The organism is Rhizobium sp. WYJ-E13 (genome assembly GCF_018987265.1).
Taxonomy (GTDB): Bacteria; Pseudomonadota; Alphaproteobacteria; order Rhizobiales; family Rhizobiaceae; genus Rhizobium.
In genome coordinates this window covers 1,609,929-1,665,130 of the sequence record NZ_CP076854.1, presented here as the reverse complement: position 1 = coordinate 1,665,130, position 55,202 = coordinate 1,609,929, and the positions used below count along the sequence as shown (strand labels likewise).

58 protein-coding genes, 1 tRNA gene and 5 pseudogenes (1 of these 64 only partly in view) are annotated in these 55,202 nt (G+C 59.9%); 33 read left to right on the top strand and 31 right to left on the bottom strand.

The features are described from left to right. Both KQ933_RS29125 and KQ933_RS29120 read left to right on the top strand, forming a co-directional pair. Positions 1-425: the 3' portion of a methyltransferase domain-containing protein gene (locus KQ933_RS29125; RefSeq protein WP_253958363.1), read on the top strand. The gene continues 394 nt to the left of window position 1, outside the view; the window shows 425 of its 819 coding nt (coding positions 395-819); the start codon falls outside the window, past its left edge; the stop codon is at positions 423-425. After that, positions 422-1,393 (top strand): hypothetical protein, encoded by a 972-nt coding sequence (locus tag KQ933_RS29120; RefSeq protein WP_216759450.1) that lies wholly within the window; start codon positions 422-424, stop codon positions 1,391-1,393. Before KQ933_RS29125 ends, KQ933_RS29120 begins: the two co-directional genes overlap by 4 nt. Before the next feature lie 48 nt (positions 1,394-1,441). On the opposite strand, the gene rfbB is transcribed toward KQ933_RS29120, so the two are convergent. Further along, positions 1,442-2,497, bottom strand: a complete 1,056-nt coding sequence (gene rfbB, locus KQ933_RS29115; protein ID WP_216759449.1) for a dTDP-glucose 4,6-dehydratase — start codon at positions 2,495-2,497, stop codon at positions 1,442-1,444. Positions 2,498-2,656: 159 nt separating this feature from the next. Between rfbB and gmd the strand changes: the two genes are divergently transcribed. The 3 genes and pseudogenes from gmd to KQ933_RS29100 form a co-directional block, all read left to right on the top strand. After that, on the top strand, positions 2,657-3,718 hold the full coding sequence (gene gmd, locus KQ933_RS29110; RefSeq protein WP_216759448.1) for a GDP-mannose 4,6-dehydratase: 1,062 nt from the start codon (positions 2,657-2,659) through the stop codon (positions 3,716-3,718). Further along, the gene (locus tag KQ933_RS29105; RefSeq protein WP_301925083.1) at positions 3,719-4,669 is read left to right on the top strand and encodes a GDP-L-fucose synthase; all 951 of its coding nucleotides are present in this window, start codon (positions 3,719-3,721) and stop codon (positions 4,667-4,669) included. It begins immediately after the preceding gene. 42 nt (positions 4,670-4,711) lie between these two features. Beyond that, positions 4,712-4,906 (top strand): annotated as a pseudogene (locus KQ933_RS29100) (transposase domain-containing protein); the annotation flags it as partial. Positions 4,907-4,909: 3 nt separating this feature from the next. Here KQ933_RS29100 and KQ933_RS29095 read toward each other — a convergent pair. Further along, a protein-coding gene (locus KQ933_RS29095) for an IS3 family transposase (protein WP_216759447.1) occupies positions 4,910-5,997 on the bottom strand; the annotation gives its coding sequence in 2 pieces (ribosomal slippage) (positions 4,910-5,748 and positions 5,748-5,997; 1,089 coding nt in all). Between the two features lie 456 nt (positions 5,998-6,453). Continuing rightward, positions 6,454-6,529 (bottom strand) — tRNA-Val (locus KQ933_RS29090). Between the two features lie 159 nt (positions 6,530-6,688). On the opposite strand from KQ933_RS29090, the gene KQ933_RS29085 reads away from it, so the two are divergent. Continuing rightward, complete coding sequence (locus tag KQ933_RS29085) at positions 6,689-7,303, top strand: class I SAM-dependent methyltransferase (RefSeq protein WP_216759446.1); 615 nt, start codon at positions 6,689-6,691, stop codon at positions 7,301-7,303. A 13-nt stretch (positions 7,304-7,316) separates the two neighbouring features. On the opposite strand, the gene KQ933_RS29080 is transcribed toward KQ933_RS29085, so the two are convergent. The 5 genes from KQ933_RS29080 to KQ933_RS29070 form a co-directional block, all read right to left on the bottom strand. Continuing rightward, the gene (locus KQ933_RS29080; RefSeq protein ID WP_216759445.1) at positions 7,317-8,342 is read right to left on the bottom strand and encodes an NAD-dependent epimerase/dehydratase family protein; all 1,026 of its coding nucleotides are present in this window, start codon (positions 8,340-8,342) and stop codon (positions 7,317-7,319) included. A 332-nt stretch (positions 8,343-8,674) separates the two neighbouring features. Next, positions 8,675-8,806: a hypothetical protein gene (locus KQ933_RS33780; RefSeq protein WP_301925082.1), complete on the bottom strand. Its 132-nt coding sequence runs from the start codon at positions 8,804-8,806 to the stop codon at positions 8,675-8,677. A gap of 165 nt (positions 8,807-8,971) precedes the next feature. Continuing rightward, the gene (locus KQ933_RS29075; RefSeq protein ID WP_253958362.1) at positions 8,972-9,289 is read right to left on the bottom strand and encodes a hypothetical protein; all 318 of its coding nucleotides are present in this window, start codon (positions 9,287-9,289) and stop codon (positions 8,972-8,974) included. Between the two features lie 337 nt (positions 9,290-9,626). Next, entirely contained in the window at positions 9,627-9,749 is a 123-nt protein-coding gene (locus KQ933_RS33775) for a hypothetical protein (RefSeq protein ID WP_301925081.1), read from the bottom strand. Further along, positions 9,746-9,988 (bottom strand): hypothetical protein, encoded by a 243-nt coding sequence (locus tag KQ933_RS29070; protein WP_216759443.1) that lies wholly within the window; start codon positions 9,986-9,988, stop codon positions 9,746-9,748. The genes KQ933_RS33775 and KQ933_RS29070 overlap by 4 nt, the downstream gene beginning before the upstream one ends. 524 nt (positions 9,989-10,512) lie before the next feature. On the opposite strand from KQ933_RS29070, the gene KQ933_RS29065 reads away from it, so the two are divergent. After that, the gene (locus KQ933_RS29065; protein WP_216759442.1) at positions 10,513-11,406 is read left to right on the top strand and encodes a DUF3313 domain-containing protein; all 894 of its coding nucleotides are present in this window, start codon (positions 10,513-10,515) and stop codon (positions 11,404-11,406) included. A 306-nt stretch (positions 11,407-11,712) separates the two neighbouring features. Then, positions 11,713-12,291 carry a hypothetical protein gene (locus KQ933_RS29060; protein WP_216759441.1) on the top strand — a complete coding sequence of 193 codons (579 nt, stop codon included), beginning with the start codon at positions 11,713-11,715 and terminating at the stop codon, positions 12,289-12,291. Between the two features lie 83 nt (positions 12,292-12,374). Here the strand turns inward: KQ933_RS29060 and KQ933_RS29055 are convergent, their stop codons facing one another. The 6 genes from KQ933_RS29055 to adhP form a co-directional block, all read right to left on the bottom strand. Then, complete coding sequence (locus KQ933_RS29055; RefSeq protein ID WP_216759440.1) at positions 12,375-13,136, bottom strand: ABC transporter ATP-binding protein; 762 nt, start codon at positions 13,134-13,136, stop codon at positions 12,375-12,377. Further along, positions 13,133-14,122, bottom strand: coding sequence for an iron ABC transporter permease (locus KQ933_RS29050; protein WP_253958436.1), 990 nt, complete (start codon positions 14,120-14,122; stop codon positions 13,133-13,135). Before KQ933_RS29050 ends, KQ933_RS29055 begins: the two co-directional genes overlap by 4 nt. A 47-nt stretch (positions 14,123-14,169) precedes the next feature. After that, positions 14,170-15,192, bottom strand: a complete 1,023-nt coding sequence (locus KQ933_RS29045) for an ABC transporter substrate-binding protein (RefSeq protein ID WP_216759438.1) — start codon at positions 15,190-15,192, stop codon at positions 14,170-14,172. Positions 15,193-15,486: 294 nt separating this feature from the next. Then, entirely contained in the window at positions 15,487-15,816 is a 330-nt protein-coding gene (locus tag KQ933_RS29040; RefSeq protein WP_216759437.1) for a chaperone modulator CbpM, read from the bottom strand. A gap of 2 nt (positions 15,817-15,818) precedes the next feature. After that, positions 15,819-16,745, bottom strand: a complete 927-nt coding sequence (locus KQ933_RS29035) for a DnaJ C-terminal domain-containing protein (RefSeq protein ID WP_216759436.1) — start codon at positions 16,743-16,745, stop codon at positions 15,819-15,821. A gap of 348 nt (positions 16,746-17,093) precedes the next feature. Then, entirely contained in the window at positions 17,094-18,149 is a 1,056-nt protein-coding gene (adhP, locus tag KQ933_RS29030; protein WP_216759435.1) for an alcohol dehydrogenase AdhP, read from the bottom strand. Positions 18,150-18,457: 308 nt separating this feature from the next. On the opposite strand from adhP, the gene KQ933_RS29025 reads away from it, so the two are divergent. The 3 genes from KQ933_RS29025 to KQ933_RS29015 are packed head-to-tail and all read left to right on the top strand — an operon-like array spanning position 18,458 to position 23,326. Then, a complete protein-coding gene (locus tag KQ933_RS29025) occupies positions 18,458-19,486 on the top strand; it encodes an HlyD family secretion protein (protein WP_216759434.1) in 1,029 nt (342 codons plus the stop codon). Further along, complete coding sequence (gene rbbA, locus KQ933_RS29020) at positions 19,483-22,203, top strand: ribosome-associated ATPase/putative transporter RbbA (protein WP_216759433.1); 2,721 nt, start codon at positions 19,483-19,485, stop codon at positions 22,201-22,203. The genes KQ933_RS29025 and rbbA overlap by 4 nt, the downstream gene beginning before the upstream one ends. 1 nt (position 22,204) lies before the next feature. Further along, positions 22,205-23,326, top strand: coding sequence for an ABC transporter permease (locus tag KQ933_RS29015; protein WP_216760861.1), 1,122 nt, complete (start codon positions 22,205-22,207; stop codon positions 23,324-23,326). 129 nt (positions 23,327-23,455) lie between these two features. On the opposite strand, the gene KQ933_RS29010 is transcribed toward KQ933_RS29015, so the two are convergent. Further along, positions 23,456-23,917 (bottom strand): universal stress protein, encoded by a 462-nt coding sequence (locus KQ933_RS29010; protein WP_216759432.1) that lies wholly within the window; start codon positions 23,915-23,917, stop codon positions 23,456-23,458. A 119-nt stretch (positions 23,918-24,036) separates the two neighbouring features. Then, positions 24,037-24,540, bottom strand: a pseudogene (locus tag KQ933_RS29005) (transposase); the annotation flags it as partial. Here KQ933_RS29005 and KQ933_RS29000 point away from each other — a divergent pair. Continuing rightward, positions 24,515-24,688: a hypothetical protein gene (locus KQ933_RS29000; RefSeq protein ID WP_216760918.1), complete on the top strand. Its 174-nt coding sequence runs from the start codon at positions 24,515-24,517 to the stop codon at positions 24,686-24,688. The pseudogene KQ933_RS29005 and the gene KQ933_RS29000 overlap by 26 nt on opposite strands. 17 nt (positions 24,689-24,705) lie before the next feature. Here KQ933_RS29000 and KQ933_RS28995 read toward each other — a convergent pair whose 3' ends face one another. The 5 genes from KQ933_RS28995 to KQ933_RS28975 form a co-directional block, all read right to left on the bottom strand. Further along, positions 24,706-24,981 carry a hypothetical protein gene (locus KQ933_RS28995; RefSeq protein WP_216759431.1) on the bottom strand — a complete coding sequence of 92 codons (276 nt, stop codon included), beginning with the start codon at positions 24,979-24,981 and terminating at the stop codon, positions 24,706-24,708. Between the two features lie 11 nt (positions 24,982-24,992). After that, complete coding sequence (locus KQ933_RS28990; protein ID WP_216759430.1) at positions 24,993-25,292, bottom strand: DUF982 domain-containing protein; 300 nt, start codon at positions 25,290-25,292, stop codon at positions 24,993-24,995. A 72-nt stretch (positions 25,293-25,364) separates the two neighbouring features. After that, positions 25,365-25,835 (bottom strand): Hsp20 family protein, encoded by a 471-nt coding sequence (locus KQ933_RS28985; protein ID WP_216759429.1) that lies wholly within the window; start codon positions 25,833-25,835, stop codon positions 25,365-25,367. Between the two features lie 350 nt (positions 25,836-26,185). Beyond that, entirely contained in the window at positions 26,186-26,476 is a 291-nt protein-coding gene (locus tag KQ933_RS28980) for a hypothetical protein (protein WP_216759428.1), read from the bottom strand. 95 nt (positions 26,477-26,571) lie between these two features. Continuing rightward, the gene (locus KQ933_RS28975) at positions 26,572-26,844 is read right to left on the bottom strand and encodes an usg protein (protein WP_216759427.1); all 273 of its coding nucleotides are present in this window, start codon (positions 26,842-26,844) and stop codon (positions 26,572-26,574) included. Positions 26,845-27,123: 279 nt separating this feature from the next. Here KQ933_RS28975 and groES point away from each other — a divergent pair, with 279 nt between their 5' ends. The 3 genes from groES to KQ933_RS28960 all read left to right on the top strand — a co-directional run bounded on the left by groES (position 27,124) and on the right by KQ933_RS28960 (position 29,440). Beyond that, a complete protein-coding gene (groES, locus tag KQ933_RS28970) occupies positions 27,124-27,438 on the top strand; it encodes a co-chaperone GroES (RefSeq protein WP_113433912.1) in 315 nt (104 codons plus the stop codon). Positions 27,439-27,499: 61 nt separating this feature from the next. Continuing rightward, the gene (gene groL / locus KQ933_RS28965; RefSeq protein ID WP_216759426.1) at positions 27,500-29,128 is read left to right on the top strand and encodes a chaperonin GroEL; all 1,629 of its coding nucleotides are present in this window, start codon (positions 27,500-27,502) and stop codon (positions 29,126-29,128) included. Positions 29,129-29,182: 54 nt separating this feature from the next. Continuing rightward, positions 29,183-29,440, top strand: coding sequence for a hypothetical protein (locus tag KQ933_RS28960; protein WP_216759425.1), 258 nt, complete (start codon positions 29,183-29,185; stop codon positions 29,438-29,440). Between the two features lie 212 nt (positions 29,441-29,652). On the opposite strand, the pseudogene KQ933_RS33610 reads toward KQ933_RS28960, so the two are convergent. The 3 genes and pseudogenes from KQ933_RS33610 to KQ933_RS28950 form a co-directional block, all read right to left on the bottom strand. Next, positions 29,653-29,741: pseudogene (locus KQ933_RS33610) on the bottom strand (IS6 family transposase); the annotation flags it as partial. A gap of 225 nt (positions 29,742-29,966) precedes the next feature. After that, on the bottom strand, positions 29,967-30,530 hold the full coding sequence (locus KQ933_RS28955) for a threonine transporter RhtB (protein WP_216759424.1): 564 nt from the start codon (positions 30,528-30,530) through the stop codon (positions 29,967-29,969). Positions 30,531-31,000: 470 nt separating this feature from the next. After that, entirely contained in the window at positions 31,001-31,450 is a 450-nt protein-coding gene (locus KQ933_RS28950; protein ID WP_216759423.1) for a hypothetical protein, read from the bottom strand. Positions 31,451-31,692: 242 nt separating this feature from the next. Here KQ933_RS28950 and KQ933_RS33605 point away from each other — a divergent pair, with 242 nt between their 5' ends. Further along, on the top strand, positions 31,693-32,142 hold the full coding sequence (locus KQ933_RS33605) for a hypothetical protein (RefSeq protein ID WP_253958361.1): 450 nt from the start codon (positions 31,693-31,695) through the stop codon (positions 32,140-32,142). 222 nt (positions 32,143-32,364) lie between these two features. Beyond that, positions 32,365-32,637 (top strand): NnrS family protein, encoded by a 273-nt coding sequence (locus tag KQ933_RS28940; protein WP_253958360.1) that lies wholly within the window; start codon positions 32,365-32,367, stop codon positions 32,635-32,637. 304 nt (positions 32,638-32,941) lie between these two features. On the opposite strand, the pseudogene KQ933_RS28935 reads toward KQ933_RS28940, so the two are convergent. Further along, positions 32,942-33,295: pseudogene (locus KQ933_RS28935) on the bottom strand (CBS domain-containing protein); the annotation flags it as partial. 446 nt (positions 33,296-33,741) lie between these two features. Here KQ933_RS28935 and hemN point away from each other — a divergent pair. Beyond that, positions 33,742-35,094, top strand: a complete 1,353-nt coding sequence (gene hemN / locus KQ933_RS28930; protein WP_216759421.1) for an oxygen-independent coproporphyrinogen III oxidase — start codon at positions 33,742-33,744, stop codon at positions 35,092-35,094. 528 nt (positions 35,095-35,622) lie between these two features. On the opposite strand, the gene KQ933_RS28925 is transcribed toward hemN, so the two are convergent. The 3 genes from KQ933_RS28925 to KQ933_RS28915 all read right to left on the bottom strand — a co-directional run bounded on the left by KQ933_RS28925 (position 35,623) and on the right by KQ933_RS28915 (position 39,002). After that, positions 35,623-36,075 carry a pseudoazurin gene (locus tag KQ933_RS28925; protein WP_216759420.1) on the bottom strand — a complete coding sequence of 151 codons (453 nt, stop codon included), beginning with the start codon at positions 36,073-36,075 and terminating at the stop codon, positions 35,623-35,625. A 255-nt stretch (positions 36,076-36,330) separates the two neighbouring features. Continuing rightward, positions 36,331-38,256, bottom strand: coding sequence for a PAS domain-containing sensor histidine kinase (locus KQ933_RS28920; RefSeq protein ID WP_216759419.1), 1,926 nt, complete (start codon positions 38,254-38,256; stop codon positions 36,331-36,333). A gap of 17 nt (positions 38,257-38,273) precedes the next feature. Then, positions 38,274-39,002 (bottom strand): Crp/Fnr family transcriptional regulator, encoded by a 729-nt coding sequence (locus tag KQ933_RS28915; protein WP_216759418.1) that lies wholly within the window; start codon positions 39,000-39,002, stop codon positions 38,274-38,276. A 234-nt stretch (positions 39,003-39,236) separates the two neighbouring features. Between KQ933_RS28915 and ccoN the strand changes: the two genes are divergently transcribed. The 15 genes and pseudogenes from ccoN to KQ933_RS28845 all read left to right on the top strand — a co-directional run bounded on the left by ccoN (position 39,237) and on the right by KQ933_RS28845 (position 53,630). After that, positions 39,237-40,859, top strand: a complete 1,623-nt coding sequence (ccoN, locus tag KQ933_RS28910; RefSeq protein ID WP_216759417.1) for a cytochrome-c oxidase, cbb3-type subunit I — start codon at positions 39,237-39,239, stop codon at positions 40,857-40,859. 8 nt (positions 40,860-40,867) lie between these two features. Further along, positions 40,868-41,602, top strand: a complete 735-nt coding sequence (gene ccoO, locus KQ933_RS28905) for a cytochrome-c oxidase, cbb3-type subunit II (protein ID WP_216759416.1) — start codon at positions 40,868-40,870, stop codon at positions 41,600-41,602. Positions 41,603-41,610: 8 nt separating this feature from the next. Then, positions 41,611-41,763 (top strand): cbb3-type cytochrome c oxidase subunit 3, encoded by a 153-nt coding sequence (locus KQ933_RS28900; protein WP_216759415.1) that lies wholly within the window; start codon positions 41,611-41,613, stop codon positions 41,761-41,763. A 1-nt stretch (position 41,764) separates the two neighbouring features. Then, positions 41,765-42,628, top strand: coding sequence for a cytochrome-c oxidase, cbb3-type subunit III (ccoP, locus tag KQ933_RS28895; RefSeq protein ID WP_216759414.1), 864 nt, complete (start codon positions 41,765-41,767; stop codon positions 42,626-42,628). Between the two features lie 12 nt (positions 42,629-42,640). Then, a complete protein-coding gene (locus KQ933_RS33600) occupies positions 42,641-42,826 on the top strand; it encodes a hypothetical protein (RefSeq protein WP_253958359.1) in 186 nt (61 codons plus the stop codon). A 264-nt stretch (positions 42,827-43,090) separates the two neighbouring features. Then, a complete protein-coding gene (gene ccoG, locus KQ933_RS28890) occupies positions 43,091-44,659 on the top strand; it encodes a cytochrome c oxidase accessory protein CcoG (RefSeq protein WP_216759413.1) in 1,569 nt (522 codons plus the stop codon). Next, complete coding sequence (locus KQ933_RS28885) at positions 44,656-45,141, top strand: FixH family protein (protein WP_216759412.1); 486 nt, start codon at positions 44,656-44,658, stop codon at positions 45,139-45,141. The genes ccoG and KQ933_RS28885 overlap by 4 nt, the downstream gene beginning before the upstream one ends. Beyond that, on the top strand, positions 45,138-47,420 hold the full coding sequence (locus KQ933_RS28880) for a cation-translocating P-type ATPase (RefSeq protein ID WP_216759411.1): 2,283 nt from the start codon (positions 45,138-45,140) through the stop codon (positions 47,418-47,420). The genes KQ933_RS28885 and KQ933_RS28880 overlap by 4 nt, the downstream gene beginning before the upstream one ends. Beyond that, complete coding sequence (ccoS, locus tag KQ933_RS28875; RefSeq protein WP_007823792.1) at positions 47,417-47,575, top strand: cbb3-type cytochrome oxidase assembly protein CcoS; 159 nt, start codon at positions 47,417-47,419, stop codon at positions 47,573-47,575. The genes KQ933_RS28880 and ccoS overlap by 4 nt, the downstream gene beginning before the upstream one ends. Before the next feature lie 350 nt (positions 47,576-47,925). Beyond that, positions 47,926-48,663, top strand: coding sequence for a response regulator (locus KQ933_RS28870; RefSeq protein ID WP_216759410.1), 738 nt, complete (start codon positions 47,926-47,928; stop codon positions 48,661-48,663). 63 nt (positions 48,664-48,726) lie between these two features. Further along, positions 48,727-49,884: a c-type cytochrome biogenesis protein CcmI gene (gene ccmI, locus KQ933_RS28865; RefSeq protein ID WP_216759409.1), complete on the top strand. Its 1,158-nt coding sequence runs from the start codon at positions 48,727-48,729 to the stop codon at positions 49,882-49,884. Further along, a complete protein-coding gene (ccmE, locus tag KQ933_RS28860; RefSeq protein WP_216759408.1) occupies positions 49,881-50,423 on the top strand; it encodes a cytochrome c maturation protein CcmE in 543 nt (180 codons plus the stop codon). Before ccmI ends, ccmE begins: the two co-directional genes overlap by 4 nt. Next, positions 50,420-52,398 (top strand): annotated as a pseudogene (locus KQ933_RS28855) (heme lyase CcmF/NrfE family subunit). The gene ccmE and the pseudogene KQ933_RS28855 overlap by 4 nt, the downstream one beginning before the upstream one ends. Further along, positions 52,395-52,862: a cytochrome c-type biogenesis protein gene (locus KQ933_RS28850; protein WP_216760857.1), complete on the top strand. Its 468-nt coding sequence runs from the start codon at positions 52,395-52,397 to the stop codon at positions 52,860-52,862. Before KQ933_RS28855 ends, KQ933_RS28850 begins: the two are co-directional and overlap by 4 nt. Before the next feature lie 75 nt (positions 52,863-52,937). Then, positions 52,938-53,630, top strand: coding sequence for a CBS domain-containing protein (locus tag KQ933_RS28845; protein ID WP_216759407.1), 693 nt, complete (start codon positions 52,938-52,940; stop codon positions 53,628-53,630). Positions 53,631-53,686: 56 nt separating this feature from the next. Here KQ933_RS28845 and KQ933_RS28840 read toward each other — a convergent pair whose 3' ends face one another. Genes KQ933_RS28840 through KQ933_RS28830 form a run of 3 tightly spaced genes read right to left on the bottom strand, consistent with a single transcriptional unit; the run spans position 53,687 to position 55,172 of the window. Then, on the bottom strand, positions 53,687-54,250 hold the full coding sequence (locus KQ933_RS28840; protein ID WP_216759406.1) for a DsbE family thiol:disulfide interchange protein: 564 nt from the start codon (positions 54,248-54,250) through the stop codon (positions 53,687-53,689). Next, positions 54,251-54,406, bottom strand: coding sequence for a heme exporter protein CcmD (locus tag KQ933_RS28835; protein WP_216759405.1), 156 nt, complete (start codon positions 54,404-54,406; stop codon positions 54,251-54,253). Between the two features lies 1 nt (position 54,407). Further along, complete coding sequence (locus KQ933_RS28830; protein ID WP_216759404.1) at positions 54,408-55,172, bottom strand: heme ABC transporter permease; 765 nt, start codon at positions 55,170-55,172, stop codon at positions 54,408-54,410. Positions 55,173-55,202: the final 30 nt, after the last annotated feature.

Below are 55,202 nucleotides of genomic sequence, written 5' to 3'. Positions count from 1 at the left end.
ACTCAGGTGCCTTTATCGAAATGGCGCGCCGCACCTACCCCGCCTGTTCGTTCGATTTGGAGGACGCAACGCGCCTTCGGTATGCTGACGAAGCCTTCGATGTGGTGGTTTCCGGGTGCTGTCTGCTGCATATTCCGGATTATAAGGCTGCAATTGCCGAGAGCGCTCGCGTAGCCAAAGGCCATGTTATTTTTCACCGTACGCCCGTCGTGTACGGCGAGCCGACCAAATATTTCCGTAAGCAGGCTTACGGTGTCGAGACCGTCGAAATTCACTTTTCCGAACCTGAGCTTCTTGATCTCTTCGAGCTTCATGGGCTTGAAGTTCAGGCTACGTTCACGCTGAACAATAGCCCGGATCCGGACGATCCCAGCAAAGGCAGTGCAAACCGTACTTATCTGTGCAGGAAACAATCAAGATCATGACGAACTACTTCTGTACACTTTTCGACAGTGGCTATCTCATCAAGGGTCTCGCCATGATAGAAAGCCTGGTCAAATGGTGCCCGGATGCACATATCTTTGTGCTTTGCATGGATCGCCAGGCGCAAGATATCCTAACCGCAGCGCAGAAGCCCTATATTACCTGCATCGCCTTGGCTGAACTTGAAACGCCCGAACTGCTTGAGGCAAAGAAGTCGCGCGGTGTTGCAGAATATTGCTGGACCCTGTCGCCCAGCCTGCCATCATTCATACTTGACCGGCATAAGGAAATTGATTTCATCACCTATCTCGATTCCGACCTGCTGTTCTACTCGCCGCTAAAGCCGATTTTCGATGAGATCGGTGACAGTTCAATCGCCATTATTGAACATCGGTTTGCGCCGCGCCTTCAGGATCGAGAGGTGAACGGCCGCTTCTGCGTTGAATGGGTCAGTTTCCGACGTGACGAGGAGGGCATGCGGTGTCTTGCGCGTTGGCGTGAACAGTGCATCGAATGGTGTTACTATCGTCTCGAAGATGGGAAAATGGGCGATCAGAAATATCTCGATGAGTGGCCGGATCTCTATCCGAAGTGCCATATCATCATGCATCCGGGGGCGGGAACAGCGCCTTGGAACTATGAGAAGCTACACTTCGCCCAGGATACGTCGGGTCGGATATTGGTCGAAGGAGCGCCGTTAATCTTCTATCACTTCCATCAATTTCAGTTGCTGGCGAATGGCAGTTTTGACAGGCTGTCTACATTCTATACTTCCGTCTGCAGGGAGCCCGAAGCTGTTTATGCAGCCTATGAGGCAGCGCTGATGCGAGCGCTATCGGAAATAAGGACGATCTCACCTGAATTTTCCGGTGGTCTTCGGCCGGCTGCTGCTGTCGCAAGGCGCAGATGGGCGCAACGCTATATTCCATTTGCAGTCAAGCGTGTTTTGCACCGTCTCCTGCGTTACTGAGGATAGGCAGCATAGAAAGCTGAAGGTGGGAAAAGTTACCAGCAGCGCTTACCGATAATGGCGATCGATCCACTGGCGATAGCTACCACTCGTGACGTTGTTCACCCAGTCCTCGTTGTCGAGATACCATTCGACCGTCTTGCGGATGCCAGTCTCGAACGTTTCGCTCGGCCGCCAGCCAAGGTCGCGTTCGATCTTGGTCGCATCTATGGCGTAACGTCGATCATGACCCGGCCGGTCGCGTACAAATGTGATCAGCGATGCGTAGCTGGTGCCGTTCGCGTTGGGTCTCAACTCGTCGAGGATCGTGCATAGCTGGCGGACGACAGCTATATTTGCGAGTTCGTTCCTGCCACCTACATTGTAGGTTTCACCGACGGCACCCTTTTCCAGGACGTGCCGGATCGCGCTGCAGTGATCCTTGACGAACAGCCAGTCGCGAATCTGCATGCCGTCCCCGTAGACCGGGATTGATTTACCTGACAAGGCGTTATGGATCACCAACGGGATGAGCTTTTCCGGAAAATGATAAGGACCGTAATTGTTCGAGCAATTCGTTGTCAGTACCGGCAAACCGTAGGTGTGATGATACGCGCGGACCAGATGATCGCTTGCCGCCTTACTGGCTGAATAGGGGCTGTTGGGCTCATATTTCCGGTCTTCGTGAAATGCGGCTTCTGTCGGTCCAAGCGAGCCGTAAACTTCGTCTGTCGAGACGTGAAGAAAACGAAAATTCTCTCGGAAGGCTTCATCCTGCAAGGAAAGAAAACCGCGCACGGCCTCCAGCAGGCGGAACGTGCCAACTATATTCGTCTGAATAAACTCTTCAGGTCCGTGGATCGATCGATCCACGTGGCTTTCGGCAGCAAAGTTCAGGATCGCCCGCGGTCGATGGCGACGCAGCAGTTCCTCAACAAGGTTGTAGTCAGCAATGCTACCCTTCACAAAAAGGTGGCGAGAGTCATTCTGGACAGAGGCAAGGTTCTCTAAGTTGCCCGCATAAGTAAGAGCATCAAGGTTGACAACCGGCTCGTCATGAATGTCAAGCCAATCGAGCACGAAGTTCGCGCCGATGAAGCCTGCTCCTCCCGTCACCAGGATCATATCTTTCCCCTTGGGCATCTAACAATCAGAAAAACTCTAGTCTCATTGTGACGGCCCCACGTCAACACTGAGCGTCCGGATTGCCAGCACATGGGGGTTGCACTCGCCGGGTCGTTTCCATAAACACATCCCGAAGATAGCATCGAAAGACGACGGAAAATGACGAAAACCGCTCTTATTACTGGGGTCACCGGTCAGGATGGTGCCTATTTGGCTGATTTGCTTTTAAGCAAGGGCTATACGGTGCATGGTATCAAGCGGCGATCCTCGTCTTTCAACACCGGCCGCATCGAACATATCTACCAGGATCCGCACGAAGACCATCCGCGCTTTATCCTTCACTACGGCGATATGATCGACTCCACCAATCTCCTGCGGATTGTGCAGCAGACTCAGCCTGACGAAATATACAACCTTGCTGCGCAGAGCCATGTGGGCGTCAGTTTTGAAACGCCTGAATACACGGCGAATGCCGATGGTCTTGGAACTTTGAGGCTCCTTGAGGCGATCCGGATTCTGGGTCTTGAGAAAAAGACCCGGTTCTACCAAGCGTCGACATCAGAACTCTATGGTCTGGCGCAGCAGGTGCCGCAGAACGAGAAGACACCATTTTATCCGCGCTCTCCCTACGGAGCCGCCAAGCTCTACGCCTACTGGATTGTCGTGAACTATCGCGAGGCCTATGGCATACACGCATCGAACGGCATTCTCTTTAATCACGAAAGCCCGCTTCGTGGGGAGACGTTCGTTACCCGTAAGGTTACGATGGCAGTCGCGGCGATCCATCTCGGTCTCCAGGATAAGCTCTTCCTCGGCAACCTTGATGCCAAGCGTGATTGGGGCCATGCGCGCGAGTACGTCGAAGGCATGTGGCTGATGCTGCAGCAGGACAACCCGGATGACTACGTATTGGCCACCGGCGAAACGACCAGTGTCCGCCAGTTTGTCGAATGGGCATTCGCGGATGTAGGTATTGATCTGGAATGGAAGGGATCGGGCGTCGACGAGAAGGGATATGACACCAAGACCGGCGTCTGCCTCGTGGAAATCGATCCTCGATATTTTCGGCCGACGGAAGTCGACCTTCTGCTCGGCGATCCGACCAAGGCGCGTCAGACGCTCGGATGGCACCATAAGACCCCGGTTCGCGAGCTTGCGGCCGAAATGGTGCGTGAGGACATTAAGCACTGGAAGGCCGTGAGCGGCAGGAAAGAAATCTAAGTGTACGATTTGTCCAACAAGAAAATCTGGGTTGCGGGTCATCGCGGCATGGTCGGAAGCGCTCTTGTGCGCCGGCTTCAATCCGAAGACTGCAGCGTCATCACAGCGACGCGTCAGGAGCTTGATCTCAAGCGCCAGGATGAGGTCGAGCATTTTTTGCAGTCTACCAGACCGGATGCTATCATTCTCGCGGCTGCGAAGGTGGGAGGTATTCTCGCGAACAACACCTTCCCAGCGGACTTTCTCTACGACAATCTCATCATTGAAGCCAATATCTTCGAAGCGGCGCATCGCAATGACGTCGATAGGCTGCTGTTTCTCGGCTCAAGCTGCATTTATCCAAAGTTTGCGACGCAGCCGATATCGGAAGATGCGCTTTTGACTGGCCCACTCGAGCCGACAAATGAATGGTATGCCGTCGCCAAGATCGCTGGGATCAAGCTGGCCGAAGCCTATCGTAAGCAGCACGGGCGCGATTATATTTCTGCTATGCCCACCAATCTGTACGGTCCGGGTGACAATTTCGATCTACAGTCCAGTCATGTGCTCCCGGCGTTGATTCGCAAGGCCCACATGGCGAAGTTGGATGGGGCATCCGAGATTACGGTCTGGGGAACAGGAACCCCCCGACGTGAATTCCTTCATGTCGACGATTGTGCCGATGCGCTCGTGTTTCTATTGAAATCCTATTCGGGCGCGCAGCACGTCAACGTCGGATCAGGAGAGGATATCGAAATCATCGAGCTAACGCGATTGGTTTGCCGTGTTGTCGGATATAACGGAAAGATTGTCCACGATCTCTCCAAGCCCGACGGTACACCGCGTAAGCTCATGGGCAGCGACAAGCTCAAGAGCATGGGCTGGAAGCCAGGGATTGCCTTGGAGGACGGAATTCGTGCTGTTTACGACTGGTTCCTGCAATCCGAAGACAGCCGGATTCTCCCAAACTGACCTCCAGCACGTCTTGATTCTCCTGATGCGTTGAGGAAGTGAGGTCGAAACAATTGGTTATTCGTCGGATCCGATCATGGTGGTGAGCGCGCAGCAGGCATTCTTTCTCTCATCGAAATAGCAAAGCTGAACGGTATCGACCCTGAGGCCTATCTCCGCGATGTCCTCACTCGCATCGCCAACCATCCGATCAATCAGATCGGTAATCCCCCCGTTTTGAACGGGGCTTCGCAGTAGAATTCACGCGGCCATTTTCAGTTTCTGGGCGGGTGTGATGCCGCCGATGCCCATATTGGGCCGTTCGTTGTTGTAGGTCCATAGCCACTGCGTGGCGAATTCCTGCGCCTCCTCAATGCTTTCGATGATGTGTTGATCAAGCCATTCATGTCGGACGGTGCGGTTGTAGCGCTCGACATAGGCATTCTGTTGCGGCTTTCCGGGCTGAATGTGGCTCAAGGCAATTCCTTGCTTTTCGGCCCATTCCATCAGTTTGCCGCTGACATACTCAGGTCCGTTATCCACACGAATGGCGAATGGTCTGCCTCGCCATTCGATGATCTGGTTCAGGCTGCGGATGACGCGTTCAGCAGGCAGCGAAAAGTCCACCTCGATGCCCAGTCCCTCGCGGTTGAAGTCGTCCAGGACATTCAACAGTCGGAATTGCCGACCATCCTCCAAACGATCCGCCATGAAATCCATTGACCAGACCAGGTTAGGCGCATCCGGCACAGTCAGAGCGTCGGGTTTGTCCCGCCTCAAACGCTTGCGTGGCTTGATCCTGAGGTTTAACTCCAGCTCGCGGTAGATGCGGTAGACGCGCTTGTGGTTCCAGCGATGTCCTCGGACATTCCGCAGGTATAGAAAGCACAGGCCAAAGCCCCAGGTCTTCTTTGCCCGCGTCAGCCCGATCAGGAGATCGGCGATCTGCTCGTTCTCGTCGTTCAGCTTGGCGCTGTAACGATAGCAGGTCTCGCCGACCTCGAAGGTGCGGCAGGCAAGTGCAATGCTCACCCCGTGCAACGCCACAGCTTTCCCGGCCATCTCTCGGCGTTGAGATGGCCGTGTCATTTTTTTCCCAAAGCCTCCTTCAGCAGTTCCGCTTGCATGCTCATCTCCGCATACATCTTCTTCAGCCGACGGTTCTCATCCTCCAGAGCCTTCATCTGGCTGATCATAGAGGCGTCCATACCGCCATACTTCGAACGCCACTTGTAAAAGGAGGCGGTGCTCATTCCATGTTCCCGGCATAACTCCGGCACCGGAACGCCGCCTTCTGCCTGGCGCAGGATGGCAAGGATTTGGGGTTCGCTAAATCTGCTCGTCTTCATCAAAATCTCCTCGTTCATAAAGCCCGAGAAAATTCTACTTTTGAAGCCCGTTAATTGGCGGGGGGATTACCCTGTGAACAAATATTTAGTAATACCCGGCATTGAGGGGCCGAGCAGGTGAGCAAACACCACAGACAATGCGGCTGCTGCTCTCACTGTGTCCAAGCCTGTAATGTGCGTCATTGAGCTTTTCTTTGGCATAAAAAAACCTATAACGAGAGCATTCGCCAAGTCTCAGAGCTAAGGTCGAGACAGCTTCAAACTCCGGCATATCAACTTCCCAATGGAACATCCACGGACAATTTGAGCGCTCGACAAACCGGTGACATGGGTTTGGGAGCGAATCGCGCTAGTGCATTCGAAATTAAAAATCTTGTCAGTAACAACAAGTCTAGGAACGACCGCCGCAAGCGGGGAGTCATTGTGATATCTCTTTAAAAGAAGTCGGAGAAATCATGGTGGGCGATGAGAGACTCGAACTCCCGACATCCTCGGTGTAAACGAGGCGCTCTACCAACTGAGCTAATCGCCCGCGATGCTCTGTGTCATCGTTCGGTGCAGCGTCTCTAGCGATATTGAGAAAGAACCGCAAGCCTCTTTTTGAAATTCTGAACAATTTGCCTGTGCATGCCGCTCTTCCCCATGGGGGCCATTCTCTGTAGAGGTGCGTCTGCGAGAATAAGGAGCGGAAATGACAACACGAGAGCAGCGGTTGGCCCTTCGGCAGAGCACACCTCGGACCTTTTTGGATGATGTTCACACGGAGCATGCCCGATTGCTGCCCGACCGCGGCAAGCTTCTCGACAATCTGCCGAAAGGTGGCGTCGTCGCCGAACTCGGCGTTGCAGAGGGCGCCTTCAGCGAGGAGATTGTCGCACGCAATCGACCGCAGCAGCTCTACCTCATCGATCCCTGGAATATGGACCGATACTCAGAAGGCCTCGAAATCATCAACAGCAAATTCGGATCGGAGATCGCCGAGGGCCGCGTTGTCATCCGTCAGGGCACGTCGCTCGATATGTTGTCCCAGTTCGACGACGGCACTTTCGACTGGGTCTATATCGACACCGATCATTCCTTCGCGTTGACGTGGCAGGAACTCCTGCTCGCGGACCGCAAAGTGAAGCAGGAGGGCAGGATTGCCGGCCACGATTTCTGTACGGGTAATACGGTCAAGCCCGTCGTCTACGGAGTTGTCGAAGCGGTCAACAAATTCTGTGTCGACTATGGATGGCGCTTCGAGTTCCTAACGCTTGAGCCGGATGCTCACTTTTCCTACTGCCTCAAACGAATCGCCGCAGCGTGAGGCCGCGAGCCGCTTAGATATCCACCGTGCCGAGTTCCTGCTTGGCTTCCAGATACCACTCGACGAAAGCCTTGGTGCCCGTTTCTAAAGAGGTATTCGGCTGATAGCCTGTCAAGGCATGGAGAAGAACGGGGCTTGCAAAGGTGCGCGGCACATCGCCCTTCTGCATGGGAAGCATTACGCGCTTTGCTTCATGCCCCATCGCATTCTCCACATTCTCGACGAAGTCCATGAGGCTGATCGGCTGTCCGCCGCCGATATTGACGATGCGGAACGGCGCCTGATGCGAAAGCGTTTCGATATTTGCGTCGGCAACGCGGTTGGCTTCCGAGGGAACGACGCCAGACAATCTGACCACGGCTTCAACCAGATCATCGATATAGGTGAAATCGCGGCTCATGTTGCCCTTGCCGTATATCTCGATCGGCTTGTCCTCGATCATGTTCTTGACGAACTTGAAGAGCGCCATGTCGGGCCGGCCCCACGGGCCGTAGACGGTGAAGAAACGGAAGGCCGTCGTCGGGATCTTGTAGAGATGCGAATAGCTGTGCGCCATCAACTCCATCGACTTCTTGCTGGCGGCATAGAAGCTCAGGGGTTCGTCGGCGCGATCGGTTTCGTGGAAGGGAACGGTCGGATTGGCGCCGTAGATCGAGGAGGTCGAGGCGAGCATTAGATGGCGGAGTTCGATGCGGCTTGCCAGCTCCAGTATGTTCCAGGAGCCTTCTATGTTCGAACGCAGATAGGCTTGCGGATTTTCGATGCTGTAGCGCACGCCGGCCTGTGCAGCCAGATGAATGAGAATCTCCGGCTTAGCGGCGGAAATGGCGGCCTCCAGCGCCGCCCTGTCTTCTAGCATGGCGACGAAGGGGCGGAAAGCAGGGTATTGCGCCAGCGCTGCATGACGCATCTCCTTCAGCCTGACATTATAGTAGGGTGTCAGTCCGTCGAAGCCCGTTACCTCATGCCCATCCTGCAACAGCCGGCGAGCCAGGTGGAAGCCAATAAAGCCTGCTGTTCCCGTAATGAAGTAGCGCATTTCTACCTTTTCTCGGGTCTCCTGCCGGTGGCAAAGTAACCGAATCTTTATTTGATCGCTTCACTTACCGGATAGATGTTCCCGAGATCAACAATCACCTGGATTTTCGGGCTCTTTAAGCGGTCCAAGACAAGCGCACAAACGGTGCAGCTCCGATTGCAGGAGCCGATGTCAGTCGCAATCTCTTGAGACCATCGCGTGAGCAATCTGTTCAAACACATACATCTCTATTTCTACCAATATTTGCCACTTTCGCCCAAGGAACCTCTGAGAACGTGCTCTTCACTGGTTGACGCGGCCGATGCCTGCAACGCCTTCACTCGTTCTACCAGCTATTCAGGCTGCTTGGAGGTCATGACATAGTTCGGCGAATAACGCGCCTCGACATGGGCACGCGACAGCAGTTCGAAGGCCTGCTCAGGGTACCGACCGCGAACTGCGGCGGACGAAATGACGTTACGCATCAGGGATCTGCCGGAGACGGGAATAGAGCAGGATCGCCGCTGTGATGGCGCCGAGGCCGGTCGGCATTTCCCGTAACAGGATAGTTCGGGTTGGAGGAACGAACCCAATGGTGATATGCCCCTTCCCGCCGTGAATACCGAATCCCCTGATTGCGCGAGTGTATTTCATCGCTTGAGCACCCAGACGGTCTTGCCGTTCTGCGACGCTTCGATGCCGGCTTTCGTCCGGGTCAGTTGAAGGCATTTCTCAGCATCTCCCGGCCGCGGCTTTATACAAATGCCGCCCGGAGCGGCCCTCCACGTCGGGCTTATGCTCACCAGGCTGTCGCTGATGGTTCCGCCGCCATCCGGACGAAACACAAGGATGTTTGAGGCTTTGCGTTTGACGACCACCATCTCCCACGGCTTGCCATCGGCGATGACGCCGGAAAGAGGTTCTTCGGCTCGTGCCGGTACGCCGCTAAAGATTGCGAGGATGAACAATGGTATGAAAAATCGGCTACAAGAGCGGTCGCCTCGGAAGCGAGTTATGCGCATGACGTGTTCCTTTGGGTGAAGACCCTCTAATGGCAGGTCGTGATTGAGGGATTAAATTCAGCGGGCGGAACGTGGCCGTCGTCTTCCGCCAGCGATAATGTTGTTGCGATATTCTCCAACGCTTCGGCAATGTCATCATGAGATTTATTTTGATTTGTTAAGGGCGCCGGTCGTACATTTCCGCATGGCCGTCCACCTCGCGGGTTCATGCGGCGTTTCTGCGGCACTGCGAGCAGGCACGATTGCCGTCTACTGGAATGTCCCGCCTGTCGCTTCGGTGTCGTCACAGCGCAAGCCGCTCCGAAAGCAAAATGAGCATCACGATCGGACCGCCGAGAAGCGCACCGAACAGGATCGTCGCGAAGAACAGGTTTCCGAGCAGGCGAAGCATGGTCTTGCGCGTCATGGCTGCACGCCGAACCATCTTGCAGATTCAAACTGCATGGGACCCAGTTTCATCCCGACCATCGGCACCTTGCTTGTCCAGACATGAACGATCCTCCCGTCCCCTCTGAAGATGAGGATGATCAGCCATTGCTTGGTACCGGGCGTGCCGCAAGTGGCATCGAGGATCACGACGGCAATTTGAATGGAGCCGATAACCACCAGGGCCGCAGCTGGCCCTATTGTCCGTTTTGAAGCCATGCTCTCTCCAAAAGTTGGGGGCGGACGAAGTCATGCCCGCCGTTTTCAAGTTGCATGGCTTTCCATTTGGGCTCCGACAATTGCGGAAACATGACCGAATTTGCTTTTCTATCTGCAATGCGGCTGCAACGGGAGCGAAACAGATGGCGTCGCTTGGAGCGTACGGACAGGCCATGACACTTTTTATTGATCAAGGACGAACCAGAGACACAGATGCGCTCGCAGCCGCGTTGAGCAAGCCTCCTGACGATCACAAGAGCTGCCTTGCCGATGCCGGCGAAGACTCGACTTCATCCCCACACTCTCTGAATGTCGTGATTGAGCGCCAAGAGCCAGGGCACTGATCTTAGGCACAGCCCTATAAAGCAGATCATCGAAAACCATGGCGACGTCGAAAGCGGTTTGTCGGGAACATAACTATCGATCCACTTCCAAAATGCAGCAAGCGGTGGACCACGTAATTGTACGGCAATTGTTCGCTCCGAGTGTCCGGTCATCGTCATGACCAGAGGCCAACGAGAGACATGCCCAGCAATTCGTTTTCACGTCGTCGATTTTTCAACCAGCCGCTTTTCAATCAACCGTCCAGGGCATCACTCCCCGGGTTTATTGCCCTGCTGATAACGGCAACCGTTTCCGGGTGTGCCGCCGTGCCGCTCAAGGAAGCGGGAACGCTTGTCTCCTACAGCAATCTCGGTCCGTCGAAGGGGACACTCGCCAAGAAACGGCTCTACGTCGACGGACAGCAGTTGGCGCGGGTAAAGACCGTCACCATCGTCCCGACCGGCTTTTCCTTCAGTGCCGCGTCCAAAATCAAGTCCGAGGCCGACCGGTCGCTGGTTTCCAATGCTCTCGACCGGGCGCTGTGTGTGGCGCTGAGTGACAGATACCAGATGGTCCCGGCTGGCCAGCCGGCAGACCTGACGGTTCGTTCGGTGGTTGCCGACATCGTTCCGACCAACAAGGCAGCTGCCGGGGTTGCGACCGTCGTCAGCGTCGGTTCGGGCTTTGCCCTGCCTGTGAGCGTACCGCGCCTCCCCTTCGGCCTTGGCGGCTTGGCAATCGAAGCCGAAGCGCTCGATGCCACGGGGACGCAAAATGCCGCAATGCTGTGGGCGCGGGGCGCAAACTCCATTCAGGACAAGCCCCGCGTTTCCGAGGTCGGGGACGCCTATGGTCTTGCAACGAAATTTGCCAGCGATTTCTCACGGGTGCTGATCGCCGGAAAGGAACCGAAGGGACTGAACCTTTCGCTTCCGTCGAGGCAACGCGCCCGCTCCTGGCTCGGCGGAAAGCCGAAATATGCTGCCTGCGACGCGTTCGGCCGTGCACCTGGGCTGCTTGGTGCGCTCGCTTCGAAGTATGGCGCTCCGCCGCAATGGACGGAGAAGAAGCCGAAGCCTGCAATGACGCATTGACGGAAGGTGCAGCCCAGGCGGCCTCCAGCCGCTCTGCGGACGTTTGGAAGAAGCGTCAAGGAGATCGACCGGTTTTGCCGGTCGAGGACGGGCGGAGACAGTGCCGGAACCCCGCGGCATTGCTCTGCCCGCCTGCCCTTCGCCTGCAGGGAGTGTCCGGTCCTGACGATCTCGCCGAACGGCGGCTTGCCTCTGCTGACAAGTATTCGATCCGTCCAGGAAGACCTCACGGGGACGACCTGATGCAACATTCTTCCCTTTGCATAGCGACGTTGTATTCTGATGTCGCCAGACTTGAGGAAAGGCATGCGTGTGGACCATCTTGAATTTCGTTTGCAGACGGGATCTGACCTTTCGGGTTCGCCTGGCGACATGAAGCGTCAGGTCACGACATGCCGGAACGGTTGGTACCATCTGAGTTGGGTGGCTTTCGGCGCGATCATCGTTGCCACATCATCTTTGAGCACACCGGCGTCTGCCGCCAATGTTCTCGAACGAGCGATCGAGGCCGCGCAGCCCTGCAAGCCATTGAAGGTCAGGCAATCGGTTTTGGGTGTGAAGGTCGAATTGGGCATCGACAAGCTCGACTTCGTCAAAATCGATAGGCTTGAAATCCGCGTTAACGGAGATCTGGCCGAGGCAAGCGCACTCGGAACGCTCGCCTGCAGGACGTCGGACGATGCCCCTCTCCAGGGTGGTTTTTCGGCAAAGGCTCGAATTCACCTGCAGACCAATCTCCTCACCTGTGTCATGAGCGGAAGTTCGATCGAGATCGTCGAGGCCGGCGGTGAGTTCGGTGATGTTGTCACGGCACTCGAACCTGAGATTTCGGCCGCCCTTCGCAAGGGCGTGGAGAAGGCACTGAAGAAACTCTGTGCGAGCTGAAATCGGAGCGAATAGGTGAACGGTGATCGGTCTGCAGGCTGGCGGCTTCCCAAACGCGTCCGTGCCTCAGCGACACGGTGTCGTCAACGGAGATAATGGATGTGCGGCCGGGTGTGATAGGGCGAGGCTTCGACGCGCGCATCCACCGAGAAAACGTCCCTGAGGACCTCTTCGGTCAATACCTCGGCTGGTGTGCCGGACGCGACGATATTCCCGCTTTGCATGACGATCAGCTCGTCGCAAAACATGGCCGCATGGTTGAGGTCGTGCAGCGCAATGATGCTGGTGACCGGCAGGCTGGAGACGAGACGCATGAGGCTGATCTGGTGCTGGATATCGAGATGGTTGGTCGGCTCATCGAGGATCAGTTCTTTCGGCGACTGCGCCAAGGCCCTTGCAATCTGGGTGCGCTGCTTTTCCCCGCCGGACAGGCTCTGCCAGCGATCATGCCGCTTGGTGGTCATGCCGGTCCGCTCCAACGCGTCTTCAACAGCCTGATCGTCAGCGAGTGTCCAGCCGGAAAACATCGAACGGTGCGGAAAGCGTCCGAGCTCGACGACATCCACGACCCTGAGATTGGCGTTGGTCGTGGCATGCTGTTCGACAAACGCGACGCGCTGCGCGATCGTCCGGCGTCCGATGGTCCTTATGTCCGTCCGGTCGAGCGAGATGCGCCCGGAATTGGGTCGCTTCAGGCCGGCGAGAAGCCGCAGCAGCGACGTCTTGCCGGAACCGTTCGGGCCAAGAAGGCCGAGCATCTTTCCCGGTGGTGCTTCGAAGGAGACGCCATCAAGTATGGTCTTCTTGCCAATTTTCCAGACGAGGTTTTCGGCCTTGATGCTCATGATGCGCGCTGAAACCGGTAGAGGATGACGGAGAAGAAGGGAACGCCAACCAGGGCCGTGACGACCCCGATCGGCAGGACCTGCTGCGGGATGAGCGCGCGTGAGGCGATGTCGGCAAGCACCATGAAGATTGCGCCAACAATAGCGCAAGCTGGGAGAAGCCGGATATGGAGCGGGCCGACGATGAAACGCGCCGCGTGTGGCACGACAAGGCCGACGAAGCCGATCGAGCCGACCATGCTGACGATCGTCGCCGTCATCATAGCGGTCAGCGAAAACAGCGCGATGCGAACCCTGCCGACGTTGACACCAAGGGATGCGGCCGCTTCATCACCGAAGGCAAAAGCATCCAGCACCCTGGCATAGGCCAGACAGACGACAAGCGCGAAGCCGACGATAACTGAAACCAGCATGAACTCCGGCCAGCGCACGCCGCCGAAGCTGCCGAGCAGCCAGAACATGACGTCGCGCGCCTGCTGCGCGTTGCCCGATGTCGTAACCACGTAGGATGTGGCGGCGTTGAAGAGCTGCGAAGCGGCAACGCCGGCGAGGATCGTCCGGTCGGCGCCGCCACGCGTGCCGTTGGACAAGAGCGCCACGAAAAGAAAGGCCGCAAATGCGCCGGCAAAAGCCCCGGCCGACAACGAAACCGCGCCTGCACCAACGCCGAGAATGACGATGGTGACTGCGCCGGTGGACGCGCCGGCAGAGATGCCAAGCACATAGGGCTCGGCCAGCGGATTGCGAAGCAGCGATTGCATGATCGCACCCGACAGAGCCAGTCCTGCACCGCAGAAAGCGGCCACGAGCGCGCGGCTGAGACGATAATCCCAGATCACGGTCTCGTGGATGCGGTTGAGTTCCACCGTCGTCCATCCCAGCCTATTCGTGACGGCGGCAAACGTTGTGGTCAGCGGGATCGGCAGGTCGCCGATCCCGACACTGATGCCGACGACCAGGCCGACCGCCACAAGGAAGGCCAACAGGAGGAGGCCGAAGAGGGCAGCCTGCTGCAGGGAGCGGTTTAAGGTAGTCACTTGATCAGGCCGAGCGCCTTCAGTTGTTCGGCTACCTGTTCCGCGCCGTAGATGGTGCGGATCGTCGGGTTCATGGCCTGGCCGTCCATGACGACGATTGCCTTGTTTTTCACCGCTGGCATCTGGCTGACGGCCGGATCGCTGTTTAAGAACTTGATCTTGGCCTCCGGCTTGTCGAGTTCCCAGCGGTTGCGGTCGAGATTGGCCACGACGATGACATCCGGATTGGCGGCGATGATGCTTTCCCACCCGAGCGTCGGCCATTCGGCTTCGGCGGTGATGGCATTCTTGCCGCCGAGGAGATCGGCGATAAAGCCGGATGCCCCGTTCTTGCCGCCGAGATAGGCGTCTGCGGACGGCGATTGGCTGGAAAACCAAAAGACGTAGGAAAGCTGCTTGCCATCCTTGGGCACGCTGGCGCGCAAAGCCGCCTCGCGCTTCTTGAAGTCGGCAATCAGCGCCTGGCCACGATCGGCGACGTCAAAAATCTGCGAAAGCTCGTCGATCTCCTGGTAAAGCAGATCCATGTTCCAGAGCCGGTCGCGGCTGCCATACTGATCCTTGACCTTTTCGGTGTTGAGGCAGGTGCTGGGCGAAATGTAGCTTGGTATGCCGATCTTGTCGAAGTCTTCGCGCTTGGCGACCTTGCTCGTCGGCCCGATCAGACTTGGCAAGGCCGCTGCCACGAAATCCGGGTCTTGCGCCAGAATCGACTCGAAGGTCGGAAACTCGACAGACAGAAGCTTGACCTTCGCATTGGCTTCGGCGAGCTCAGGCAGAACCTTGCTCGGCCAGAATGCGGTGCCGGCCATTTTGTCTTCCAGACCGAGAAGCAGCATGATCTCCGCGCTGTTCTGGCCAAGTCCGATGGCTCGTGCTGGAGCCTTGGCGATGGTGACCTTCGCGCCGCAATTGTCGAGCGTCAGCGGATAGGTGGTCGGTGCGGACAATGCGGGTGCTGCAATCAGGCCGAGCACGGCGACGAAACCTGGAACTGCGAGGGACTTGAAAACTCTCATGAGAACTTCCTGTTCTTCGAACCCCCAACATGGGGAATTCTAAGGGCGCGCGCGGTATAACCCGCTTACTCAGGAGAAAACAAGAGTAGTGTAGTCATCTTTTGCAGTGGCAGGTGCTGGCTGAATACGCCCGCAATCATGAGAGGATGATCAACGGACGCCCGCGCAACGCTGTTTCCTGGCAGGGGAAAGAGCCAGCTCCGCCAGAACAGGCGGGCCGGCTAGCCCGTCCCGCCATCCTCCATGCCGTACAAAGCCTGATCTTGATCGCCGTGAAAGTCTGGAACGAAGCTGTCAGCGGCCGCTATCGTCAAGCTCTTCGAGCGTGCGGAGCAACCGTTGCTGGATCTCGGCCTCCTGCCGGTTCACGGCCGCGACAAGCCTGCGCATTGTGCCGCGCATGCCGTGGAGCTGGTCGACGAGCTCCATGACGACGTCGACACCGGCCTCGTTGACGCCCATTTGGCGCGTGAGGTCGAGGATCAGGCGGGCGCGGGCAAGATCGGCATCCCGGAACCGGCGCCGGCCCTCGGAAACCTCGGGGGCCAGCCAGCCCTGCTCGACCCATAAATCGAGCTCGGTCACGTCGATTTTGAGGTAGAGTCGGAATTCGCGATCGTCCATGGTCAGGTCTCCATGTTCTTTCTCGGATCCTGTGTGTCGGCTGCCGCCCAGTCCTTGACGAAGGCGGTCAGCTGTTCGTCCGGCTGTTCGGGCAGCATGACCTTCAGCATCACATAGACATCACCGGCGTCGCCGCCACGCTTCACAACACCCTTGCCTTTGAGGCGCAGCACCTTGCCGCTGCTGGAATTTGCCGGCAGCGTCAGGTTGACCGGTCCTGATGGTGTCGGCACGCGCACCTTTCCGCCGAGTACCGCTTCTCTCAACGTGACGGGCAGATCGAGGCGGATGTCGTCACCGTCGCGGGTGAAGAAACGGTGTGGGCGCACATGGACGTCGATCAGCGCATCGCCGGCCGGCCCGCCGCCGAAACCGGGTTCTCCCTTGCCGCGCAGGCGCAGCGTCTGGCCGTCGCGCGTGCCGGGCGGGATCTTGACGTCGAGCGCCGGCCCGTCCGACAGCCTTACCTGGCTCTGCGTGCCGTTTACCGCATCGAGGAAATCCACCTCCATCGAGAAGCGTCGGTCCTGGCCCTTTGCGCGGAACTGGCCGCTGCCGCTTCCGCCGCCAGCGCGGCGCGAGAAGAAGCTTGCGAAGAGATCGTCGGCGTCTCCAAAATCGGCAAAGCCGGCGTCGTTGTGATAGGCGCCGCCCGGCCCGCCGGAGGAGGCATAGTCGCGGTAATAGCTGCGGGGCGCCTGTTCGGCTCCGGTGATGTCGATCTCGCCACGATCGAAGCGGCCGCGCTTCTCCTCGTCGCTCAGGATTTCATAGGCGGCAGAAATCTCCTTGAACTTTGCCTCGGCCTTTTTGTCGCCGGGGTTCAGGTCGGGGTGAAGCTTCTTGGCAAGCTTGCGGAATGCCCCCTGAATGTCCTTCTGGGTTGCATCCCGTTTCACGCCCAGAAGCTCGTATGGATCTTGGCTCATACATGTCTCCGTGTAAGGGCAGCGAATACTGCGGACTGGAATCCGCCTTGATATAGGTTGCCGGTCCGGTGTCGGGGAGGGGAGGAGGGCACCGTCTTGTCATCTGGCCTGGCCAGAAGGGACGGCACCAGCTCGCAGGGTGGGCGGGGGCGCCGGCACCGCCCGTTCCCCTTCCGGCATGCAGTCCAGGCGGGAGGTACCAAGAGCAGCACCGTGCAGGCAACCATGCGGCGATCGCCATCTGTTTCCAAAGCACAGCCTCTCCATCCGCCAGAATGAAGCAAGGTTAACGGCCGGGCCACTAAGTGCCTTGATCACCGTCAAAATTGACGTGCCCGCGGCTATTTCTCATGCCGCCTCCGCCGGTTTCTCTTCGGCGATATCCAGTACCATCCGGCCTTCGACGGTTCCCGCTTTCAGGCCGGCAAAGATATCATTGATATCGTCGAGCGGCGCCTTTGTGATCTCAGCCCGGACGCGGCCGTCGGCGGCAAAGGCAAGCGCTTCGTCGAGATCGCGGCGCGTGCCGACGATCGAGCCGCGCACGGTTAGACGCTTCAGCACGACGTCGAAGATCGGCGTCTGGAAGTTGCCCGGCGGCAGCCCGACAAGGCTGACGGTGCCCTTCCGGCGCACCATCGAGAGCGCCTGCGAGAAAGCCGGCGGGGAGACGGCGGTGACAAGCACGCCATGTGCGCCACCGTTCGTCGCCTTCAACACCTTCTCGACCGCGTCTTCGGAAAGCGCGTTGAGCGCAAGATCGGCGCCAACCTCGCGAGCGAGGTCGAGTTTGGCGGCGGCGATATCGAGGGCGATCACCTTGAGGCCCATCGCCTTGGCATACTGGATTGCAACATGGCCAAGCCCGCCGATGCCCGAGATCGCGACCCATTCGCCGGGCCGGGCTTCGGTTTCCCTGATACCCTTGTAGGTCGTAACACCGGCGCAGAGGATCGGCGCGATCTCGGCGAAATTGACGTCGTCGGGAAGGCGTGCGGCAAAGGCTGCCGAGGCGATGACATATTCGGCAAAGCCGCCATCGCAGCTGTAGCCGGAATTGTGCTGGTGTTCGCAAAGCGTTTCCCAGCCGGTCTCGCAATATTCGCAGCGCAGGCAGGCGTCGTGCAGCCAGGCAACGCCGACGGCATCGCCTTCCTTGAATTCTGTGACGCCGGGGCCGAGGGCGGCAACGACGCCTGCCGCTTCGTGGCCCGGAATGAAGGGCGGCCTCGGCTTGACGGGCCAGTCGCCGTCGGCTGCATGCAGGTCGGTATGGCAGACGCCGCAGGCGACCACCTTCACCAGGATTTCGCCCGGTCCGGGAACTGGCACCGGCACGCATTCGATTACAAGCGGCCTGCCGAATTCACGCACCACCGCCGCCTTCATCATCTTGCCCGTCATGATCTTCATCCTTTCGCAATGATTGTCCGGCGTGATGATGAAGGGCACGCCCACGGGCGCATTGATCCATCGCAAGACACGGGGCGTCCGGCATCGCAGGTCGAGGCGTGCCCGTTCGGATGCTGCCTGAAAAAACTCTATGCCGCCCCTGGACTGGCGATACGCCTGCGGCATCTCCTCGATCAGGCACGACCGCTTCAGATGCTGGCCCTGTTCTTCATGATATATGTCAAGGATGGCGGACCGGATTGCCAATAGAAGGACGCACATCGGCAACGTCCGCACAGGTTCGATTGGAGGCTCCGTCATTGAGAAAGCATCAGCTTTGCATCCTGGTTTCCTTAGCTTTTCTCCTTGGCCCCGGTCAGCCGGTTCTCGCGCAGGATCGCTCCTCGGTCTTCTCCGCTCGGTTCGAGGCCCTCTGGAACAAGATGACCGGTCGAGGACTGCCCGAAAATGTCTCCATGTCCAATGGCCGCATCGAGGCCCAGCAGGTGCTGATTTCGGCGAAATTCGCTGGTCGGCTTGCCGATGTACTCGTCGACGAAGGCCAGATCATCGATGCCGGCGCGCCGATCGCCCGGATCGATACGGCCGATCTCGATGCTCAGCTTGCTGGCGCCAAGGCCCAGGTTCGCCGCAGCGAGACGAGCCAGGTCGAAGCCGAGGCCTCAATTGCCCAGCGCCAAAGCGAGCTGATACTCGCCAGGCAGGAATTCCAGCGCGCGCAATCGATGAGCAGCACCGGCAGTGGCACGATGCAGCAGCTCGAACTGCGCCGCAGCCAGCTGAGCGTTGCAGAGGCGGCACAAAAGGCTGCGCTCGCAAGCCGAGACGAGGCGGAAGCGGCAACGGAAGCGGCGCAGGCGGAAGTGGTGCGCATTCAAACTCTGCTCGACGATGCCGTGCTGAAGGCGCCGCGCCGGGGCCGTGTCGAATACAAGCTCGCACAGACCGGCGAAGTCGTTGCCGCCGGTGCGCCGGTCGCGACGCTGCTCGATCTTTCCGACGTGTCGATGACGATCTTCCTGCCGGCCCGCGCGGCCGGCACCTTGGCAATCGGCGACGAGGCGCGCATCATTCTCGATCCGGCGCCGCAATATGTCGTGCCGGCGACGGTATCCTTCGTCTCCTCGCGGGCACAGTTCACGCCGAAGACCGTCGAGACACAGGACGAGCGCGAGAAGCTGGTTTTCCGGGTGAAGCTGAAGATCGCCCCCGATCTGCTCAAGGATTATGAATCGCGCGTCAAGACGGGTGTGAGGGGGATCGGCTATGTCCGCACCGATCCCAAGTCGGCCTGGCCGGCGGAGCTGCAAGTGAAGCTGCCGCAATGAGCGAACCGGCCGTTCGCTTCACGGCCGTGACGCATCGTTACGGCCGGATTGCCGCACTCGATGGTGTCGAGCTTGCCGTTCCCGCCGGCTGCATGGCCGGACTGATCGGCCCCGATGGCGTCGGCAAATCGACGCTGCTCGGTCTTGCGGCGGGTATTACCCGCATCCAGCACGGACATGTCGAGGTGCTTGGCGGCGACATGGCCGATCGGCGCCATCGTCGTGACACTCGTGGCCGCCTTGCCTTCATGCCGCAGGGCCTCGGACGCAATCTCTATCCGACGTTGAGCGTCGCGGAAAACCTCGATTTCTTCGGTCGCCTCTTCGGCCAGGTCGGTCTGCAGCGCCGTGCGCGCATGGACGAACTATTGCGAATGACCGGCTTGCTGCCCTTTCGTGATCGGCCCGCCGGCAAGCTTTCGGGCGGCATGAAGCAGAAGCTCGGTATCTGTGCCTCGCTCCTGCATGATCCCGATCTGCTGATTCTCGACGAACCGACGACCGGCATCGATCCGCTCTCGCGTCGGCAGTTCTGGGAGCTCGTCGATCACATTCGCGAGCGGCGGCCGCAGATGAGCGTGATCGTCGCCACCGCCTATATGGAGGAGGCCGAACGCTTCGACTGGCTTGCCGCCTTGCACGCGGGCAGGCTGATCGCGACCGGCAGCCCCGGCGATATCATGCGGCAGGCCCGGCAGCAGACCCTGGAGGCGGCCTTCACGGCGCTGATGCCGAATACCGGCGAGCTGGATCGCGGTCCACTGATCGTCACGCCGCGCGCGATCGTCGACGGACCGCCGGCAATCGAGGCGGAAGACCTGACGTGCCGCTTCGGCGATTTCGTCGCGGTCGATCATGTCAGCTTCCGTATTGCGAGGGGCGAGATTTTCGGCTTCCTCGGTTCGAACGGCAGCGGCAAGAGCACGACAATGAAGATGCTGACGGGGCTGTTGCCGGCAAGCGAGGGTGTCGCAAGGCTCTTCGGCCAGCCGCTGAAGGCCGGCGATATCGAGACCCGCAAGCGCGTCGGCTACATGTCGCAGGCATTCTCTCTCTATGGCGAGCTGACCGTTCGCCAGAACCTGAGGCTGCATGCACGTCTTTTCGGTTTGCCGGCGGCAGATATCGATCGGCGCGTCGGCGAGATGCTCGCCGAATATGATCTCGGCGAATTCGCCGACCAGCGGCCGGAAGACCTGCCGCTCGGCATTCGCCAGCGTCTCCAGCTTGCGGCGGCCGTCATCCACAAGCCGGAAATGCTGATCCTCGACGAGCCCACGTCCGGTGTCGATCCGGTGGCGCGCGACGCCTTCTGGCGATCACTGATAACGCTGTCGCGGCGCGACGGCGTCACGATTTTCCTGTCGACGCATTTCATGAACGAGGCCGAGCGCTGTGACCGCATCTCACTGATGCATGCCGGCAAGGTGCTGGCGATCGGCAGCCCGGCCGAACTCTGTGCCGAGCGGGGCGAGGCGACGCTGGAGGAAACCTTCATCGCGGTGCTGACAGAGGCGGGTATGGGTGAGGGCGCCGGGGCCGATGCCGGGGGCACCGCGCTCGCCGGCGAGACCGCCCTACCCATGCGGCTCTTCGACCCCCGCCGGCTCTTTGCCTATGCGCGGCGCGAGACGATCGAAATCCTGCGCGACCGGGCACGGCTCGTCTTCGCGCTTCTCGGGCCGGTCCTGTTGATGCTCACGTTCGGATACGGCATCTCCTTCGATGTCGAGCATCTGCCTTTCGCCGTCTACGATCAGGATCAGTCTTCAGAAAGCCGGCAGCTGGTGGAGAGCCTGCAGAGTTCGCGTTATTTCCAGGAGCAGCCGCCGATTGCCTCGAGCGAGGAACTGCAGCATCGGCTGCAGGATGGTGAACTGATGATGGGCATCGAGATCCCGCCCGATTTCGGCCGCGACCTCATGCGCCAGGAGGCGCCCGAGGTCTCCGTATGGCTCGACGGCGCGATGCCGTTCCGTGCCGAGACAGCGCGCGGTTACGTTTCGGGTCTCGTCTCCTCCTATCTCGCCGATGTCTCGGCGCGGCATTCGGGCCGCTTCGAACAGCCCTATCCCGTCAATATCGAAAGCCGCTTCCGCTATAATCAGGATTTCAAGAGCGCCAATGCGATCGTGCCGAGCGTCATCATGCTGATGCTTGTATTGATCCCGGCGATCATGACCGCGCTCGGCATCGTCAAGGAGAAGGAAACCGGCTCGATCGCCAATTTCCAGGCGACGCCGGTCACCCGTATCGAATTCCTGCTCGGCAAGCAGCTTCCCTATGTGGCGATCGCCTTCGTCAGTTTCCTGATGCTGGTGCTGATGATGCGCCTCGTGTTCGACGTACCGATCAAGGGCTCAATCGGCCTGCTTGCGGCGGGCTCGATCCTCTATATCCTCGCAACGACGGCCTTCGGTCTCTTCGTCTCGAGCTTCGTGCGCAGCCAGGTGGCGGCGATCTTCGCGACCGCGATCGTTGCGATCGTCCCGGCCGTGAATTTTTCCGGCCTGCTGGTGCCGGTCTCGTCGCTCTCCGGGGGCGGGCGGTTCATGGGGCTGCTCTTTCCCTCGGCTTGGTACCAGCCCCTGAGCGTCGGCGTCATCACAAAGGGTCTCGGCCTTGCCGAACTCTGGCCCAACCTCATCGTTCTTGCAGGTTTCGGTGTCGTGTTCGTTGGCGCCGCCCTCGTGGCACTCAGAAAGCGGAGTGCCTGACATGTGGGGCAAGCTCAACCGTATTTTCCGCCTCGGCGTCAAGGAACTCTACAGCCTGAAGGCCGACCCTGTGATGATGGTCCTCATCGTCTACACTTTCACCATCGCCGTCTATACGGTTTCGACCGGTGCCAAGCTCGAGGTCGAGAACGCCTCGGTCGCCGTCGTCGACGAGGACCGTTCGATGCTCTCGACACGGCTACGGGATGCGATGCTGCAGCCCTTCTTCAAGGCGCCGGTGTTGATCGGCGCCGATGAGGTGGATGCGGCAATGGATGCCGGTCGATTCGTCTTCGTGCTGGAGATCCCGCCCAAATTCGAGGAGGATGCGATTGCCGGTCGCAAGCCTTCGCTGCAGCTCGATATCGACGCGACGGCCATGGCGCAGGCCGGCAACGGAGCCACCTATATCCAGAGCATTATTCTGCAGGAGATGGCGGCAGCCTTGCCGAACAGCGCCGCCGCGTCACCGGTCAATCTCGTCGTGAGCGCACGATTCAATTCCAATCTGCAATCGACCTGGTTCACCGCGGTCATGCAGGTCATCAACAATGTGACGATGCTTTCGGTCATCCTGACCGGCGCAGCGCTGGTCCGAGAGCGGGAGCATGGCACGATCGAGCATCTTCTCGTCATGCCGGTCACGCCGGCGGAGATCATGATGTCGAAGGTCTGGGCGAACGGGCTGGTCATCATCGTGGCGGCGGTGCTGTCGCTCGTTGTGGTGGTCGAAGGGCTGCTTTCGGTGCCGATCGCCGGTTCGATCTGGCTTTTCGTCTTCTGCGCGGTACTCTACCAGTTCTCCGTCACGTCGCTCGGCATCCTGATCGCGACTGCCTCAAGTTCGATGGCGCAATTCGGGCTGATTTCGATGCCTATCCTGATTGCGATGAACCTGCTTTCCGGCAGCACGACGCCGATGGACAGCATGCCGCTCTGGCTGCAATATGCGATGGTGGTTTCGCCCGCGCCACATTTCGTGTCGCTGTCGCAGGCGATCCTCTACCGCGGCGCCGGCTTCGATGCGGTCTGGCAGGAGATGGCGGCGCTCACGGTGATCGGCGTGCTTTTCTTTTGCGGCGCGCTCATGCGGTTCCGCCGGGCGCTGGCGAATGCGCGGTAGGGATGATGGCGATGCCGCGACGTCGTGCGCAGGCTGCCCATACCTGGCAATCCCTTTGCGTCATGTACGGGGAGAAGGTCTGAACGAAGGCAAAAAACACGCCGCGCCATTGCCAAGGGCGCACGGTGATCAGCGCGCCGCCGTCTCCACCGCGCGGCTCGGCTTATGCGCCGGACTTTGCTTGCGATCGACGAGGACCGAGCATTTGGCGTGACGCACCACGCGGTCGACCACGGCCCCGAAAATATAGTCGGTAATATCTGCGACATGGGTCGACAGGATGATGAGGTCCGCCTGCTTCTCCCGCGCGACGGCCAAAAGCACCCTGGCTGCGCTACCGGTATGGACCTCGACTGCAGCGGGGATCTTCATCTGCCGGCAGAGCAAGGTGAGCTTCTCCTCGGCATCCTTTATGGCGGCGGTCTCGAAGTCCTCCGGTAGGCTCGTGGTCATGTAGTGTGGCATGGTTTCGACGGCGTGGATGACGAAGATCGAACCATCCTTGTCGAGGAGGCCGGCTGCTTTGTTCAGGATGCGCTCGGCCGTTTCGCGAGGGCCGTTGCCTATAGCGCAGACTATCGTTCGGTACATATCGGATCACTACCCTTGCCCGCTAGATCGTTATGCGATTCTAGCCTCCCGCGTGGACCAGACATTGACCGACATCAAGAAACGGCCTGCATCACATTTGACGCAGGGGCATTGTAAAGTTAACGGCGACTGGGTGAGCTCTGTATGGACGCCCCCACTGTCAAGCGAGCGCAATGAGCGATCTCGTTCCACATCTGCATTGCCGCGGTCCGCAGGTCGCGATGATTGTTTGAGGCAATGTCATGCCGAGGAATGTGAAAGAGATTGGCGATCGGGTCGTGGATCGAGACGAAGCGCTGGAGCTGCCTGCGTGACTTGACGCGCTTCACAGTCCGCTCACGCCTTCGCGTTGGTTGGTGGGAGTTTTCGGTTCGGTGGTTGAGCGCCTTGTGCGAACGATGCTCGACGCCAGGCATGGTCTATGTCTTTGCGGCATCGTAGGACCGCAGCTTATCAGTGATTATGACCCGAGGCGCATGGCGCTGAGCCTTCAGCAGTTTGCGCATCAGCCGCCAGGCAGCTTTCGTGTTGCGCCGATTCTGCACGAGAACGTCGAGCACTAAACCATCTTGATCGACAGCGCGCCAGAGCCAGTGTTTGTCGCCACGGTCGCTGACCTGGACACAGGTGAAGACCGATCTCGATCCGAAGCGCTTCACCATTCGCACCTTGCCGGCGCTCCTCGAAAAGACGAACGCCTGGCAGGATTATTGCGACGGGCAACGTTCGCTGGACCAGGCCATAAAGCGGCTTGCCACGTTGATGAAATAGGCCTGAAACGTCAAAGATCAGGGACCGTAACGCCGGTCAAGTTCTTTGAGTGCGAACCGGATCTCATCGATCGGAACCGGCTCCGGCGTTCCGGGAATATGACGGAACGCCGGCTTTGAATCGACCGCGTAGAAGTCCGAAGCCCATGCCGCGAGGATCGTCCTTTTGTCATCGGCAGGCAGGGCTGCCGCTTTCACCACGTCTATCGGCCGCTGAAGCTGCATGCTCTGGAACAAGATCGCCGGACCCATCGTCATCGCATTGCTTGCGACCTGCTGCAACATATCGTGCATATCGGGCCTCCTTAGCGCACGTGCGGATCTCTGTCGCGCCGAAGGTGAGACGCGGCGATAGCATCGATCTCCGGCGCCAGCAGATCGTGTTTCTCGGCGAAGGCGGCAAACAGGCCACGCGCGGTCTCCGCTTCGATCTCGCCGCGCAGTGCCGCGCCACAAGCCTTCAGTGCCACCGAGTGGGCGGTATCCCTGAGCGATGCAGGCCATTCGCAAAGGTATGTGTAGGCATCCATGACGCTGCGGACCTTAGCCGGAAAGCCGAGGCCGACAAGGATGCACACAGGTTGTTTGAACATGTCGGGTTTCATGACTCTCTCCTTCCCAACCCGGAATGTCGACGGGCGCCGTCACGACGGCGCCCTTTTTCTCCTCAGTTCTGATTAAGCCGCCTTCTGCGCTTCGATCTGCACCGCCGAAGCCCGTTGGGCCGGGTTGGCCTGGATGTCGATCTTTCGCGGCTTCAGCGCTTCAGGGACCTCTTGAACCAGATCGATGGAGAGGAGACCATTCCTTAGGTCAGCTCCGTTCACCCGGACATGATCAGCGAGCTCGAACCGGTGTTCGAACGGCCGGCCGGCGATGCCGCGATGCAGGTAGCCTTCCGACGCCGTCTCCTGCTTCTTGCCGGTGACAGTCAGAAGGTTGGACTGGAAGGTGATGTCGAGATCGGCCTGTTCGAAGCCCGCCACCGCAATCGAGATCCGGTAGCTGTCGTCACCGGTCTTGACGATGTCGTAGGGTGGCCAGTCGCTGATCGAACGGGCGCGCTGGGCGTTTTCGAGAAGATTGAAAACTCGGTCGAAGCCGACGCTCGAACGGTAGAGGGGTGCATAATCGTAAGATGTTGCCATAGCCATATCCTCCTTGAAGCAACATGGGTATGAGAGCGCCGAAAGCGGCGCTCTCAGCACGGCCAGCCCTGTCTTAAGCGGCTGGCGGCAATCGATTTGGTTTTCGGGGTTTTCGGATTCAAGAGCGCCCAGCAGAAAAAACTTCGACAGTCATGTGCAGTCATTTCTTGGAGATTATCGCTCACGCCCTCAATCGCTTGGTCATCCGCGGGTCACCTGGATCTGGTCCTCGCTGTCGGCAGGCAGGATACAGGGGTGAGGCAACGCCTGAATGCCACGCTGGTCGGGTTTTCCAAAGCGCAATCGCCATCGTGCGACGATCAGGCGAGGAAAGGAGGGCGCCGTGATCGTCAGTGCACTGCCTTGCTCACCATCCGATAGGGATGAACGGCATTGAACTGCGAGATCATGGCCGCGGCCTGCAGCAATACGCGCTCGGCGTTTTGGACATCGTCGCGGGCCAGTTCATCGGCATTGACGCGGATTGCCTGAGCCATGTTCGCCGAGAGTGCGGCAAAGTGCCGGTTGCCTTCGACATAGGCCTCGTGTGCGGTCCCCTCCAGAACGCGCGCGACATCGACAAAGACTTCTTCCCGCTCCTCGATGCTGAGGTCTTTAATGATTTTGATCTTCTCTTCCATTTCGGTCTCACTCTGAACAGACGTGCGCTGCTGACCGAGCTCATCAAGCCTCGGCCGCGAAAGACCTAGGAACAGAAAATTTCTGTTTCAAGACCTCAGTGAAGCTTGAATTCACCTTCGACACGACGCCATTCATTGGGTCCGATCAGACGCTGATGGGTATACCTGACGGAATGGAGCGGCCCTTCGAGGGTGGTTTGCCAGAAATCGAGGAACCTGTGCATTTCAGGGAAATCGGGAGCCAGATCGTAGTCCTGCCAGACATAGGTTTGCAGCACGGATTCAAAATCAGGAATGCGGTAGAGGATGTGCGCGGTTGTCAGCCCGTAGCCGTTGAGCTGACGTTCCAGATCCGATGAGAATTGCATGCTTCATCTCCGTTTCAAGACACTGTGAAAGTGGCGCAAAATTTTGTGGCCATCAACGGGATTTTTAACGTCGCACGCCAGTTTGTTGTTCCTTTCCAGTGCGTTAGCAGCACAGGAATATGAGTGCTGATTTTTTTGTGTCTCCCTCTTGAAATCGAAAAATCGCAAAACCAGATCATTTCGCGCAAAAGGCTCGATCGAGATTTTGCACCCGCCCGGACTGGTCATCCGGTCCGGCCAGGGGATCAACGTCATCATTTTTGCTCAACGGAGGAAAACATGTCGTTCCGACCGCTTCATGATCGCATTCTCGTCCGCCGGGTCGAATCCGAAGAAAAGACCAAGGGGGGCATCATCATTCCCGACACCGCCAAGGAAAAGCCGCAGGAAGGCGAGGTTATCGCCGTCGGTCCTGGCGCCCGCAACGAGGCCGGTCAGATCCAGGCGCTCGACGTCAAGGCGGGCGATCGCATCCTGTTCGGCAAATGGTCCGGCACCGAGATCAAGATCAATGGCGAGGACCTGCTGATCATGAAGGAAAGCGATGTCATGGGTATCATCGAAGCCCAGGCCGAGCAGAAAAAGGCCGCCTGAGGCGATAACCCCGTCAATCCAACCCATCAGTCAGATAGCTGCCTATTGAGGAGTTAAGGAAATGGCTGCGAAAGAAGTCAAGTTTCACACCGATGCCCGTGAACGCATGCTGCGTGGGGTCGACGTGCTCGCCAACGCGGTGAAGGTGACGCTCGGCCCGAAGGGCCGCAATGTCGTCATCGACAAGTCCTTCGGCGCCCCGCGTATTACCAAGGACGGTGTTTCGGTCGCCAAGGAAATCGAACTGGAAGACAAGTTCGAAAACATGGGCGCCCAGATGCTGCGCGAAGTCGCCTCCAAAACCAACGATCTTGCCGGTGACGGCACCACGACTGCCACGGTGCTTGCTCAGGCGATCGTCAAGGAGGGTGCCAAGGCCGTCGCCTCCGGCATGAACCCAATGGACCTGAAGCGCGGCATCGATATCGCCGTCGACGCCGTCGTCAAGGAACTGAAGACCAACGCCCGCAAGATCACCAGCAATTCCGAAATCGCGCAGGTCGGCACCATCTCCGCCAATGGCGATGCCGAGATCGGCCGCTATCTCGCCGAAGCGATGGAGAAGGTCGGCAACGAAGGCGTGATCACGGTTGAAGAAGCCAAGACCGCCGAGACCGAACTCGAGGTCGTCGAAGGCATGCAGTTCGATCGCGGCTACCTGTCGCCTTACTTCGTGACCAATGCCGACAAGATGCGCGTGGAGTTCGAGGATCCCTATATCCTCATTCACGAGAAGAAACTCTCGAACCTGCAGTCCATGCTTCCGGTTCTCGAGGCCGTCGTCCAGTCCGGCAAGCCGTTGGTCATCATCGCTGAAGACGTTGAAGGCGAAGCTCTTGCGACCCTCGTCGTCAACAAGCTGCGCGGCGGCCTGAAGATTGCGGCCGTCAAGGCTCCGGGCTTCGGCGATCGCCGCAAGGCGATGCTGGAGGACATCGCCATCCTGACAGGCGGCACCGTGATCTCCGAAGACCTCGGCATCAAGCTCGAGAACGTCACCCTCAACATGCTCGGCCGGGCCAAGAAGGTGGCGATCGAGAAGGAGAACACCACCATTATCGATGGCGTCGGCTCCAAAGCGGAAATCGATGGCCGCGTCGCCCAGATCAAGGCCCAGATCGAGGAGACGACCTCCGACTACGACCGCGAGAAGCTGCAGGAGCGCCTGGCAAAGCTCGCTGGCGGCGTTGCCGTTATCCGTGTCGGCGGATCGACCGAAGTCGAAGTGAAGGAGAAGAAGGACCGCGTCGACGATGCACTGCATGCAACCCGTGCGGCCGTCGAGGAGGGCATCCTGCCGGGCGGTGGCGTTGCGCTGTTGCGGGCCGTCAAGGCCCTCGACAATCTCGATGCCGCCAACCAGGACCAGAAGGTCGGCATCGAGATCGTTCGCCGGGCGATCGAGGCTCCGGTCCGTCAGATCGCTGAGAACGCCGGCGCCGAAGGTTCGATCATCGTCGGCAAGCTGCGCGAGAAAACTGACTTCTCTTATGGCTGGAATGCGCAGACCAATGAATATGGCGATCTCTATGCCCAAGGCGTCATCGATCCGGCCAAGGTCGTGCGCACGGCGCTCCAGGATGCTGCTTCGGTTGCCGGCCTGCTGGTAACGACGGAAGCCATGATTGCCGAGAAGCCCAAGAAAGACGCCGCGCCGGCCCTGCCGGCTGGCGCCGGAATGGACTTCTAAGCTATCAAGCCAGGCTCGCCCCAACATCTGGGGCGAGCCACTTGTGGGGTATCTATGAGCTTGCCATCGAAAGAAGACGCACGCCTTTGCGCAGCCGTCATCAAGGAAATTGCGGCATCCAGGGGCGTTGCTCGCGACGCGTTCGCGATCGGGAAGCTGACCACCTCGGTTGCAAAACTGTATAGTAAGGGAATACGGGATCACGCGCAGTTGCTGTCGGCAGCGCTTGAATCTTTTGACGCGATCAGTTCCGCGGCGCAGCAGACCATCTCAAGCCACAGCGCTGCTTGTCCTGATCAGCGCCCAGAATGAAGCTGGGAGCCGCGGCCAATCCTTGCATGAAGCCGCGGCTACGATCAACATCGCCCAGTGCCGCCCCACCTTATTCCAACTCCTCCTCCAAAACCAACAGGTCAACCAGGGCCGCAGTCTTGTCCGTCGGCAGAGGGCGCCCCTCACCGATCAGGGCTTCGTCATTGTTGGCCCAGGCTAATGCCTCGGCGAGTTCGGCCTGCGTCGCACCGGAAGCGGAAGTAAAGCCACACAGCACGGGCGATCACTTCAGCGGAAAACGATGGCGGCGGTAGAGTGGGTCACGAAAATTGAGGGTCATGCGCCATTATCGCAGACCAAGGTCGACCGCCAGTTAATGTTACGATGCCGAAGAAGGACAAGGCGGCTGCGGCAGGCGGCATCAAATCTTCCGGTCACCGTTTCGAGGGCCGACATCGATCTTGCCGGCTCGGACTCAGCCATGGCACAAGGCGGTTTGCGAGGGCAGCCATGCATGCCATCGAGGAAGTCAGCCGAGCCAGTCTCGTGAAAATCGACACAAGTCTCAGGTCCAAAGGGCGCTGATGGCAAGGGTCAGGGAAAAGGCGACCAGCACGGCGCAGCCGCAATGCCGCACAAGAGGTGGCATTTGCGCATGGCGTCCGACCAGCAGACCGCCAAGGCCAAGCCAGATTGCCGACGTCACCGTCGCACAGCAGACGAACGCTGCGACCGCTACCGGCACACCCGTCTGGACAGAGGGTACAAGGGTAAGGCCGATGATAATGGCCTTGGGATTGAGCAGCGTGGTGACGAAGACCTGACCGACGCCGAGCGTGCTCTGGCCGCCCACCGGGACCGGCCCCCATAGTTTCAGGGCAAGATAAAGAACCCAGATCGCCGAAATCAGCTTGACCGTGGCCGCGATCACCGGCTGGCCTTCAAGCAGCGGCGCGGCGATGCTCGACACTGGAATGATGACTGCGAGATAGCCGAGTAGTACGGCGGTGACGAGCGAGAGGGATCGCCTGCCGGTCAGCGCCGTCGACGCCAATGCCAAAACCGCATTGGTCGGGCCTGGAAGGATCAGCAGCGAGAAGACGGCGATAAGGAAAGTCGGCAGGTCCATCAGATCCGATCCTTGCGATTGTCTGGCACCCTTCTCACAACTCCGGACGGACGGTTTTGATCTGTATCATGTCAAGTACCGCATCTGCCCGAACAGATCGCGGCAGACAGCGATGACCGTTGGGTACCGATCTGCCGCGATTGGCTTGCCCTTCTGCCTGTATGAACTCCGCTCAGATTGAGATTTGTCAAGGACGAGCAGGGTGAGGGGCGATAGCAACGACATGCGATCTGCGTCTGTCACGCAACCCTCGCATCACGATAGGGTGTGAAATCCATGTTCGAAAAGCTTCCCGTTCTGTCATGCTTCTGAGACATCTCGATCCAGCCACCGACGGGCGCGTTCTGCGCATCTATGACCGCATTGCAGAAACGGCATGGTTCAATCGCAACCGCGCCACAGAATGGGAGCTGTTGAAGCTCGTGCTTCCTCGTGTCGGGCGCGATCAGGACGAGGAATATCTCCACAAGCTATGCACCCGCGAAGCGTTCGAGCGTTTCTGCCGAAGCGCGTAGTGCGCCCGACGGATCAATTGGGTGGGGAACCGATGTCATGGTGCCGCCGATACCCTGCCACGTCCACAGCGGTTCTGATTGTGTATGACCGCGATGCCAGCGTCTTACGTCGGTTGCGGTGACCACCAGGGTCTCCGCGTGCGTCGGATCGCGTTTGGCATAGGCGAGCGCGATCTCGCAAAAACTATGCAGAAACTGGAAAAGCCGTGCCTCGTTCGCACGCGGGGGCGATGCCACACTCAACAGCGATCGCCTTGTGACGATCACGGTCCTCGTTTGGCCAGCCAGCTGAAGACCGATGCGACCGCATTTTTGCGCGTCGTCGAACCGCGCCGAGATGATCGAGTAATCCATTTTGTTCCCCTCTGGACGTTCCCCCGTGGCCTGCGCATCGATCATGATCAAGGCCGATCTGCATCGCCGTCCCTGTCGCTCTTGCCGACCCGCCCGCGATCGCTACCCTTCCTGGAGGCCAGGATCCCCTGCACGACATCGCCCATCAGCTTGAGAGCCTTGCCGCGTCCAGACAGGATACCGGCCTGTCGGTGTCGGATGCCTTGTCCGGCCGGCTCTTGGGGAGGTCGACGAGACGAGTCGGACGGCGTCGTCGGCGTCTTTTGATTTCGACGATGACCGGCTTTTGCGATATGCGCATCGGCATTCCTTTCCTTATGTTCGCCGTCACTTGCCGCGAACGACAGGAAGATTCTTATGGCCTGGGGCTTTCGTTCTCTTTGATGGAGGTCAAAGACGTCGAAATGCTACCCGCTATGCTCCGGTCCATCATGGACGAGAGAGGGGGAGCCCGCATGTTGCCGAGGTTCATCACGGCATTCCTGAAATCTTCCGGAGAGACAGGTGTCGTGCTGATGGAGCACAAGGGCGCACAGCGCGTGGTCATCATCGATCGCGACGCTCTGCAGGAGATCAGCAATCCACCGCGCGCCGATGAGACAAGGCTGCAGGAGCATGTGGGAACGATATGCGAAATCGCCGCCTCCAAGATACGTCTGCAGCCGCAGTCGTCATTTTCCCGGATACGGATATCGAAGGACGATGTCGAGGCGTGGAAGGCGTCGCACAATACGCTCCATTAGGACAAAAGCTGAGCAGCGGCAGCCATCCGGCCCCATGGCCGCATTCGACACGCCGTAGTGGCCGCAGGCCGGTTTTCTTGAGATGTGACCGTGCGGAGTGCGGCGACTGATGGCCTTCGCCTTCAGAAAGTCTAAGAAGACGCTGCGGATCAGTGACCGTCAGCTTCTGCCTGCCGCCCTCGACAATGCCCTCTCTTCGTCCTGCATGCCACCTTCATATTCGTGCCTTTCGGTTTTGCCGCCATCGCACGTCAAGCATCCGAACGGCTACCCGAAGTGAGCGTGTTGCATATATTCGCGGCAGTGATGACGCGGGCAACGCGCGGCCGTACCGGGCGAAAACTGAAATCGAGCCGGATGACCAATATTTCCTACGCCCTGCTTGGCAGCGTTGCACTCGTTCGGCCGCTTGCCGAACTCGTTCCTGCGCTGAACCCGAGATCCTTGCCGTGGCAGCGATCGGCTGGACGGCGGCTTTCGGATTGTTCGTGGTAGAACATGCGCCGCCACTCCTATGGTCGGGACGCAAGCCTCTGGCGATGAAGGGAGGGTGATTATGCTAAAAGCGCTCACGCTGGCAGATGGGAGGCGAGAGCGCCTTGGCAATTGTGACGACCCGCCCCGTGCCCACCGGCATTGAGAGCGTGATCGATCATCCTGTGCACATCAGAAAATGTCAGCCATCGCCAGATGGTCGCGTGCGTCTATAAAGCGCCCGCGCCAAGACTATGGCGCGAGCGACCGAACGACAGATGGCGGCCAGCACGCCGACAGTTTTGCTACGGAGCTGCGCGGAGCGTCAGTGGGCTGTCTGCGAATGCGCGCCGCCGCGCTGTGAGATGCCACCCAGCGCCTTGCCTGTTTCCTTGGCACTGCCTTTCATGGCGAGATCACCAAGCGAGATGATGCCGATGAGCCGCTTTTTTCGGTTCAACACCGGCAATCGCCGGACTCGAAGATCGCCCATGTTATGAAGAACGTCTTCCACGTCTTCGTCCTCGAAGCAGTATTTGACATCGGTACTCATCACGTCCCGTACCTTCGTCTTCGGGCCTCTTCCCTCTGCCACGCCGCGGATGGCGATGTCACGATCGGTGATCATGCCGACCAACCGGTCATTCTCACCCACCGGCAGAACCCCGGTGTCGAGACGTGCCTCGCGCTGCCCAGGCCGAGTAGCTTGGGCTAAAACCAATCAACGCGCACCGGTCGGAAACGTTCCGGACACGGGCCCAGTGGATGACCATCGTGCAAAGTTCGCTTCGCGACTATGGTGGAGCATCAAATCGGCCATTTGCCGGGGCAGGATCATGTCTGCGCAATCGCGGCCTGTGTGACTGGCGCGTCTGTCGCTATGGCTGCTTCCTTCTGCCGGGGGAGACTGATGACCGGACTAAGGCGCATCCTGTGTCAGAGCGGAGCAGACCGGCCAACTTTGACAGCGAGCAAACAGTCGCGCGATTGTTGGTTATGCCTGGCAGGGCCACCGCCCGGCTTGCTGTTTGTCCGCGTCACGCGGGTCATTGTTGATCCAGGACAAGGAAGGCTGCCCCTTCGTCGGCATATGCACATCATGACACTCTCATGAAGGAAGCCGAAATGTCCGATACTCTGGTCGCCAAATATGGCGAGGCCCGCCTGCCACGTTACACCAGCTATCCGACCGCACCCGCGTTTTCGCCGGTCGTCGGGCCGGAACAATATGCGCATGGTCTTTCCGACGTCGCAGCCGCCGGACCCGTCTCCGTCTACCTGCATGTTCCCTTCTGTCGTTCCATGTGCTGGTATTGCGGCTGTCACACGACGATCACGCGTCAGGATGCGCCTGTTCTCGAATATCTCGACATCTTGAGCCAGGAGATCGAACTCGTATCGCAAGCAGCCCGAAACGAGGTTCCGGTCAAGAACGTTCATTTCGGTGGCGGCACGCCGACGATCATGAAGCCGGACGAATTTTTAAGCCTGATGAACAAGCTCAAGAGTGCGTTCCAGTTTACGAGCGACTGCAGCGTTGCGGTGGAGATCGATCCGCGGACGCTGTCGGGCGCAATGATCGCCGCTCTTGGCGAGAACGGCGTCGATCGCGCAAGTCTCGGCGTCCAGAGCTTCGACCCGGTGGTCCAAAAAGCGATCAACCGGATGCAGAGCTTTGAGCAGACTCAGGCCGCCGTGACGGGGCTGCGAGGCTATGGTGTGACGAGCATCAATTTCGATCTCATCTACGGACTTCCATATCAGACCATCCAATCCTGTATCGAAACGGTGAGGACGGCGGTCGAGCTGCGGCCGGAGCGTTTCGCCGTTTTCGGATACGCTCATGTTCCGGCATTCAAGAAGCACCAGCGTCTGATCGACGAAGCTGCACTGCCCGATGCCACGCTACGCAACGAGCAGGCCGAGGCGATTGCCGAGGAGCTGGAGAGCGCCGGATATGTTCGTGTCGGCCTCGACCACTTCGCATTGCCCGACGATCAGCTCGCCATGGCCTCTTTTGCCGGAAACCTGCGGCGGAACTTCCAGGGCTACACGACGGACGAATGCGAAACCCTCATCGGCCTCGGCGCTTCGGCGATCGGCCGGCTGCCTGATGGCTACGTCCAGAACCATGTCGCGCTTGGCCGCTATGCCGAGCGGATAGTCTCGGGAATCCTCGCGACCGCCAAGGGCTATGGGCTGACCAACGAGGATAAGTTTCGTGCCAAAGTGATCGAGCGTCTGATGTGCGACTTCAAGGTCGACCTTGCAAAGCTCGGCGCAGAGGCAGGCTACGATATCGGCTTCCTGGTGGAGCGAAACGACCGGCTGGACAGCCTCGTATCGGATGGCGTGGTTACGCTGGAGAATGGCTGCGTCACCGTTTCGAAGGAACATCGTTTTATGGTCCGCGCCGTCGCAGCGGCCTTCGATGCCTATTTCGGCTCGTTCGGCCGGACGCACAGCAAAGCGGCATGACCTCCGGCTGACCGCTGACACAAGCCGCAGGGGACCAATGGTGATATTCCTGCCATTTACTGCTCGTCTCCCAATAGAACGAAAACCAGGCCGGAAACAATTCCGGCTGGTTTTCGACGTGCGAAAGGCTCTGCGGCACGGTCGCCGAAGGGCTTGTGCCTTGCTTCTGAGTACCATCGACTGGAAGAACAGATCGCTTCGGGCTGATTGAGGCTATCATGGATGGCGGCGAGCGATCCGTCGATCTGCATCTTGCGTCCACGCTCAGCCTACAATGTCTGCAAGCCGCAGATTGCTCGCGGCCGAGGTCCCGTCCGGGCGCCAGCCAGCGCCGGAGCGGCAAGCCAAAGATGATTGAAATGCGCCAATATGCGCAAGATCGCGTGAAAAACCGACCGCAATGGCCAGCACACGTCAACATCACTGCGCCAGATCGTGCGGCTGTTTCCATCGACGCCGACAATAGCGTCAAAGCAAAGGGGAGGTACAGGCGGGGCGCATGGCGCCACCGCCTGTGAGGGTCTTGCGTTATTGGGTGACTTGGGCGACCTGTGCGAGGTCGGCATCAAGGCGCTTGCGCACCATGTTCGGGAGCTTGGCGGTCTTGATGGCTTCGAGGTTGGCGGGGTTGTCGCCGACCTGGATCAGCGCCACCATGCCCATGGCTGCGTGCGGTGTGCACTTGATGACATAGGCGCCGGGAACGTCGAATTTGGCCTGGTATTGCTCACTCGGCTTGGATTTGAATTCCCCAGCCCCATCCGGAATAAGGCCCTTGTAGGTCTCGGCATTGTGGCTCTTGTCGGTGGGCACGAAGGTAACGGTGTCGCCAGGCGCGATCTTGACGAATCCCGGCTCGAAGACCATCGCGCCGTCAGCGCCCTTGTTGAGCATCTGGATCTGATGGTCGGCGGCCATGAGCGGCGCTGCCGATGCCATCAGAACCGCCGCGGCAGCGATCAGGCCAAATTTCAGACGCATTGCATTTCTCCTATCGTTCGGGGCCGATCTTGGCCTCGACTGCGGTTCTAGGGCATGCACGCGACCCACTCTTTGATGCCCGTCAAATTGGCGGCACCAATTCAACCGATTGGTCGCTCTCCCGATGCGGCTTCGACGACGTGCAGCGAAACGGGCGGGGCAGCAGAGGATGCGGATTTTGCGCACACGCAACCCTGACAGGCTCCGACGGACAATCGGATTTCTGGATTCATTGAGAAGGCCAGCGCCCTCGCGTCACCGGGCGTCGATGAGCTCGCGCATTTTCAGGGCGAGGTCGCGGGCCGTATAGGGCTTACGGAGCCATTGCGCGCCGGCGATGACCTCGTTTGCCGCCAGCGCGGGCTCGGAATATCCCGACGTGAAGAGCACGGCGAGGTCAGGCCGTTCAACGCGGGCGGCCCTTGCCAGCTCGTCGCCGGTCATGCCTCCGGGCATAACGATGTCGGTGAACAGAAGCGCGATGTCGGGCTGGTCTTTGAGCAGTTCAAGTGCCCTTCGGCCGTTGTCGGCCTCAAGCACTGAATATCCCATCGCAGCGAGCCTGGCGACCGCAACCCTGCGGACGCGTGCGTCGTCCTCGACCACGAGAACGCGTTCGTCGCCGCCCGGCAAAGGTGATTCGCTTCTTTCGCCAACAGCGGCTTCGTCCCTGGTGCCGGCGCTCGATAGCGCCGGCAGGTAGATGCGGATCGTTGAACCGCGGCCGACCTCGCTATAGATCTGCAGGTGGCCGCCCGATTGCTTGACGAAGCCGTAGACCATGCTGAGGCCCAGCCCGGTCCCGGATCCGACTTCCTTGGTGGTGAAGAAGGGCTCGATCGCGCGCTTCTTGACCTCCTCGCTCATGCCGCCCCCGGTATCGCTCATGGAGACGAGGACGAAGTTGCCACTGCGAACTTCCGGATACATTTTCGCGTAGTCCGCATCGAGCTGCACGCGTGAGACCTCTGTGGTCAGAGCACCGCCTTTCGGCATGGCGTCGCGTGCATTCAGGGCAATGTTGAGGATCGCGTTCTGCAGCTGGGAACTATCGACCAGCACGTTGAAATCGGACCCCGAAAGAACGGTCGATAATTTGATGTTTTCCCCGAGCGTCCTTCGCAACAGGTCCGAAAAGCCTATGACGAGCTGGCCGAGATCGGCCTGCTTCGGGTTCAGTGGCTGGCGTCTTCCGAAGGCCAGCAACTGGCCCGTGAGCTTTGCCCCGTCTGCGGCGGCATCCTGCGCCTCCCGCAGCATGTCGCGCAGCGGACCTGCCGGGAGCCTGTCCTCGATCATTTCCAGATTGCCGCTGATCACGGTCAGCAGATTGTTGAAATCGTGCGCCAGCCCACCGGTCAACTGACCCACGGCTTCCATCTTCTGGGCCTGGCGAAGATCCTCTTCGATCTTGAACCTGCTGGTCAGATCGCGAACGAAGCCGGTGAAAATCCGTTCGCCGTTTGCCGTCGCCTCGCCGACATGAAGCTCCATCGGAAACTGAGTGCCGTCAGCGCGCCGGCCGGTTACCACGCGTCCGTAACCGATGATCCGCTTCTCGCCCGTCTGCAGATAGTGGTCGATATATCCGTCATGGGCCGCGCGATAGGGTTCGGGCATCAGCTTCTTGACGTTCTGGCCGCAGATCTCGTCGGAAGTGAAGCCGAAGAGCGCCTCGGCTGCCTTGCTGAACGACATGACATTGCCGTTCTGGTCGATGACGACCATGGCATCGGGTACGGTATCGAGGATGGAAGACAGATGCGCCTCACGCGCCCGTACGGCCTCTTCCGCCCTGCGTAAGGCACTGACGTCGCTGTTTGCCTCGATGATCACGGGATCGCCGTCGGGCAGATTGACGAGCACGCAGCGGGTTGCCACGTATATGTCGTGACCGTTCTTGTGGCGATGCACGACCTCGCCCTGCCAGAAGCCTCGCGTCGTTAAATGTGCGCGTACGGCCTCCATCGGCTCAGGAAAGCGGGTATCGAGCAAGGCGTAGACAGGTTCGCCTACGGCCTCTTCCCGAGACCAGCCGTACATGCTCTCGCTGCCGATCGACCAATGGGTGATCGTGCCTTCGAGCCGGTGCACGATGATGTCGGCCCCGTCGAGAACATGCACGAGCGCGTCCAGTTCCTGGGGCGATGCGGTGCGCGGCGAGATCAGACGATGAGGCATAGACACTCGTTCCATATTCAGTGGACGCTACTCCTATGGCAGGTTCTATCCGAAAAATCATCCACATTGCCCGACAGCTGCGCGAGGCGGGCGAGATTGACGATGCGCAGATTGTGGCGTCCGTCCGGAACGACGATCTTCCTCTGAGCGAGCTTGCTGATCGAACGCGATACGGTCTCGATGGTCAGGCCGAGATAATCGGCGATATCCTGCCGGCTCATTGGCACCTCAAGCAGGCCCTGGCGGAGTGAGCCGCTGTCACGGGTCGCAAGCTTCATGAGGAAGGTGCAGAGACGTTCCTCGGCATTTTTCCTGGACAGAAGCACCAACTGATCGCGGGCCGACGCGGTCTCCCGGCAGAGCAGGTTGATATAGGCCGGTCGCAGAAGCTCGGAGCGCTCGACCTCTTCCTGGAACTGCTTGCGCGAGAGGCGGCGAATCCTGCAATCCGTCACGGCTTCGGCGGTAAAAAGGAAATCCCCCTGCAGGAACGAGCCGACGACGTCGCCGGGGAAGTGAAAGGCGGTTATGACCCGGCGTCCGTCGCCAATGATGCGATGAAGACGCACGACGCCTTCGGTGATCTGGAACAGATGCCGTGCGGCATCCCCCTCCCAACAGATCGCCTTTCCCGCCTCGATCGTTTCGTTCGCCGACATCTGGAAAAGCGACGACAGGCAATTGCCCTGAACCGCATCCGCGCCAAGATCGACGTTCTCGAATGCCTGGTGGCCTTGCATCAACATCCCAATGATCCCCGTGCCTTGATTGAGTGTGAAGCCAATAGAAAAGGCGTTCGGTCACAGCGGAATGAGCGGACGGTGCCAAAGGGTAAGAAACTGTAACAGTCTGTAACAACGGGCAAAGCCCCGTCCTCGTTGACCTGGATCAAGGAATGGGTGAGCTCTCCATGACAGTCGTTTCTCAAAGTACGAGAAAGGCGATCGCTCTGTGGTCGTCTGCGCACTGGGGACGTCATCATGAACTATACTACGGAAACCATGGTGGTCGCCGTGGCAGCATTCCTGGCACTGCTTGGCGCTGCTTTCGCTCACGACCAACTCTTTTCAATCCACATGGGAATATTGAGCTTTTGCCTTTTTGCGGGAACGCTGCTTCTCGTCAGAAAGGTGGATTTCTCGCCGGCGGGGCGCCTGCCGAAGGGCGATCCCTCGGGCTATTTCGACGAGGTGATTCGCTATGGCTTGATTGCCACCGTGTTTTGGGGCGTCGTCGGCTTCCTCGTCGGCGTTGTCGTTGCGGCGCAGTTGGCCTTCCCGGATCTCAATTTCGCTCCTTATCTGAATTTCGGCAGGCTCCGGCCCGTCCATACCTCGGCGGTCATCTTCGCCTTTGGCGGCAACGCGCTGATCATGACGTCCTTCTACGTCGTCCAGCGCACCTGTCACGCGCGCCTGTTCGGCGGAAGTCTCGCCTGGTTCGTCTTCTGGGGCTACCAGCTGTTCATCGTCATGGCGGCGACCGGCTATGTCCTCGGCATCAACCAGGCGCGCGAATATGCCGAGCCTGAATGGTACGTAGACCTGTGGCTGACCATCGTCTGGGTCGCCTATCTCGCCGTCTTCCTCGGCACCATCCTGAAGCGCAAGGAACCACATATCTATGTGGCGAACTGGTTTTACCTCGCCTTCATCGTGACGATCGCCATGCTGCACGTCGTCAACAATCTCGCCGTACCGGCCTCCTTCCTCGGCTCGAAGAGCTATTCGCTGTTTTCAGGCGTTCAGGACGCGCTGACACAGTGGTGGTATGGCCATAACGCCGTCGGCTTCTTCCTAACTGCCGGCTTCCTGGGGATGATGTATTATTTCGTGCCCAAGCAGGCCAATCGTCCCATCTATTCCTACCGGCTGTCGATCATCCACTTCTGGGCTCTGATCTTCATGTATATCTGGGCTGGGCCGCATCATCTGCACTATACCGCGCTACCCGACTGGGCGCAGACGCTGGGCATGGTCTTCTCGGTCATGCTCTGGATGCCCTCCTGGGGCGGTATGATCAACGGTCTGATGACGCTGTCTGGCGCCTGGGACAAGATCCGCACCGATCCCATCATCCGCATGATGGTCGTCGCCATCGCCTTTTACGGCATGTCGACCTTCGAAGGCCCGATGATGTCGGTCAAGGCCGTGAACTCGCTCAGTCACTACACCGAATGGACCATCGGTCACGTGCATTCGGGCGCGCTCGGCTGGGTCGGCATGATCACCTTCGGGGCGATCTACTACATGACGCCGAAGCTGTGGGGCCGCCAACGCCTCTACAGCCTGCGCATGATCAACTGGCACTTCTGGCTCGCAACGCTCGGCATCGTCGTCTATGCCGCGGTCCTGTGGGTCGCCGGCATCCAGCAGGGCCTGATGTGGCGCGAATATAATTCCCAGGGCTTCCTCGTCTATTCCTTCGCCGAAACCGTGGCTGCGATGTTCCCCTATTACGTGCTGCGCACGCTTGGCGGTGGCCTCTACCTGGCCGGCGGCCTCGTGATGGCCTGGAACGTTTTCATGACCATCCGCGGTCATCTGCGCGACGAAGCCGAAATTCCTTCTGCCTATGTGCCGCAGGCACAGGCTGCCGAGTGAGGTGACACATGGCATCAATCCTGGACAAACATCAGATCCTCGAGAAAAACGCGACCCTTCTTCTGGTTGGCTCGCTACTCGTGGTCAGCATCGGCGGTATCGTCGAGATCGCGCCGCTGTTCTATCTTCAGAACACGATCGAGAAGGTGGAGGGAATGCGTCCCTATACGCCGCTCGAGCTGGCAGGCCGCAACGTCTACATCCGCGAGGGCTGCTATCTCTGCCACAGCCAGATGATCAGGCCGTTCCGCGACGAGGTGGAGCGCTACGGCCACTACTCGCTGGCTGCCGAATCCATGTACGACCATCCCTTCCAATGGGGTTCCAAACGCACCGGTCCGGATCTGGCACGCGTGGGCGGCCGCTATTCCAACGAGTGGCATGTCCAGCACCTGTCGAACCCGCGGGCCGTCGTGCCGGAATCGATCATGCCGAGCTATGCCTTCCTTAGCGCGCGCGAGGTCACCGTCAAGGATGTCGGCATGGACCTTAAAGCAAATGTGGATGTCGGCGTGCCCTACAGCGACGACATGATCGCCAATGCCGAGGCGGACATGAAGGTGCAGGCCGACCCGAATGCCGATACGACCGCGCTTCTCGCGCGCTATCCCAAGGCCAAGGTTGGCGACTTCGACGGTGATCCTTCGAAGCTCACCGAGATGGACGCCCTGGTGGCCTATCTGCAGATGCTCGGCACGCTCGTCGACTTCTCGACCTATGACGACGCCACCGGCTACCGATGAGGGGAAACATGGAAACCTACACCGCAATGCGGCACTTCGCCGACAGCTGGGGCCTCCTGGCAATGACGGCCTTCTTCGTCGGAGCAGTGATTTTTACGCTCCGTCCCGGCGGCAAGCAGGCTGCCAAGGACGCGGCCAACATTCCCCTGAAGGATGATTGAGATGTCGGAAAAACACATCGATGAAATCAGCGGCGTCGAGACGACCGGCCATGAATGGGATGGCATCCGTGAACTGAACAATCCAATGCCCCGGTGGTGGGTCTGGACTTTCTACGCGACGATTCTGTGGGCGATGGGCTATGCCATCGCCTATCCGGCCATACCGATGATCACATCGGCCACGAAGGGCTATTTCGGCTTTTCCAGCCGTGCCGAGCTGCAGCAGGATCTTGACCTGGCCAAGGCGTCGCAGACGAAGTTCCACGACATGATCGCTGCCAAGACCGTGCAGGAAATCGATGCCGATCCCGGCCTTCGCGAATTCGCGATCGCCGGCGGCGCCTCCGCCTTTAAGGTCAACTGTGCTCCGTGCCACGGTTCGGGTGCAAGTGGCGGACCGGGTTTTCCCAACCTCAACGACGACGACTGGCTCTGGGGCGGCGACCTTGATTCCATCCAGACGACGATTGCCCACGGCATCCGCTTCGACGGTGACACAGACACGCATGTCTCCGAAATGCCGGCCTTCGTCGACATGCTCGACAAGGATCAGATACGGCAGGTCGCAGCCTATGTCTGGAGCCTGACGAACAAGCCATCAAACGAAGCCCTCGTGGAACCCGGCAAGCAGCTGTTCATCGACAATTGTGCAGCTTGTCACGGCGAGGATGCCAAGGGCAAGCCGGATATGGGCGCGCCTGATCTTGCCGATGCCATCTGGCTTAAGGGCAGGGGCGAGGACGCCATCGCTCGCCAGGTCGCGGCTCCGAAGCATGGTGTCATGCCGGCCTGGTCCGTGCGCCTCGGAGACACCACCGTCAAGGAGCTCACCGTCTTCGTCCATGCGCTTGGCGGCGGCAAATGAGGGGTGGGCACGATGACGAACCATGACCATAATGCCCTCCTTGAGCTTTACGGCACGCCACGCGCGGTGATCCACTCGCGTGTATCGATACGGGCAAGGGCCGTCCCACCGGCCTGTGAGCAGGAAGATCCCGCAAGGATCGGCAGTTCGATCGTAAGCTTGATCTGCCTCAAAGATCACAACCCGACGAGCCGCTAGATCTGTAAACGAGGACGTCCCAGCGGCTTCTCCCCGTTGTCCTCTCGGCCGTGCCCCCCTCTCCCGGGCGCGGCCTTTTCTCCTTGCTCAAACGCAAAGAGCGACTGAACGCAATTGCCTATGCCTATCGGTTGCCCGGCTCCTTCAGGGCTGCATCTCCTGCCCGGGCAAGGCCTTCTCCCCGCGGACCCACGTTCTTGACATGAATCAAGGATCGCGTGTCGGAAACGGAGGAGAAGGGCAGTCACAAACCGGAACAGGCCCATGAACCTCTACACAGCACCCGATCCCGAATCAGTGGAACGCGTCAACGCGGAACCGGTCAACGCCCGCCGCAACCGTCAGCCGCTTTATGCAGCGCGCAAGAAGGTCTTCCCCAAACGGGCCGAAGGACGTTTCCGACGCTTCAAATGGATCGTGATGCTGATCACGCTGGCGATTTACTATCTTGCACCCTGGATCCGCTGGGATCGCGGACCCTATGCGCCCGACCAGGCGATCCTGATCGACCTGTCGTCGCGTCGTTTCTTCTTCTTCTTCATCGAGATCTGGCCGCAGGAATTCTACTATGTTGCCGGATTGCTGGTCATGGCGGGCTTCGGGCTGTTTCTGGTCACCTCGGCCGTTGGCCGCGCATGGTGCGGTTATGCCTGTCCACAGACGGTCTGGGTCGATCTCTTTCTCGTCGTCGAGCGTGCCATCGAAGGCGATCGCAATGCGAGAATGAAGCTCGACGCCGGACCGTGGACGTTCGACAAGCTCCGCAAGCGCCTGCTCAAGCATGCGATCTGGCTTATTATCGGCGTCTTCACCGGCGGTGCCTGGGTGTTCTATTTCGCCGATGCGCCGACCCTCATCAAAGGGCTCTTCACCGGCCAGGCTCCGGCTGTCGCTTATGCCACAGTGGCTATTCTGACAGCGACCACCTACGTTTTCGGCGGGCTCCTGCGCGAACAGGTCTGCACCTATATGTGCCCCTGGCCGCGCATCCAGGGCGCCATGCTCGACGAGAACTCGCTGGTCGTGACCTATAATGACTGGCGCGGAGAACAGCGCTCGCGCCATGCCAAGAAGACGCAGGCGGAGGGACAGGCCGTTGGCGACTGTGTCGACTGCAATGCCTGCGTTGCGGTCTGTCCGATGGGCATCGATATCCGCGATGGCCAGCAGTTGGAGTGCATCACCTGCGCGCTCTGCATCGATGCGTGCGACAACGTCATGGACAAGATCGGCAAGCCGCGCGGCCTTATCGCCTATGCGACGCTCAGCGAATATGCGAGCAATATGAACATCGCCACGGACGGGGGTAGGACATCCGTCCAGCCGGCACGCGTCAGAAATCCGGACGGTTCCTTTATCGACGGCATTCGGCATTTCGACTGGCGCATCATCTTCCGGCCGCGCCTCGTCTTCTATGCAACTATCTGGACCTGCATCGGCATTGCCATGCTCGTGCACTTGTCGATCCGCGAACGGCTGGAGCTCAATGTCATTCATGACCGCAATCCGCAATATGTGCTGGAAAGCGACGGATCGATCCGCAACGGATACACGCTGCGCGTCCTCAACATGGTTCCCAAACCGCGCACGATCGAACTGACCCTGTCGGGCATCGACGGCGCGACGATGCGGATTCCTGAACTCGGCAAGGAGGAAGGACGTCGGTTTATGATCGACGCCGCGCCTGACGCTGCCACGACCCTCAAGGTATTCGTCACCCGCAAGCCGACGGGCGATGCCGTCAACGAGTTCCTCTTTTCGATCGAAGATGCCGACCATGCCGATCGCGCGACCTATCGAGCTGCATTCAACGCCCCAGGAGATGTCAGATGAGCACCCGTACGCAAGGATTCACCGGCACGCATATGCTGCTGGCGACGTGTGCCTTTTTCGGCGTCATTATTGCCGTCAACTTTACGATGGCCTGGTACGCTTCGTCGAGCTGGAGCGGGCTCGTGGTCGAAAACACCTATGTCGCCAGCCAGGAATTCAATGAGAAGGCCGCCGCCATGAAGGCGATGGCTGCCTCCGGGATCACCGGCAAGCTCTCGCTGAAGAGCGATGAAATCCACTACGATATCACCAACAGAGACGGTTCGCCGGCCGCTGTCGACGACATCGTGGCCAATTTCAAACGGCCGGTCGGCGATCACGAGGATTTTCGCGTTGCCCTGACCAAACTCTCTGAAGGCCGGTTCGAGGCGGATCACGCGATCGCGGCAGGGGACTGGATCGTCGAGGTGACCTCTCGCCGCAGCGGCGAAATCGTCATGCACGAGGCCGTGCGCATCGACACTGCGGAGTTTGGCCAATGACCTGCTGCACCATGAATGCGGACGGCGTGCTGGCAATGAGTACGACCTCCTTCAGCGCCGAGGAGGTCGGCCTTGCCAGCCACGCGCTCGGCGGTGGCCTTCGTCAGCTCGATCTCAGCGTGCCTGACGTCCATTGCGGCGCCTGCATATCGACCATTGAGCGGGCCTTGTCGGCTTTGCCCTACGTGCGAAAGGCCAGAGTGAACCTCACCTCCAGGCGCGTGAGCTGCGTCTATGCCGAGGAGATGGACAACAAAGCGGTTGATCCTACGGGCATTACCACCGCAATCAGCGCGACCGGATACAGGGTTCATCTCTTCGCGCCGCTTGCACCGGAAAACGACAAGACAAAAAACCAGCTTCTCCTTGCGGTCGGGGTTGCGGGTTTTGCCGCTGCAAACATCATGCTGCTGTCGGTATCCGTCTGGTCCGGTGCGGATGCCGCGACGCGTGACATGTTCCATTGGATCTCGGCAATGATCGCCGCGCCTGCGCTTATCTATTCGGGCCGGTTCTTCTTTCGGTCGGCCTGGAACGCGTTGAAAAGCGGACGCACGAACATGGATGTGCCGATCTCACTTGCTGTGACGCTCTCTTATGCCGTTTCGCTCTGGGAGACGATGCATCACGGCGAGCACGCCTGGTTCGACGCGACCGTATCGCTGCTGTTCTTCCTGCTGATCGGCCGCACCCTCGACCACATCATGCGTGAGAAGGCGCGCGCAGCGATCAACGGGCTGGCGCGGCTTGCCCCGCGAGGAGCGCTGGTGGTAGCGGCCGACGGATCGAGACGTTACGTGGCAATAGAGGAAATTGTCGTCGGGGACGAGATTGCTGTGGCGGCCGGCGACCGCATTCCCGTCGACGGTATCGTCGCCAGCGGCGAGAGCGATCTCGACCTGTCGATCGTGACCGGTGAGAGCCGTCCGGTCGCCGTCAATCCCGGCACGGAAATCCATTCCGGGGCAATGAACCTGACAGGCTCGCTCACCGTGCGCGCAACCAAGCTCGCGCGCAACTCTCTGCTTGCCGAGATCATCGGCCTCATGGAGGCCGCCGAAGGCGGACGGGCGCGCTACCGGCGGATCGCCGACAGGGCTGCGGCACTCTATTCGCCCGCCGTGCACCTGCTTGCGCTGGTGTCGTTTCTGGCTTGGGGGATCATCGGCGGAGACTGGAAGCAAGCGATGCTCGTCGGCGTTGCCGTGCTCATCATTACTTGCCCATGCGCTCTTGGGCTCGCCGTTCCGGTCGTACAGGTCGTGGCAGCCGGCGAGCTCTTTCGCAGGGGCGTCATGGTCAAGGACGGTTCCGCGCTCGAGCGGCTTGCCGAGATCGATGCCGTCGCCTTCGACAAGACGGGGACGCTGACGCTTGGACAACCGAGGCTCGTACGGACCGAGGCCGACAATATCGGGAGCATTGCGATCGCCGCGGCACTTGCACAGCATTCCAGGCATCCGCTCTCGCAGTCGCTTGCCCGCCATGCTGATCTAGCCGAGCAATTCGAGCGTGTGGTGGAGGTCGCTGGCGGCGGTCTTGAAGCCGCGCGTGGGGATCTCGTCTACAGGCTCGGAAACGCATCCTTCGCCTGCGGCAAGGCCGAGACCGCGACATCAGACAGTCCGCTTTCCGAAGTCGTGCTTTCGGCAAACGGAGTGGCGCTGGCACGCTTCTTCTTCGATGATACGCTTCGTCCGGGAGCTGGCGAAGCGGTCGCCGATCTGGAGTCGGCCGGTCTCCAGACGCTGATTTTTTCGGGGGATCGCCAATCTGTCGTCGACAGTACGGCACGCAGCCTCGGCGTCGATCGCGCCCTTGGCGCACTGACCCCGAAACAGAAGGTGGAAGCCTGCGAAGCTTTGCAGGAAGAGGGGCGCCGCGTTCTGATGGTCGGCGACGGCATCAATGATGCCCCTGCGCTGGCCGCAGCCCATGTCTCGATGGCGCCATCCAGCGCTTCCGACATCGGGCGCCAGGCGGCCGACCTCGTCTTCTTCAACGAGAGGCTCGATGCAGTACCCGACGCAATCCAGATCGCCCGGCGCTCGGCTGCTCTCATCCGGCAGAATTTCGCGCTGGCGATCGGCTACAACATCCTTGCCGTGCCGATAGCGATCGCCGGCCTTGCGACCCCGCTGATCGCCGCCGTGGCGATGTCGACCTCTTCGATCATCGTCGTCACCAACGCCCTGCGTCTGAACGCCTTTACAGCGCGAAGGACTCTCCTGACGGCTTCGCAGAGACCGATCCGCAATCAGGAGGTCGAAGCCGCATGAACATGCTCATCTATCTGATCCCGATCGCGCTTTTCATGGGCGGCCTCGGGCTGGCGGCATTCCTCTGGTCCCTGAAAAGCGGTCAGTATGATGATCTGGAGGGCGCTTCCTGGCGGGTGATTGCCGACGATGATTCCGATCCGACCGCGACGTGATCACGTCAGCCGGGAAAAAGATGTTCTTCCACAATGAAGGGCGTTTACGGTCATACCATGTCTCATGGGCTGAGCGAGGATGCTGCAGGATGACTTGCCGCCGTCGCACGGTGCGGGGTCTGCGCGAAGGGCTCAACGGTCAGCATCAAAAATGTCATTCTGCTGCACGAGGTCTGTTAGCGACGATCACGCGGCCTTCCGAAGCTATGCTGACGGACGCTATCGTGGTGAAGCTCGCCAGGCGAGCCAGTCATCACAAGGTTTCTTTGGGAACTATCGTATAAGGCGCTGAGAGCGGTGGCGCTGGCCGAATTCCTGCGCTATCTCATTGCAGGTCGAAACCGAGCTCAATGAGAACAATGGAACCGGACCGTATTCTGGTGGTCGATGACGACGTGCGGATCAGGCAGATGCTGGTGCGTTACTTCGAAGACAACGGATTTAAGGTGAACGCGGTCGCGAACGGCGCGGCGATGCGTTCCGAACTTGCCAAGAACTCATACGCGGCAATTTTTCTCGATCTGGTGCTCCCGAACGGCGAGAATGGTCTCGAGTTGCTTCGGGAGCTTCGAAGCACATCCGACGTGCCGGTTCTCATGCTGACCGGTCAGGACGATGTCACGGACAAGGTCGTCGGCCTTGAGATCGGCGCCGATGATTACATCGCCAAGCCCTTTCACCTGAGGGAGCTGCTGGCCCGTCTCAGGACAATTCTGCGACGTCGCACGTCCTCGGACGCCACCCGCGCCTCCAATGGAGAAGACGAAACGCTCGCCTTCGAAGGCTGGTGCCTCGATGTGTCTCGGAGACGATTGACCTCACCCCAGGGCGACGACGTTGCCTTGACAACGGGCGAGTTCGACATGCTGCTCGTGTTCGTGCGCAATCCCGGCCGCGTTCTTTCGCGCGACACCCTCATGGATCTGACGAGAAACCGCAATCTCGAAGCCTTCGATCGCGCAATCGACGCCCAGATCGTCCGTTTGCGCAAGAAGATCGAGGATGATCCAAAGAGCCCGGATCTCATCCAGTCGGTGCGCGGCGTCGGTTATGTCTTCACTGGGCGACCGGAACGAACACCGAAATAATTGATCCTCGTCAATGTCCGGTCCGCTGCTGCGGCTATGTGTTGAGCCATTATGGCTGCAACAATGACGATCTGGGTTCTTTTCGCGGTGATGACGACCGCAGCGACTGCCATCCTGCTTCATCCGCTTTCGATCTGGGGCCGCAAGGCGGTGAGCGCCAAAGCGGATGCCGGCAAGGTCTACCGCGACCAGCTTTTCGAACTCGACGAGGATATCGCCTCCGGACGTATCTCGCCGGACGAATACGAATTGGCTAAAGCAGAAACGGCGCGGCGTCTGTTTAAGGCTGTGGACAACCGCCGTCCGACGCAGAGCGCGCAACGCTCCGGCAGATGGCTGAAGCACGGGATAGTCGCGTTCTTGCCCTTGCTCAGTATCGCTCTTTACATCTCGCTCGGTTCCCCCGATCTCCCCTCTCGTCCCTTGGCGGCAAGGCTTGCGGAGCCAGGCGAGGATCTCGCAATCCTCGTGAAGAAGATGGAGGATCACCTGGCCGGTCATCCCGAGGACGGGAGGGCATGGGACGTTATTGCCCCCGTTTACCTTAGGATGGGCCGGGTCGATGATGCGGCAAAGGCGTATCGAACCGCCATTCGTCTGGACGGAGCCGATGTGCCCCGCCTGGAAGGGCTGTCGGAAACGCTCATGGCCACCTCAAATGGCATAGTGACGGAAGAGGTGCTCTATGAACTCAAGCAGATCCTCACGCTTGAACCGAACAACCCGCGAGCGCGTTTCTATATTGCTTTGAGCCTGGAGCAGGCCGGCCAGCCGAATGCGGCGCGTGGCGCCTTCGAGTCACTGGCGAAGCAGTCGCCGGCCGATGCGCCGTGGCTGCCGCTGGTCAACGAACATATCGCCAAAAACGGCGGCACGGCGGTTGCACCTTCTGCTGAGCAAGCAGTTCCGGGCGGCCCGACGGAGCAGGATGTGGCGGCGGCTGAGACGTTGAGCACCGGTGACCGCCAGCAGATGATCCGCGCCATGGTGGAAAGCCTGGATGCCAAACTGACCGCCGATCCTGATAATTTCGAGGGCTGGATGCGTCTCGTCCGCTCTTACGCCGTCTTGAACGACAAGGATCGTGCCGCGGATGCCGTAAAGCGCGGGCTTGCCGCCTTCCCGGCCTCGGGCGATCAGGGCAGGCAATTGCTGGCGCTGGCTAGGGAATTCGGCATTGCCACGGAAGGCTCGGTGGCCACGGAAGGATCGGTTGAATGACGCGCAAGCAGAAACGCCTGGCAGTGATTGCCGGCGGCATGAGCTTCATCCTCGTCGCCGTGCTGCTCGTCATGTTCGCCTTCAGCCAATCGGTCGCCTATTTCTACATGCCGGGCGATCTCGCCAACAACCCGGTGGCACCCGGCACCCGCATCCGCCTCGGCGGGCTTGTGAGCAGCGGCAGCGTCGTGCGCGGCGAGGGCTCGGTGGTGCGCTTTGCGGTGACCGACCCGAGCGGAGAGATCGTCAATGTCCGCTACCAGGGCATATTGCCGGACCTGTTTCGCGAGGGGCAGGGGGTGGTGACCGAAGGCAGATTCGAGACCGGCAGCAATGTCTTCACCGCCGATACCGTGCTTGCCAAGCATGACGAGACCTACATGCCCAAGGACGTGGCCGACAGGCTGAAGGCGCAGGGCCTGTGGGAAGAGGGCAAGGGAGCCGCACCGCAGAGCGAGACGACCAAGGGCAAGGCGGCGGTAGGCCAGGAGGCCCAGGCGCAACAGACAAAGGCCCAGCAAACGAAGGCGACGCCATGATCATCGAGATCGGTCACTATGCGCTGGTGCTGGCGCTCGCAACCGCCATCGTCCTGTCGCTCGTGCCGGTCATCGGTGCCAGGCGCGGCGATCAGGCGATGATGGATGTCGCGCCCTTGGGCTCCGTCCTGCTCTTTGCCCTCGTCGCCTTCTCCTTCGGCGTCTTGACCTATGCCCATGTCGTCTCCGACTTCTCGGTTGAGAACGTCTGGGAGAACTCGCATTCGCTGGTGCCGCTGATCTACAAATATTCCGGCGTCTGGGGCAATCACGAGGGATCGATGATGCTCTGGCTCTTGATCCTGTCGCTGTTCAGTGCGCTGGTGGCGATCTTCGGCCGCAATCTGCCCGATACGCTGAAGGCCAACGTTCTCTCGGTCCAGGCCTGGATCTCGGTCGCCTTCATCCTCTTCATCCTCTTGACCTCCAATCCCTTCGTCCGCCTCGATCCGGCCCCTGCCGAGGGCCGCGACCTGAACCCGGTGCTGCAGGATATCGGGCTCGCCATCCATCCGCCGCTGCTCTACCTCGGTTATGTCGGCTTCTCCGTCTGCTTCTCGTTTGCCGTCGCCGCCCTCTTGGACGGCCGTATCGATGCCGCCTGGGCGCGCTGGGTGCGGCCCTGGACGCTGGCGGCTTGGACCTTCCTGACGCTTGGCATCGCCATGGGCTCCTACTGGGCCTATTACGAACTCGGCTGGGGCGGCTGGTGGTTCTGGGATCCGGTGGAGAATGCCTCCTTCATGCCCTGGCTTGCCGGCACCGCACTCTTACATTCCGCCCTCGTCATGGAAAAGCGCGAGGCCTTGAAGATCTGGACGGTGCTGCTCGCCATCCTCACCTTCTCGCTGTCGCTGATGGGTACCTTCCTGGTGCGCTCCGGTGTGCTGACCTCGGTGCATGCCTTTGCCAGCGACCCGAGCAGGGGCGTCTTCATCCTCTGCATCCTGTTGATCTTCATCGGCGGGGCGCTGTCACTGTTTGCCTTCCGCGCGCCGCTGCTGTCGGCCGGCGGGCTGTTTGCGCCGATCTCGCGCGAGGGGGCGCTCGTCGTCAACAACCTGATCCTGACGGTTGCCTGCGGCACGGTTCTGACCGGCACGCTCTATCCGCTGGTGCTGGAGACGCTGACCGGCGACAAGATCTCCGTCGGCGCACCCTTCTTCAACCTGACCTTCGGCCTCTTGATGGCGCCGCTTCTGATCGTCGTGCCCTTCGGACCGCTGCTTTCCTGGAAGCGCGGCGATCTGCTCGGCGCCCTGCAGCGGCTCTATGTCGTGGCCGCACTCGCGCTCGCCGCCGCGCTCGTCTTCTTCTATCTCGAACATGGCGGCCCGGTCATGGCGGTGCTCGGCCTTGCCGCCGGCCTGTTCCTGATCCTGGGCGCGGTGGCCGACCTCTGGTATCGCGCCGGCATCGGCAAGGTGAAGGCGGAGATCGCCTGGCGCCGGCTGACCGGCCTGCCGCGCTCGGCCTTCGGCACCGCGCTTGCCCATGCCGGCCTTGGTGTCACCGTGCTTGGCATCGTCGCGGTCACCACCTTCCAAAGCGAACATGTGGTCGAGATGAAGCCGGGCCAGGCGACGGAGGCGGGCGGCTACGGCGTTGTCTTCGACGGCATGCAGCCGGCCACCGGCCCGAACTATACCGAGGACCGCGGCCACTTCTCGATCCGCCGCGACGGCGCCGAGATCGCCGATGTCTGGTCGGCCAAGCGGCTCTATACCGCAAGGCAGATGCCGACGACGGAGGCGGGCATCCTGACCTTCGGTCTCAGCCAGCTCTATGTCTCTCTCGGCGACGCGACGAAGGACGGCGGCATTGTCGTGCGCATCTGGTGGAAGCCGTTCATTCTGTGCATCTGGGGCGGGGCGCTGATCATGGCGGCAGGCGGCTGCGTGTCGGTGCCCCGAGCCGTAAGGCGAAGGCCAAGGCAACTAAGCCGGCAGCACCGGTCATGGAGCCGGCGGAATGATCAAGCGTCTCCTGTTTGCTCTGACCCTGATGTTGGCGGCCGCCCCGGCCTTTGCCGTCAATCCCGACGAGATGCTCGCCGACCCCGCCCTCGAAGCCCGGGCGCGAACACTGTCCGCCGAACTGCGCTGCATGGTCTGCCAGAACCAGTCGATCGACGATTCCAATGCCGATCTCGCCAAGGATCTGCGCCTCTTGGTGCGCGAGCGCATCACCGATGGCGACAGCGACGACGAGGTGCTGAACTATATCGTCTCGCGCTATGGGGAGTTCGTGCTGCTGAAGCCGCGCTTCAGTGTGCGCACGCTGCTGCTCTGGGGTGCTCCCGTGCTGCTGATCCTCGCCGGTGGGGCCTCGCTCGTCGTCTTTGCCCGCAAGCGAGCCGGCAAACCCACCGGCAGCAAGCTCACGGACGAAGAGCAGGAGAAGCTCGCCGAGTTGCTCGATCCGACACCGCGACTTTGATGGAGGTCAAGGTCGATCCGCCAGCGCCGTCTTACTCTTACCGCACCAGATGTTTCCGAAAAGGAAGGTGCGAGCATGCAGGCCAAGGACATTATGACGAGCAATGTGGTTTCGATCAGCCCCGAGGCGGGGGTTCGCCACGCCATCGCGGTGATGATGCAAAACAACATTAGCGGGCTGCCCGTGGTTGATGACGAAGGGAGGATCTGCGGGATCTTGACCGAGGGCGACCTGCTGCTGCGTCGCGAGATACGGCTTGCCCCGCGCGCTACGCGCAACGCGGAAGTCACCTCCGATGTCGATCTGGACCGCTACATCCGCGGCAATGGCTGGTCCGTCAGAGATATCATGTCACGCGACGTCATCGTCGCCAGCCCTGACAGCGAGGTCTCCGACATCGCGGAAAGCCTTGAGGTCCATCGTATCAAGCGCATTCCGATCGTCGACGACGGACGGCTCGTCGGGATCGTCAGCCGGCGCGATATCCTCGCTCTAATAACCGATGCGCCGACGCTCAGGTTGCCGCGCGAGGATGACGCGATCCTGCTCGCGGTTCAAACACGCCTCAAATACGATCTCGGGCTGACGCCACAGAAGATCCGCGTTTCTGTTCGCAATGGGCAGATCACGCTCGACGGGAATGTGGAAACTGAACTGCAACGCCGTGCCGTGCTGGCGCTCGTCGAAAATCTCGGGTCAGGAGGTTGTCTTGATCGGTTGCAGCTTGTCGCGGATTCGGATCCGGAAAAGCGGTCGCAACCGGCTTGAGCTCAAGTCGTCAAGCCAGCTGTAGATGCGGGCCAGCTGGAGATGCGGGCTACCGGTCAGCTGCCGGTAGCCAATGCCCTGTCGAGAGCGGGACCAAGGTCGGTCGACAGGGTCTTTTCGTCGAGAGGGCCGACCTGCTTGAAGAGGATGCGGCCATTGCGGCCGATGACGAAGGTTTCCGGTACGCCGTAGACGCCCCAATCGATCGCCTCCCTGCCGGTCGGATCCACGCCGACGGCAGCATAGGGGTTTCCGTTGTCGCGCAAGAAGGCGAGAGCGTTGCTGCTGTCATCCTTGTAATTGATGCCTATCAGCTTGATCCGCGGGTCCTTCGACAGCCGCATGAGCGCGCTATGTTCCTGCCGGCAGGGAATACACCAGGACGCGAACACGTTGACGATCGCGACCTGGCCGGAGAGCCCACTATCCTGAAGTCCGGGAGACTGCAGACCGGCAAGCGGCGGCAGATCGATTGCCGGATGTGCGTGACCGATGAGTGCGGAGGGCAGGGCGGAGGGCGAATATCCTTCCGCCGCCTCCCGATAAAGCATGCGCCCGGCAGCTCCGGCAACTGCCACAAAGACGAGCAGCGGCACGGCGGCCAGAAGATAGCGGCGCACCTAGCGGACCTCGTGACGCGCGCGATGCCTGGTCTTCGCCACCACCTCGACCTGCCGGCGATAGGTGCGGCCGCGAAACCAGGTCATCGCGCTCATGGCGATGATGACGGCGAATGCGACCGTATGGGCTGCCAGCACATAGTCCTGATGGGGCATTTCAATTCTCCCTTTGCATTGCGGCCCGTGCGGCCAAGCGATGATGCGACATGAGTCTCCGCCGCCAGATCTCGTTCCTGATGGAAGCCACGTGGAGGGTGAAGAAGAGTGTCGTGAAGGCCAGCCCCATGGTCAGGAGCGGGCGAAAAAATTCGACGTCCAGAACGGGCCCATTCAGCCTGAGCACGCTTGCCGGCTGATGCAGGGTGTTCCACCAGTCGACCGAGAACTTGATGATCGGAATGTTGACGAAGCCCACGACAATGAGAACCGCCGTGACACGGGCGGCGCGCGTTGGTTCGTCGATCGCGCGGTTGATCGCCAGTAGGCCGAGATACATCAGGAAAAGCACGAACATCGAGGTCAGGCGCGCGTCCCACACCCACCAGGTTCCCCACATCGGCTTGCCCCAGAATGCGCCGGTGACGAGCGCCACGAAGGTAAAGGCAGCGCCGATTGGCGCAGCAGCGCGCGCGGCGACATCGGCAAGCGGGTGGCGCCAGACCAGAGAGCCAACGGCGTTTGCGGTCATCACCGTATAACAGAGCATTGCCATCCATGCTGCCGGGACATGGACATACATGATCCTGACAGTCTCACCCTGCTGATAATCGCCATCGGAAACAAAACTCAGATAAAGTCCAATAGCAAAACAGAGGGCAGTGACGATCGAGAGTCCAGGCAGGACCCGATTGGCCAGTTCCAGGAATCTGGCGGGCTGCGCAAGCTTGGCGATGTCGTCTTTGACGCGTTCGACATAGGTCATGCCCCGCTCTAGCGCCCAATGCCGTCAGAT

Coding starts and splice junctions, on each gene's coding strand:
- KQ933_RS29120 (WP_216759450.1), top strand. CDS start 422: ATGACGAACTACTTCTGTACACTTTTCGACAGTGGCTATCTCATCAAG.
- rfbB (WP_216759449.1), bottom strand. CDS start 2,497: ATGATCCTGGTGACGGGAGGAGCAGGCTTCATCGGCGCGAACTTCGTG.
- gmd (WP_216759448.1), top strand. CDS start 2,657: ATGACGAAAACCGCTCTTATTACTGGGGTCACCGGTCAGGATGGTGCC.
- KQ933_RS29085 (WP_216759446.1), top strand. CDS start 6,689: ATGACAACACGAGAGCAGCGGTTGGCCCTTCGGCAGAGCACACCTCGG.
- KQ933_RS29080 (WP_216759445.1), bottom strand. CDS start 8,342: ATGCGCTACTTCATTACGGGAACAGCAGGCTTTATTGGCTTCCACCTG.
- KQ933_RS33780 (WP_301925082.1), bottom strand. CDS start 8,806: ATGCGTAACGTCATTTCGTCCGCCGCAGTTCGCGGTCGGTACCCTGAG.
- KQ933_RS33775 (WP_301925081.1), bottom strand. CDS start 9,749: ATGACGCGCAAGACCATGCTTCGCCTGCTCGGAAACCTGTTCTTCGCG.
- KQ933_RS29070 (WP_216759443.1), bottom strand. CDS start 9,988: ATGGCTTCAAAACGGACAATAGGGCCAGCTGCGGCCCTGGTGGTTATC.
- KQ933_RS29065 (WP_216759442.1), top strand. CDS start 10,513: ATGCCCAGCAATTCGTTTTCACGTCGTCGATTTTTCAACCAGCCGCTT.
- KQ933_RS29060 (WP_216759441.1), top strand. CDS start 11,713: ATGCGTGTGGACCATCTTGAATTTCGTTTGCAGACGGGATCTGACCTT.
- KQ933_RS29055 (WP_216759440.1), bottom strand. CDS start 13,136: ATGAGCATCAAGGCCGAAAACCTCGTCTGGAAAATTGGCAAGAAGACC.
- KQ933_RS29045 (WP_216759438.1), bottom strand. CDS start 15,192: ATGAGAGTTTTCAAGTCCCTCGCAGTTCCAGGTTTCGTCGCCGTGCTC.
- KQ933_RS29040 (WP_216759437.1), bottom strand. CDS start 15,816: ATGGACGATCGCGAATTCCGACTCTACCTCAAAATCGACGTGACCGAG.
- KQ933_RS29035 (WP_216759436.1), bottom strand. CDS start 16,745: ATGAGCCAAGATCCATACGAGCTTCTGGGCGTGAAACGGGATGCAACC.
- adhP (WP_216759435.1), bottom strand. CDS start 18,149: ATGACGGGCAAGATGATGAAGGCGGCGGTGGTGCGTGAATTCGGCAGG.
- rbbA (WP_216759433.1), top strand. CDS start 19,483: ATGAGCGAACCGGCCGTTCGCTTCACGGCCGTGACGCATCGTTACGGC.
- KQ933_RS29015 (WP_216760861.1), top strand. CDS start 22,205: ATGTGGGGCAAGCTCAACCGTATTTTCCGCCTCGGCGTCAAGGAACTC.
- KQ933_RS29010 (WP_216759432.1), bottom strand. CDS start 23,917: ATGTACCGAACGATAGTCTGCGCTATAGGCAACGGCCCTCGCGAAACG.
- KQ933_RS28995 (WP_216759431.1), bottom strand. CDS start 24,981: ATGCACGATATGTTGCAGCAGGTCGCAAGCAATGCGATGACGATGGGT.
- KQ933_RS28990 (WP_216759430.1), bottom strand. CDS start 25,292: ATGAAACCCGACATGTTCAAACAACCTGTGTGCATCCTTGTCGGCCTC.
- KQ933_RS28985 (WP_216759429.1), bottom strand. CDS start 25,835: ATGGCAACATCTTACGATTATGCACCCCTCTACCGTTCGAGCGTCGGC.
- KQ933_RS28980 (WP_216759428.1), bottom strand. CDS start 26,476: ATGGAAGAGAAGATCAAAATCATTAAAGACCTCAGCATCGAGGAGCGG.
- KQ933_RS28975 (WP_216759427.1), bottom strand. CDS start 26,844: ATGCAATTCTCATCGGATCTGGAACGTCAGCTCAACGGCTACGGGCTG.
- groES (WP_113433912.1), top strand. CDS start 27,124: ATGTCGTTCCGACCGCTTCATGATCGCATTCTCGTCCGCCGGGTCGAA.
- groL (WP_216759426.1), top strand. CDS start 27,500: ATGGCTGCGAAAGAAGTCAAGTTTCACACCGATGCCCGTGAACGCATG.
- KQ933_RS28960 (WP_216759425.1), top strand. CDS start 29,183: ATGAGCTTGCCATCGAAAGAAGACGCACGCCTTTGCGCAGCCGTCATC.
- KQ933_RS28955 (WP_216759424.1), bottom strand. CDS start 30,530: ATGGACCTGCCGACTTTCCTTATCGCCGTCTTCTCGCTGCTGATCCTT.
- KQ933_RS33605 (WP_253958361.1), top strand. CDS start 31,693: ATGCGCATCGGCATTCCTTTCCTTATGTTCGCCGTCACTTGCCGCGAA.
- hemN (WP_216759421.1), top strand. CDS start 33,742: ATGTCCGATACTCTGGTCGCCAAATATGGCGAGGCCCGCCTGCCACGT.
- KQ933_RS28925 (WP_216759420.1), bottom strand. CDS start 36,075: ATGCGTCTGAAATTTGGCCTGATCGCTGCCGCGGCGGTTCTGATGGCA.
- KQ933_RS28920 (WP_216759419.1), bottom strand. CDS start 38,256: ATGCCTCATCGTCTGATCTCGCCGCGCACCGCATCGCCCCAGGAACTG.
- KQ933_RS28915 (WP_216759418.1), bottom strand. CDS start 39,002: ATGTTGATGCAAGGCCACCAGGCATTCGAGAACGTCGATCTTGGCGCG.
- ccoN (WP_216759417.1), top strand. CDS start 39,237: ATGAACTATACTACGGAAACCATGGTGGTCGCCGTGGCAGCATTCCTG.
- ccoO (WP_216759416.1), top strand. CDS start 40,868: ATGGCATCAATCCTGGACAAACATCAGATCCTCGAGAAAAACGCGACC.
- KQ933_RS28900 (WP_216759415.1), top strand. CDS start 41,611: ATGGAAACCTACACCGCAATGCGGCACTTCGCCGACAGCTGGGGCCTC.
- ccoP (WP_216759414.1), top strand. CDS start 41,765: ATGTCGGAAAAACACATCGATGAAATCAGCGGCGTCGAGACGACCGGC.
- KQ933_RS33600 (WP_253958359.1), top strand. CDS start 42,641: ATGACGAACCATGACCATAATGCCCTCCTTGAGCTTTACGGCACGCCA.
- ccoG (WP_216759413.1), top strand. CDS start 43,091: ATGAACCTCTACACAGCACCCGATCCCGAATCAGTGGAACGCGTCAAC.
- KQ933_RS28885 (WP_216759412.1), top strand. CDS start 44,656: ATGAGCACCCGTACGCAAGGATTCACCGGCACGCATATGCTGCTGGCG.
- KQ933_RS28880 (WP_216759411.1), top strand. CDS start 45,138: ATGACCTGCTGCACCATGAATGCGGACGGCGTGCTGGCAATGAGTACG.
- ccoS (WP_007823792.1), top strand. CDS start 47,417: ATGAACATGCTCATCTATCTGATCCCGATCGCGCTTTTCATGGGCGGC.
- KQ933_RS28870 (WP_216759410.1), top strand. CDS start 47,926: ATGAGAACAATGGAACCGGACCGTATTCTGGTGGTCGATGACGACGTG.
- ccmI (WP_216759409.1), top strand. CDS start 48,727: ATGACGATCTGGGTTCTTTTCGCGGTGATGACGACCGCAGCGACTGCC.
- ccmE (WP_216759408.1), top strand. CDS start 49,881: ATGACGCGCAAGCAGAAACGCCTGGCAGTGATTGCCGGCGGCATGAGC.
- KQ933_RS28850 (WP_216760857.1), top strand. CDS start 52,395: ATGATCAAGCGTCTCCTGTTTGCTCTGACCCTGATGTTGGCGGCCGCC.
- KQ933_RS28845 (WP_216759407.1), top strand. CDS start 52,938: ATGCAGGCCAAGGACATTATGACGAGCAATGTGGTTTCGATCAGCCCC.
- KQ933_RS28835 (WP_216759405.1), bottom strand. CDS start 54,406: ATGCCCCATCAGGACTATGTGCTGGCAGCCCATACGGTCGCATTCGCC.
- KQ933_RS28830 (WP_216759404.1), bottom strand. CDS start 55,172: ATGACCTATGTCGAACGCGTCAAAGACGACATCGCCAAGCTTGCGCAG.